The sequence below is a fragment of the Streptomyces sp. NPDC058880 genome (genome assembly GCF_042742535.1).
Classification (GTDB): domain Bacteria; phylum Actinomycetota; class Actinomycetes; order Streptomycetales; family Streptomycetaceae; genus Streptomyces.
In genome coordinates this window covers 1-53,866 of sequence record NZ_JBHYMC010000048.1, presented here as the reverse complement: position 1 = coordinate 53,866, position 53,866 = coordinate 1, and the positions used below count along the sequence as shown (strand labels likewise).

The 53,866-nt window shown below is 73.2% G+C and carries 42 protein-coding genes, 1 tRNA gene and 1 riboswitch; of the genes, 18 read left to right on the top strand and 25 right to left on the bottom strand.

Annotated elements, in window-relative coordinates:
- Positions 1–215 precede the first annotated feature (215 nt).
- Positions 216–638 carry a DUF350 domain-containing protein gene (locus ACFW2G_RS24075; RefSeq protein WP_037917286.1) on the bottom strand — a complete coding sequence of 141 codons (423 nt, stop codon included), beginning with the start codon at positions 636–638 and terminating at the stop codon, positions 216–218.
- Positions 639–732: 94 nt separating this feature from the next.
- Here ACFW2G_RS24075 and ACFW2G_RS24070 point away from each other — a divergent pair, with 94 nt between their 5' ends.
- Positions 733–2,526 (top strand): GNAT family N-acetyltransferase, encoded by a 1,794-nt coding sequence (locus ACFW2G_RS24070; RefSeq protein WP_384584258.1) that lies wholly within the window; start codon positions 733–735, stop codon positions 2,524–2,526.
- Between the two features lie 23 nt (positions 2,527–2,549).
- On the opposite strand, the gene ACFW2G_RS24065 is transcribed toward ACFW2G_RS24070, so the two are convergent.
- Entirely contained in the window at positions 2,550–4,613 is a 2,064-nt protein-coding gene (locus ACFW2G_RS24065; protein WP_384584261.1) for an AMP-binding protein, read from the bottom strand.
- A gap of 135 nt (positions 4,614–4,748) precedes the next feature.
- Between ACFW2G_RS24065 and ACFW2G_RS24060 the strand changes: the two genes are divergently transcribed.
- Together ACFW2G_RS24060 and ACFW2G_RS24055 are read left to right on the top strand one after the other, a co-directional pair.
- A complete protein-coding gene (locus tag ACFW2G_RS24060; protein ID WP_384453299.1) occupies positions 4,749–6,662 on the top strand; it encodes an ABC transporter ATP-binding protein in 1,914 nt (637 codons plus the stop codon).
- Between the two features lie 7 nt (positions 6,663–6,669).
- Positions 6,670–7,056 (top strand): VOC family protein, encoded by a 387-nt coding sequence (locus ACFW2G_RS24055; RefSeq protein ID WP_037917279.1) that lies wholly within the window; start codon positions 6,670–6,672, stop codon positions 7,054–7,056.
- A 133-nt stretch (positions 7,057–7,189) separates the two neighbouring features.
- On the opposite strand, the gene ACFW2G_RS24050 is transcribed toward ACFW2G_RS24055, so the two are convergent.
- Together ACFW2G_RS24050 and ACFW2G_RS24045 are read right to left on the bottom strand one after the other, a co-directional pair.
- Complete coding sequence (locus ACFW2G_RS24050) at positions 7,190–7,537, bottom strand: hypothetical protein (protein WP_037917277.1); 348 nt, start codon at positions 7,535–7,537, stop codon at positions 7,190–7,192.
- A gap of 150 nt (positions 7,538–7,687) precedes the next feature.
- A complete protein-coding gene (locus tag ACFW2G_RS24045; RefSeq protein WP_384453302.1) occupies positions 7,688–8,410 on the bottom strand; it encodes a FadR/GntR family transcriptional regulator in 723 nt (240 codons plus the stop codon).
- Positions 8,411–8,568: 158 nt separating this feature from the next.
- Between ACFW2G_RS24045 and ACFW2G_RS24040 the strand changes: the two genes are divergently transcribed.
- A complete protein-coding gene (locus ACFW2G_RS24040) occupies positions 8,569–9,063 on the top strand; it encodes a gluconokinase (RefSeq protein WP_384584307.1) in 495 nt (164 codons plus the stop codon).
- Positions 9,064–9,070: 7 nt separating this feature from the next.
- On the opposite strand, the gene ACFW2G_RS24035 is transcribed toward ACFW2G_RS24040, so the two are convergent.
- The 4 genes from ACFW2G_RS24035 to ACFW2G_RS24020 all read right to left on the bottom strand — a co-directional run bounded on the left by ACFW2G_RS24035 (position 9,071) and on the right by ACFW2G_RS24020 (position 16,332).
- Positions 9,071–10,033 carry a hypothetical protein gene (locus ACFW2G_RS24035; RefSeq protein ID WP_384453305.1) on the bottom strand — a complete coding sequence of 321 codons (963 nt, stop codon included), beginning with the start codon at positions 10,031–10,033 and terminating at the stop codon, positions 9,071–9,073.
- 79 nt (positions 10,034–10,112) lie between these two features.
- Positions 10,113–11,699, bottom strand: a complete 1,587-nt coding sequence (locus ACFW2G_RS24030; protein WP_384453308.1) for a cytochrome P450 — start codon at positions 11,697–11,699, stop codon at positions 10,113–10,115.
- Positions 11,700–11,787: 88 nt separating this feature from the next.
- Complete coding sequence (locus ACFW2G_RS24025; RefSeq protein ID WP_384584264.1) at positions 11,788–12,570, bottom strand: hypothetical protein; 783 nt, start codon at positions 12,568–12,570, stop codon at positions 11,788–11,790.
- 153 nt (positions 12,571–12,723) lie between these two features.
- Positions 12,724–16,332: a S8 family serine peptidase gene (locus ACFW2G_RS24020; RefSeq protein ID WP_384584267.1), complete on the bottom strand. Its 3,609-nt coding sequence runs from the start codon at positions 16,330–16,332 to the stop codon at positions 12,724–12,726.
- Between the two features lie 176 nt (positions 16,333–16,508).
- Between ACFW2G_RS24020 and ACFW2G_RS24015 the strand changes: the two genes are divergently transcribed.
- The 3 genes from ACFW2G_RS24015 to ACFW2G_RS24005 all read left to right on the top strand — a co-directional run bounded on the left by ACFW2G_RS24015 (position 16,509) and on the right by ACFW2G_RS24005 (position 20,391).
- Positions 16,509–18,017, top strand: a complete 1,509-nt coding sequence (locus tag ACFW2G_RS24015) for a DHA2 family efflux MFS transporter permease subunit (protein ID WP_384456187.1) — start codon at positions 16,509–16,511, stop codon at positions 18,015–18,017.
- Positions 18,018–18,021: 4 nt separating this feature from the next.
- Positions 18,022–18,648: a DUF6629 family protein gene (locus tag ACFW2G_RS24010; protein WP_384456190.1), complete on the top strand. Its 627-nt coding sequence runs from the start codon at positions 18,022–18,024 to the stop codon at positions 18,646–18,648.
- 90 nt (positions 18,649–18,738) lie between these two features.
- The gene (locus ACFW2G_RS24005) at positions 18,739–20,391 is read left to right on the top strand and encodes a GMC oxidoreductase (protein WP_384456193.1); all 1,653 of its coding nucleotides are present in this window, start codon (positions 18,739–18,741) and stop codon (positions 20,389–20,391) included.
- A gap of 110 nt (positions 20,392–20,501) precedes the next feature.
- Here the strand turns inward: ACFW2G_RS24005 and ACFW2G_RS24000 are convergent, their stop codons facing one another.
- From ACFW2G_RS24000 to ACFW2G_RS23980, 5 genes are all read right to left on the bottom strand, one after another.
- Complete coding sequence (locus tag ACFW2G_RS24000) at positions 20,502–20,981, bottom strand: carboxymuconolactone decarboxylase family protein (protein ID WP_037917262.1); 480 nt, start codon at positions 20,979–20,981, stop codon at positions 20,502–20,504.
- Positions 20,978–22,060: a dihydrodipicolinate reductase gene (locus ACFW2G_RS23995; RefSeq protein WP_384456196.1), complete on the bottom strand. Its 1,083-nt coding sequence runs from the start codon at positions 22,058–22,060 to the stop codon at positions 20,978–20,980. Before ACFW2G_RS23995 ends, ACFW2G_RS24000 begins: the two co-directional genes overlap by 4 nt.
- 69 nt (positions 22,061–22,129) lie before the next feature.
- Entirely contained in the window at positions 22,130–22,294 is a 165-nt protein-coding gene (locus ACFW2G_RS23990; protein ID WP_384456199.1) for a DUF6126 family protein, read from the bottom strand.
- Positions 22,295–22,312: 18 nt separating this feature from the next.
- Positions 22,313–22,945, bottom strand: a complete 633-nt coding sequence (locus tag ACFW2G_RS23985; RefSeq protein WP_384456202.1) for a helix-turn-helix domain-containing protein — start codon at positions 22,943–22,945, stop codon at positions 22,313–22,315.
- A gap of 106 nt (positions 22,946–23,051) precedes the next feature.
- Entirely contained in the window at positions 23,052–24,587 is a 1,536-nt protein-coding gene (locus tag ACFW2G_RS23980; protein WP_384584270.1) for an ATP-dependent DNA ligase, read from the bottom strand.
- A 150-nt stretch (positions 24,588–24,737) separates the two neighbouring features.
- On the opposite strand from ACFW2G_RS23980, the gene ACFW2G_RS23975 reads away from it, so the two are divergent.
- Together ACFW2G_RS23975 and ACFW2G_RS23970 are read left to right on the top strand one after the other, a co-directional pair.
- Positions 24,738–27,521 carry a CocE/NonD family hydrolase gene (locus tag ACFW2G_RS23975; protein WP_384584273.1) on the top strand — a complete coding sequence of 928 codons (2,784 nt, stop codon included), beginning with the start codon at positions 24,738–24,740 and terminating at the stop codon, positions 27,519–27,521.
- Positions 27,518–28,390: an ABC transporter permease gene (locus tag ACFW2G_RS23970; protein WP_037917251.1), complete on the top strand. Its 873-nt coding sequence runs from the start codon at positions 27,518–27,520 to the stop codon at positions 28,388–28,390. Before ACFW2G_RS23975 ends, ACFW2G_RS23970 begins: the two co-directional genes overlap by 4 nt.
- A 78-nt stretch (positions 28,391–28,468) precedes the next feature.
- Here ACFW2G_RS23970 and ACFW2G_RS23965 read toward each other — a convergent pair whose 3' ends face one another.
- On the bottom strand, positions 28,469–29,419 hold the full coding sequence (locus tag ACFW2G_RS23965; RefSeq protein ID WP_384456261.1) for an aldo/keto reductase: 951 nt from the start codon (positions 29,417–29,419) through the stop codon (positions 28,469–28,471).
- A 209-nt stretch (positions 29,420–29,628) separates the two neighbouring features.
- On the opposite strand from ACFW2G_RS23965, the gene ACFW2G_RS23960 reads away from it, so the two are divergent.
- Both ACFW2G_RS23960 and ACFW2G_RS23955 read left to right on the top strand, forming a co-directional pair.
- The gene (locus ACFW2G_RS23960) at positions 29,629–30,612 is read left to right on the top strand and encodes a phosphotransferase family protein (protein WP_384584276.1); all 984 of its coding nucleotides are present in this window, start codon (positions 29,629–29,631) and stop codon (positions 30,610–30,612) included.
- A gap of 613 nt (positions 30,613–31,225) precedes the next feature.
- Entirely contained in the window at positions 31,226–33,049 is a 1,824-nt protein-coding gene (locus ACFW2G_RS23955) for a CocE/NonD family hydrolase (RefSeq protein WP_384456267.1), read from the top strand.
- A gap of 81 nt (positions 33,050–33,130) precedes the next feature.
- Here the strand turns inward: ACFW2G_RS23955 and ACFW2G_RS23950 are convergent, their stop codons facing one another.
- From ACFW2G_RS23950 to ACFW2G_RS23935, 4 genes are all read right to left on the bottom strand, one after another.
- Entirely contained in the window at positions 33,131–33,952 is an 822-nt protein-coding gene (locus ACFW2G_RS23950) for an ABC transporter ATP-binding protein (protein WP_384584280.1), read from the bottom strand.
- Positions 33,949–35,010 (bottom strand): FecCD family ABC transporter permease, encoded by a 1,062-nt coding sequence (locus ACFW2G_RS23945; protein ID WP_384584310.1) that lies wholly within the window; start codon positions 35,008–35,010, stop codon positions 33,949–33,951. The genes ACFW2G_RS23950 and ACFW2G_RS23945 overlap by 4 nt, the downstream gene beginning before the upstream one ends.
- On the bottom strand, positions 34,974–35,963 hold the full coding sequence (locus tag ACFW2G_RS23940; protein ID WP_037917241.1) for an ABC transporter substrate-binding protein: 990 nt from the start codon (positions 35,961–35,963) through the stop codon (positions 34,974–34,976). Before ACFW2G_RS23940 ends, ACFW2G_RS23945 begins: the two co-directional genes overlap by 37 nt.
- A gap of 61 nt (positions 35,964–36,024) precedes the next feature.
- Positions 36,025–36,105, bottom strand: a riboswitch (cobalamin riboswitch).
- 195 nt (positions 36,106–36,300) lie between these two features.
- Positions 36,301–36,377 (bottom strand) — tRNA-Trp (locus ACFW2G_RS23935).
- 200 nt (positions 36,378–36,577) lie between these two features.
- On the opposite strand from ACFW2G_RS23935, the gene ACFW2G_RS23930 reads away from it, so the two are divergent.
- Together ACFW2G_RS23930 and ACFW2G_RS23925 are read left to right on the top strand one after the other, a co-directional pair.
- The gene (locus ACFW2G_RS23930) at positions 36,578–37,915 is read left to right on the top strand and encodes a glycoside hydrolase family 18 protein (RefSeq protein WP_384456273.1); all 1,338 of its coding nucleotides are present in this window, start codon (positions 36,578–36,580) and stop codon (positions 37,913–37,915) included.
- Between the two features lie 531 nt (positions 37,916–38,446).
- Entirely contained in the window at positions 38,447–40,036 is a 1,590-nt protein-coding gene (locus ACFW2G_RS23925; protein ID WP_384584283.1) for a sigma-70 family RNA polymerase sigma factor, read from the top strand.
- Positions 40,037–40,046: 10 nt separating this feature from the next.
- Here the strand turns inward: ACFW2G_RS23925 and ACFW2G_RS23920 are convergent, their stop codons facing one another.
- The 4 genes from ACFW2G_RS23920 to ACFW2G_RS23905 form a co-directional block, all read right to left on the bottom strand.
- Positions 40,047–40,955: an NAD-dependent epimerase/dehydratase family protein gene (locus ACFW2G_RS23920; RefSeq protein WP_384584286.1), complete on the bottom strand. Its 909-nt coding sequence runs from the start codon at positions 40,953–40,955 to the stop codon at positions 40,047–40,049.
- A gap of 55 nt (positions 40,956–41,010) precedes the next feature.
- Positions 41,011–41,826, bottom strand: a complete 816-nt coding sequence (locus ACFW2G_RS23915; protein WP_384584289.1) for a class I SAM-dependent methyltransferase — start codon at positions 41,824–41,826, stop codon at positions 41,011–41,013.
- Between the two features lie 9 nt (positions 41,827–41,835).
- The gene (locus tag ACFW2G_RS23910) at positions 41,836–43,227 is read right to left on the bottom strand and encodes a glutamate decarboxylase (RefSeq protein ID WP_384584292.1); all 1,392 of its coding nucleotides are present in this window, start codon (positions 43,225–43,227) and stop codon (positions 41,836–41,838) included.
- 73 nt (positions 43,228–43,300) lie between these two features.
- Positions 43,301–44,032, bottom strand: coding sequence for a TioE family transcriptional regulator (locus ACFW2G_RS23905; protein ID WP_384584295.1), 732 nt, complete (start codon positions 44,030–44,032; stop codon positions 43,301–43,303).
- Positions 44,033–44,090: 58 nt separating this feature from the next.
- Here ACFW2G_RS23905 and ACFW2G_RS23900 point away from each other — a divergent pair, with 58 nt between their 5' ends.
- The 3 genes from ACFW2G_RS23900 to ACFW2G_RS23890 all read left to right on the top strand — a co-directional run bounded on the left by ACFW2G_RS23900 (position 44,091) and on the right by ACFW2G_RS23890 (position 46,775).
- Positions 44,091–45,320 (top strand): erythromycin esterase family protein, encoded by a 1,230-nt coding sequence (locus ACFW2G_RS23900; RefSeq protein WP_384584298.1) that lies wholly within the window; start codon positions 44,091–44,093, stop codon positions 45,318–45,320.
- A gap of 220 nt (positions 45,321–45,540) precedes the next feature.
- On the top strand, positions 45,541–45,930 hold the full coding sequence (locus tag ACFW2G_RS23895) for a tyrosinase cofactor (protein ID WP_037917224.1): 390 nt from the start codon (positions 45,541–45,543) through the stop codon (positions 45,928–45,930).
- The gene (locus ACFW2G_RS23890) at positions 45,927–46,775 is read left to right on the top strand and encodes a tyrosinase family protein (RefSeq protein ID WP_037917222.1); all 849 of its coding nucleotides are present in this window, start codon (positions 45,927–45,929) and stop codon (positions 46,773–46,775) included. Before ACFW2G_RS23895 ends, ACFW2G_RS23890 begins: the two co-directional genes overlap by 4 nt.
- Here ACFW2G_RS23890 and ACFW2G_RS23885 read toward each other — a convergent pair.
- Both ACFW2G_RS23885 and ACFW2G_RS23880 read right to left on the bottom strand, forming a co-directional pair.
- On the bottom strand, positions 46,730–47,434 hold the full coding sequence (locus ACFW2G_RS23885) for a response regulator (protein ID WP_384454226.1): 705 nt from the start codon (positions 47,432–47,434) through the stop codon (positions 46,730–46,732). The two genes, ACFW2G_RS23890 and ACFW2G_RS23885, sit on opposite strands and share 46 nt — an antisense overlap.
- Positions 47,431–49,059, bottom strand: coding sequence for an ATP-binding protein (locus ACFW2G_RS23880; protein ID WP_384584301.1), 1,629 nt, complete (start codon positions 49,057–49,059; stop codon positions 47,431–47,433). Before ACFW2G_RS23880 ends, ACFW2G_RS23885 begins: the two co-directional genes overlap by 4 nt.
- 105 nt (positions 49,060–49,164) lie before the next feature.
- On the opposite strand from ACFW2G_RS23880, the gene ACFW2G_RS23875 reads away from it, so the two are divergent.
- Positions 49,165–50,550 carry a cation:dicarboxylate symporter family transporter gene (locus ACFW2G_RS23875; protein ID WP_384584304.1) on the top strand — a complete coding sequence of 462 codons (1,386 nt, stop codon included), beginning with the start codon at positions 49,165–49,167 and terminating at the stop codon, positions 50,548–50,550.
- A 276-nt stretch (positions 50,551–50,826) separates the two neighbouring features.
- Positions 50,827–52,599, top strand: a complete 1,773-nt coding sequence (locus ACFW2G_RS23870) for a S8 family serine peptidase (RefSeq protein WP_384681042.1) — start codon at positions 50,827–50,829, stop codon at positions 52,597–52,599.
- A 143-nt stretch (positions 52,600–52,742) separates the two neighbouring features.
- Here ACFW2G_RS23870 and ACFW2G_RS23865 read toward each other — a convergent pair whose 3' ends face one another.
- Positions 52,743–53,417, bottom strand: a complete 675-nt coding sequence (locus tag ACFW2G_RS23865) for a (2Fe-2S)-binding protein (RefSeq protein WP_384454234.1) — start codon at positions 53,415–53,417, stop codon at positions 52,743–52,745.
- Between the last annotated feature and the right edge of the window lie 449 nt (positions 53,418–53,866).

Here is a 53,866-nt window from a genome sequence, read left to right as displayed (position 1 = left end):
CGGGCAGAAGCCGTCCGTGACGGCATCCTGCCCGCTACACTCCCACCGCTCGACGTTTCCCCAGGTCAAGCCACGAAGTACTGCTGGAGTACTAGTGCTGTGACCGGAAGGGTGTCCGCGCGGCGAGACCGGGCCGGGGGGTGCCGGTACCGGTACGCAGCGAGCGCCGCTCCCCTGACGGAGCGGCGCTCTCTGCGCGTTCGACTGCTCCCGCGTCAGGCGATCGAGGCGGCGACGATCGCGGCGACGGCGAGGTTGCAGGCGGCGGAGACCCACACCGCAGGGTGGGGCTCCGGATCGACGACGATGGTGCCGAGCTTGCCCGGCGTCACCAGGTCGAGCACCAGGAAGGCCACGGCCATCAGGAGCAGACCGAGGAGGCCGAAGGCCGCCGTCGCCGCCAGGCCCTTGCCGAAGTCGTCGTAGGTGGTCCAGATCGACGTGAAGACGATGCCGCCGACACCAAGGAGGGCCGAGCTGAGGAAGAGGGCCGCATTGCGGTTGCGCTCCTCCCAGATCAGCTTCGGGAGCTTCCCGGGCGTCAGCACGTCCACCAGGACGATGCCGAGAATCAGCAGCACCAGGCCCAGGGCACCGTAGGCGCCGGTGCGGCCAAGTCCGTTGATGATGTCGCTCATTGAGAAGCCCGTCTCCGATGGGTGTGAAAATACGTGCCGTGGGGAGGCCGAATCTATCGCACGCCCTTCCGGCGGACCATGGGGAGGTCGGCGAATGGCAGAGGTCAGGGCCGCGCGGGCGGCTGAGGCGGAGGCCCTGACCGCTCTGGTGATGCGGTCGAAGGCGCACTGGGGGTACGACCGTGGATTCCTGGCCGCCTGCGCCCCGGAACTGCGGATCCGGCCCGACGAGGTGGCCGCGCGCCGGATCGTGGTCGCCGAGGATCCGCAAGGGGCGGTCCTCGGGCTCGCCTCCCTGGAAGGCGCCGCCCCGCTGGCGAGGTTGGGGCTGCTCTTCGTCGAACCGTCGGCCATCGGGCGGGGCGTGGGGCGCCTCCTCTACCGCGACGTGCTGCGGCGGGCCGTGGACCTGGGGGTGCGCAGGCTGGTCATCGACTCGGACCCGCACGCGGCGGGCTTCTACCGGGCGATGGGAGCGGTGGCGGTCGCGGCCGGATCCGCCCCGGCGGCGACCGGGCAGCCGGGTTCCCTGGTGCGGTTCGAGGCCGCCCCGGCCCCGCTGGCCGACTGGGCCCGGGCCTGGACCGGCGGCGGGCGGGCCGTGCACGTGGGCAACGTCGCCGAGTTCAACGCGCAGTTCGGCGACTCCTCGCTGGACCGCGAGCAGTTGGCCGCACACCACTACTCCTGCCTGGCCGCCTTCTACAGCCCCTACCCGTCCGCACTGGTGCTGCCCCGGGCGGTGCCCGCCGGCTGGACGGAGCTGGTCTGCCGGCAACTGGACTGGACGGGGGTCGAGGTGTACGACGGCCTGGTGGAGCGGGGTCCCGGGCTCGTGGACGCCGTACGGGCCCGGCCGGCGCTGGCCGCACGGCTGACGGATGCCGGGGAGCCGCTCGTACCGTGGGGGCGGACCCGGCCGTTCGGGCTGCTGACGGGGCGGGCATGGCAGCCGGCGGAGCTGCGCTACGAGTCGAAGGCCGCGGCGCACGCTCTGTTCGGGCGGATCCTGGCGCAGGGCGGGCACCCCGGGATCGTGCTGCCCGCACAGGCGCGGGCGGCGACGCGGTGGGTGGCGGTTCGGCTGCTGGCCGCACGGGCGCGGGCGGGCATGGGCACCGTGCTGAAATCGGAGCACGGCGTGGGGGGTTCGGGCACCACGGCGCTCACCGCCGGGCAGGTCCGGGCGGCGGGTGGAGCCCGGGCCGTCCTGCGTCGGCTGCCGCGCGGGCCGCTGCTGGTGGAGGAGTTCATCGAGGGGCCGGCGGAACCGGGCGCCGCCCGGGACCTGACCTACGACGGTTTCGTGGACGCGGCCGGCGAGGTGCACGAGGTCGGCGCGGCTGTGATGGACGTGACGGCGGCGGGCGCCTACCGCGGCGCCACGGTGGGCCCCGGAGCGGTCCCGGAATGGGCGCGCGAGCCGGTCCTCGCCTTCGGCGGGGCGGTGGGGCGGGAGCTCGCCGCGTCCGGCTACCGGGGCTGGTTCGACGTGGACTTTGTCGCGGGCACCGCGGGGCGGCTCGCCCCCACCGAGACGAACCTGCGGCTGACCGGGCCGTCGGCCGCCTTCATGGTGGCGGCCCGGCTCGACGCGCTGCGGGGCGCGGGGCACCTCGTACGGATCGTCGACCGGGTGGAGCTCGGGGCTCGGCTGCCCGAGGTTCAGCTGGACGAACTGTGTGCGGGCCTGGCCCGGGCATGCGCGGACATCGGGGCGGTGTTCGTCCCCGCGATCCCGACCGCGGCCTTCGAACCGGCGCCCTGGCTGGGGGTGCTGGTGGCCGCGCACGCTCTGGAGGTCCTGGACGCGGCCGAGGACCTGGTCCGCTCCGGGGCGGCGGCCGTCGGCGCGATGTTCGACGATCCGGCGCACGCCGCCTCATGAGGGGGGTCGCGGACGGAGGGCGGTCAGGTCCTGTCCTCGACGTCGAAGGGCGAGTCGGGCGGGCGGGCCAGGTGGAGGGCCAGGACGATGCCCGCGATCATCAGCGGGATGTTGAAGGTGTAGACGAGGAGCGCCTGGAGCGGCCAGTCCTGTCGGGCGGCCAGCCGGTAGGCGTTGTCCTGTGGCCACCAGGCGAGCAGCAGGTAGCTCACGGCGAGGTGGACGGCCCTGATGCGGACCGGGGACCGGCCGCGCTCGCGGCGTTCGACCAGGCGGTGGCCGGTGAACAGGAACGCGAGGCCCGCGCCGAAGGCCACGCTCTCGGCCACATAGAGGAGGAAGAAGAGGGCCGCCCACGGGTAGGGCACGGCGGAGAGGTCCGTGGATCCGGGCCACACCGCAGGGGTGAGCGCCAGGGTGAGGAAGGCGAGGACGATCGTCAGGCACCCGGCGGTGACGAGGCGGCCGCCGTCCACGTCGCCGGGACGGACCACCGCCCGGGTGAACTTGCCGCCGTGCAGGGCGGGCCGGTCGGAGCCGGGCCGTGCGGGCAGCGGCAGGGCCGAACGGTCCTCCTGTCCGCCGCGCTTGCGCGGCAGGGCCCGCAGCCGAATGAGGACGGTGGGCGACTCCTCCTTGCGGACGACGCCCGCCAGGTGGTTGCGCAGGCCGCGGATCTCGGGCAGTGGCGCGGAGGCGTCCCAGGCCGGGTCGCCCGGCGGCGGGGACACGTAGGCGACGAGCCGGCGCTCCCCGTCCTTGTCCACACCGGCGAGAACGGCGCCGCCGATTCCCGGGTGGGTTCGGATCGCCGCCTCGACGGGGTGGGGGTCCAAGGAGCCCCCCTGGACGGGGATCCGGTGCCGGAGCCGGCCGGCGTACTCCAGCAGACCGTCGGGGCGGAGCACGCCGAGGTCGCCGGTGGGGAGCGCGTCACCGCCGCCGGGCGGGGTGAGGTGTATCTCCCCGTCCCGCACGTCGACCCGGCATCCCGCGAAGGGGGTGCCCAGCAGGGCGAGCCGCTCCGGTTCGGTGACGGGGGCGGGCAGGTGAGGGAGTTCGAAGCAGGTGCCCGCTCCGGCGGTCTCGGTGAGGCCGTAGACGTCGAGGATCCGTACGCCCGGGCGCAGCCGGACGTGCAGGGCGTCCAGTTCGTCGAGGTGGAGGCGGTCGCCGGTGACGGTGGCCAGCCGCAGCGAGCGCAGCGGACGGGGGCCGCTCCTGCGGTCGGCGGCGGCGGGCCGGGGCCCGTCGATCACCAGCGCGGCGATTCCGGCGGGGTCCGTGTGCAGCACCGTGACCTGCTCGGCCTCGACCGCCGCGCGGACCTGGTCCGGGGTCTCCGTACGCCAGGAGGCGTCCGGCGGCACGACGAGAGCGCCGCCCGTGCACAGGGCCCGGGTCCAGCCCGCGGCGAAGGCGGTGACGTCCGGGCGGGCGGTGATGAGGTGGCGGTCCTGCGGGGTCGGCCGGGCCAGCTCCGTCCAGCCCGCGTGGGCTGCGAGCAGCACCGGGTGGCCGACGGCGACGGGCCGCGGTGTGGTGCTCGCCGTGAACAGGACGGCCGCGCGGCCGCCGGGGGGCGGCGGTGCGAGGCCGTCGGCCGCCTGCGTGAGGTCCGGTGCGTGTCCGGGCCGGGCGGCGATCTCGGCGGCGTCGTCGTCGGTCCGGATCGCGCGCAGGCCCGATCCGGTGTCGAGGGCGGCCCGGTGGGGCGCGCGAGTGAGCAGCGCGAACGGCGACAGGTGGTGCAGTGCGGCGAGCTGCTGCCGGCCGGTGCGGGGCGTCTCGGCGTCGAGGAGGGTGTAGGAGCCGCCGGCCTTCAGGACGGCGAGGATGCCGACGACGAGCTCCTCGTGGCGGGTGGTGCCGAGGGCGACGAGACCGCCGGGCGGCAGACCGCGGGCGAGCAGATGGTGCGCCAGCCGGTTGGCCCGGGCGTCCAGTACCCCGTAGGGGAGCCGGTGCTTCGGGGCGGCGATGAGGGCGGGCGCCTCGGGCGTCTCCCGTGCCCAGCGCTCGAAGTGGTGCAGGACGGTGCCGGTGGTTCCCCCGGCGTGGCGGACGGAGTCGGATCCCTGCGTCATGGACTGATGATGCCACCGGGTACCGACAGCGCAGCAGAGCCCGAAATCAGGTTCCGCGGGCCGCAGTTGCTCCGGACGGGGGGCCGGAGCCGAATCCTTGACCTCACCTTTGCTTCAGGTCCTAGCGTGCTGTGCATGGACATGGAAGTCACCGCTTGGACATCGCTGCACAGCGCGATCAACGCCCGGCAGGGCCGTCGCCCCCTCTCCCGGGACGGTCTGCGCCGCGTGGCCGCCTTCGCCCGCCCGCACCACCGCGGGCTCGTTCTCTTCCTGCTGCTGAGTGTGGTGACCGCCCTGCTGGCGGTGGCCACCCCGGTGCTCGCCAGCCGGGTCGTGACCGCCATCGTGGACGGCCGGGACACCGGCACGGTGACCCGGCTCGCCCTGCTCATCGCACTGATCGCGGTCGCGGAGGCCGGGCTGGGGCTGCTGGCCCGCCGGCTCTCCGCCACCCTCGGCGAGGGGCTGATCCTGGACCTGCGGACCGCGGTCTTCGACCACGTGCAGCGGATGCCCGTCGCCTTCTTCACCCGGACACGGACCGGAGCCCTCGTCAGCCGCCTCAACAACGACGTCATCGGAGCCCAACGGGCCTTCGCGAACACCCTGTCGGGAGTGGTCGGGAACACCGTGACCCTGCTGCTGACCCTCACCGTGATGCTCGGCATCTCCTGGCAGATCACCCTGCTGGCGCTGGTGCTGCTGCCCGTGTTCGTCCTGCCGGCCCGCCGCATGGGCGCCCGGATGGCCGCCATGCAGCGGGAGGCCTCGGCGCTGAACGCCGCAATGGGCACGCAGATGACCGAGCGGTTCTCGGCGCCCGGCGCGACCCTGGTGAAGCTGTTCGGGCGGCCCGCCGACGAGTCCGCGGAGTTCGCGGTCCGGGCGGCCCGGGTGCGGGACATCGGGATCCGCACGGCGATGGCCCAGTCCGTGTTCATCACGGCCCTCACCCTGGTCTCGGCCCTCGCCCTGGCGCTCGTCTACGGACTCGGCGGGTACTACGCCCTGCGCGGGAGTCTGGACGCCGGTTCCGTCGTCGCCCTCGCGCTGTTGCTGACCCGGCTGTACGCGCCGCTGACGGCGCTCGCCGGTGCCCGCGTCGAGGTGATGAGCGCGCTGGTGAGCTTCGAGCGGGTCTTCGAGATCCTCGATCTCACGCCGCTCATCACACAGCGGCCGGACGCCCGCCGGGTGCCGGAGGGGCCCGTGACCGTGGAGTTCGACCGGGTCTCCTTCGGCTACCCGGCCGCCGACAAGGTCTCGCTCGCCTCGTTGGAGGAGGTCGCCGCCCTCGACGTACGCGGCGGCACGCAGGTGCTGCACGAGGTGTCCTTCCGCGCCGAGCCCGGCCAGATGATCGCCCTGGTGGGCTCCTCCGGCGCCGGCAAGTCGACCATCGCGCAGCTGCTGCCGCGGCTTTACGACGCCGACGCGGGCGCGGTCCGGCTCGGCGGGGTCGACGTACGGGACCTGACGGCCGACTCGATCCGCGAGACGCTCGGCATGGTCACGCAGGACGGCCACCTCTTCCACGAGTCGGTCCGGGCCAACCTGTTGCTGGCCCGGCCGGACGCCACCGAGGAAGAGATCTGGGAGGCGCTGCGCAGGTCCCGGCTGGACGGCCTGGTCGCCTCACTGCCCGACGGTCTGGACACCGTGGTCGGCGAACGCGGCTACCGGCTGTCCGGCGGCGAGCGGCAGCGACTGACCATCGCCCGGCTGTTGCTGGCCCGACAGCGGGTCGTGGTCCTGGACGAGGCCACCGCCCACCTGGACTCGACCTCGGAGGCGGCGGTGCAGGAAGCCCTCGGAGAGGCCCTGGCGGGCCGCACCGCCGTGGTGATCGCGCACCGGCTGTCGACGGTGCAGGCGGCCGACCTGATCCTCGTGGTCGAGGACGGCCGGATCGTGGAACGGGGCACGCACACCGCTCTGCTGGCGGCGGGCGGCCGGTACGAGGAGCTGTACCGCACGCAGTTCGCCGCGGCGGACACGCCCGCGGGCACGGAGACGGACGGCGCTGCACCGGTGCGGGGAGCATGATGCTGTGATGGACATCAAACTGGAGCTCGTCGCCGTGCCGGTCACCGATGTCGACCGCGCCAAGGCCTTCTACGAGAAGATCGGTTTCAACGCCGACCACGACGTCACCGTCAGCGAGGACATCCGGTTCGTGCAGCTGACCCCGCCCGGGTCGGCCTGTTCGATCGCCATCGGCAGGGGCCTCACCCGGATGACTCCCGGATCCCTCGACAACATGCAGGTCGTCGTGGCCGACATCGAGGAGGCGTACGAGGACCTGCGCGGCCGGGGAGTCGAGGTGACGGAGGTCCAGGACCTGCCGTGGGGCTCCTTCGTCTACTTCTCGGACCCGGACGGCAACGGCTGGGCGGTCCAGCAGACCACCCCGCGGCCGTCGGCGGGCACCGGCGTGTGACGTCCGCGCCGCACGGCGGGGACGCCGCGTCGCACGGCGGGGACGCCGCGTCGCACGGCGGGGACGCCGCGTCGCACGGCGGGGACGCCGCGTCGCACGGCACAAGTTCCGTGCGACGCGGGGTCCGACGCTGTCAGGCCTGCGCGGCCGCGTGCCGGTGGTCGAGCTCCCAGGCGTGGTGCTTGAACTCGTGGCGGAAGTCCGCGTGGTCCTCCCACTGGCGGGCGATGCCGCGCAGCACGTCCCAGTGGTGCTCGACGGACTGGTCGATGACGCGGCGCACGGCCGGCTCGGCGGATTCGCGCTGCGGCATGAGGCCCTTGACCGCCGAGGCCTCCAGGACGGAGTTGCGCAGCGCGCGCAGCGCACGGGAGGTGTCGTCCATCGCGAAGCCGTGCTCGCTGCCCGTCGCCTCGTCGAACAGCGGGGTGAGCCGCGCCTCGATGAATGCGGTGATCCGCTCGAAGTGCTGCACGTCCATCGGGGCTCCCTCTCCTGCCGGACCACGGCGTGACCCGGCGTCTCCACTGCTTGTGCCGTTCGCGGCCATTATCGCCGAAGCGCCGTACCGGTGATCAATGCTGGAGTTCCACCGGCAGGTGGCGGCGTCCGAGGGGGCGGCCGGCCCGGCTCAGGGGGCGAGCAGGACGTCCAGTTCTTCCAGGGCGCCCTCGGCGATCCGACGGGCCAGTGCCTCGGCGCGGGCGGCGTCGCCCTCGCGCACCGCCTCGGCCACCTGGACGTGCAGGGTGACGGCGGCGGGGTCCGGGTCGTGGAACATCACCTCGTGTGCGGTCCGCCCCGTCAGGACCTCGGCCACCACGTCGCCGAGCCGGGCGAACATCTCGTTCCCGGAGGCGTTGAGCAGCACGCGGTGGAACACGATGTCGTGCCGCAGATAGGCGTCGAGCTGGTGGCCGCGCGAGGTGCGGACCATGCCGAGAGCCGCCGCGGTGAGGTCGGCGCAGTGCTGCGGGGTGGCCAGGGCCGCGGCGAGCCCGGCCGCGACCGGCTCGACCGCGGAGCGCAGCACGGTGAGGGAGCGCAGCTGGCGGGACCGGTCCGGGCCGGCCAGCCGCCAGCGGATCACCCTCGGGTCGTAGACGTTCCACTCCTCGACCGGCCGCACTGTGACGCCGACCCGGCGGCGGGACTCGACCAGGTGCAGCGACTCCAGGACGCGCACCACCTCGCGCACCACCGTGCGGGACGCGTCGAAGCGTGCGGCGATCCCGTCGGTCCGCAGGACGCTGCCCGGCGGGTACTCCCCCGCGGCGATCGCGCGGCCGATCGTGTCCAGCACACGGGAGTGGAGGCCCGGTCCGGGCCCGCTTTCGGCGCCTTCGGTGGTCATGGCGCAAGCGTACGGTCACGACCTCACGAGTAAAAGATGTGATGCTTGCAGCCCAGGGCTTGAATACGTAGTACTTAATGCGCTTCAGTGATGCCAGGCGGACCGATGTCGACGAGGACGGCGAGGTGGACGTGGGCACCCAGCGCGTCATTGTGGTGATGGGCGTGGCCGGCACGGGCAAGACGACCGTCGGCCGACTGCTCGCGGAACGGCTCGGCCTTCCCTACGCGGAGGGCGACGCCTTCCACCCAGCGGCCAACGTCGCCAAGATGGCGGCCGGCCACCCACTGGACGACGCGGACCGGTGGCCCTGGCTGGACGCCGTGGGCGAGTGGATCCGCAACCGCGCCGGGATGTGCGGCGGCGTGATCGCCGCGTCCTCCCTCAAGCGCGTCTACCGCGACCGGCTGCGCACCACCGCACCCCGGGCCGTCTTCGTGCACCTCACCGGTGAACGGCCGCTGATCGAGGCGCGGATGGCGGCGCGCAGGGGCCACTTCATGCCCACCACGCTGCTGGGGTCGCAGTTCGCCACGCTGGAGCCGCTCCAGGACGACGAGCTCGGCGCCACGGTCGACGTCTCCGGCACCCCCGAAGAGGTCACCGGGCTGGCCGTGGCCGCGCTCGGCCGCCTCTGCCCCACCGAGAGCTGAGGGACCGTCACGGTTCCTGCAGTTGGGCGGCGGCGAGGGCGAGCCCGCCCGCCGCCGTCGCGCAGCGGGCCGCGAGGTGCTCGACCTCGGCGCGCAGGGCCTGTGTCTCCCGCCCCTGCCACTGCGGTGACCAGGCGGCGGCCCTGCGCAGCCGGACGGCGTGCGCGCGCAGCGCGGCGGCGTGGTCGCGCAGGCTCCCCCCGGGGGGCCGCGGTACCGGCCGCAGCTGCCGCGGCCGCTGCGGCGGCCGGTCCGCGACACGGCGCCGGATGGGACCTCGATCGCGGTCCGGCTCCGCCGGGGGCCGTACGGGCAGCCCCGGGCCGCTGTCGCAGAAGGCCCACAGGGCGGCGCCGAGTCCGAGGAGCGGCCTGGGTTTCTCGGCCCGGCAGGTGGCGACCTGCCAGCCGGCGTGGTCGTTGAAGGGGTTGGCGTCCGTGAGGGCGTTCCAGGCGAGGATGTCGGCGAACGACGGGGCCAGCAGGGCGAACGCCCGCTCGGCGCCCTGCTCGCGCATGACGGCGCGGAACAGTCGGACGGCCTCGCCCTGGCGGCCCGCTTCGACGGCCCGCAGGACGGCCGCGGTGCCGGGGTCCTCGCGGAGCTCGGGACGGCCCGCGCTCACCGCCCGGATCCGGGCCTTGAGGCCGCAGACGGCGATGCTGATGGCGAGGCTCTCCCGGCCGGCCAGCACGCCCGCGAGCCGCCCGGCGCGGGCCGCGCCCCGGCCGCGCGCCGCCCAGCCGAGGCCCGCCGGGTCGGTCAGGGTCCGCAGCAAGGTGCGCCAACCCCGCCTGCTGCGGCCGCCCCTGGTGAGTGCCGCCGTGGGCAGGCGGGCGCCGAAGGCCAGGCCGGATGCGTAGCGGGCGGCCTCGCCGACCGCGTCGGCGGCCTCGGCAAGTGCGCGGCACGGGGCGTCGAGCTGGTCGGCGTCCGGGGCGGTGGACGCGGAGGGCGCGGCGTCGGACATGGGATCCTCGTGGGGTTCGGCAGGGTGGGAGGCGTGCTGGGCAGGGCGGTGCGGGTGGGGAGCCTGCGCGCAGACGTCGTCAGCGGCGGGTGAGAGCGAGCCTGATGCCGCGCGGATCGAGCGTCACGGGCAGCGGGCCGACCGGATCCAGGACCGGCCGGGTGCCCGTCACTCGGTGGCCGCGCAGTACTTCCGCGCAGAAGGCGGCGGTGATCATCAGTCCGAGCTGATCGCCCGGGCAGCGGCCGCCGCCGTGGCCGAAGGGAGCCATCCGGATGTCCCGGTCGGCGCCCGGGTTCTTCCAGCGACCGGGGACGAAGACGTGGGCGGCCGGCACCCGCTCGGGGTCGCGCTGGTGGAAGGCGGCGGGCAGCAGCACCCGGGTGCCGGCCGGGTGGCGCACGCCCTGCCACTCGGTCTCTTCACGGGAGACGCGGACCAGGTCGGGCACCACCGGGTACAGGCGCAGCGACTCACGGACGCAGGCCCGCAGCCTGGGCAGTTCACCCCGGCACGGGCCGGCGGCGACCTCGGCCACCGCTTCGGCCGCGGCCGCCTCCTGCTCCCAGGGGTGCGCTCCGAGCAGGAGCAGCGTGCGCAGCAGGGTTTCGGGCACCGCCGTCATCGCCAGCAGCCAGAGCCGGGCCTCGTCACCCGGCTCGACGGCGCCTTCGGGATCGCCGGGGCGGGCCAGGCGGGCGGCCCGCCCGGCGAGGGTGTCGGCGTCAGCGTGCCGGAGGTACTCCCCGATGCGGGCGCGGGCCCTGTCCTGCGCCGATCGCGTGGTGCGCCTCGGGCCGCCCCGCGGGCGCTTGTCCTCGGCGCGCAGTTGGGCGAGCCATCCGGCGAGTTCGTCGTCCTCGGCGGCCGGATCGCCGAGGACGATCCGCCGGGCGGCCCGGTTCACGGCGTGCCGGACGCGGACGAGTTCGAGGGTGCCGGTGGTGGTGAGGTGCCGGGCCTCATCGGCAACGGTCGTGAGGATCGGGCCGGCCGCGGGGTGCACGGGCTGCCCTGCGGCCAGTACCTCCTCGTTCAGTCGTCGCCGCTCGGCGCGCTGTCCACCGCGGACGCAGCCGGAGCCGTCTCCGTCGGGGCCGGGCTCGTGCGTGCTCAGGCCGCGGCACCTCTGCGGCGGGTCGGCAGCGAGGACGGTGGCGGGTTCGGCGTAGAAGCGGCGCAGGTCCCGGGGGTCGAGCAGGACGAGCACCGTCGTCCCGGACCGGGTGCGCACGAGAGCGGGCGCGTCCCCGTGACGTGCCCGCAGGGCACGGAGCGCGGCTGCGGAGGCGCGCACCCCGTCCGGCCTGCGGCGTGCACGCGGCCGGCCCGTGCCGTCGAGCAGGGCTCCCAGCGCGGCGAGCACGGTGGTCACGGCCGCCGAGGACACGGCGGGCGCGAGGAGCGCGGCGGGGCCGGCGGAGGCTCTGTGCCGCGGCGCCCCGGCGGACGGCCTGCGGCCGGGAGCCTCCGGGCCGAGCGACGGGCCGGGGCCCGTGAGCGGTGTTCCGCCGCCGGGTGTGCGACCGGAACGCGCGCGGGCAGCCGGTCCGCCGTGGGGCCGGGGTCGGTCCCGAGCGGGCCGCAGCGGCAGCCCGGTGCGTTCCGCGAAGGCCCGCACCCGGGCCTTGATCCCGTCGAGGGCGGCCCCTTGGACCGTACGCATCCGTGTACCTCCGCGGCGGGAACGACGACAACGGCCGGTGGCATCGGCATCACCGTACGTCGCGCCCGCGGAGCGCGCGCTCCGAGCGCTACGCCCGGGGGATCCCGCCCGGCGCGCCGCCGCTCCGCGCCGATCCGCCGGGGGTGAAGACGGCTTCGCGGAAGGCGGTGCGCAGCGGACCTCGGACGGCCGGGAGGAGGACCGCCCAGCGGTGGCGACGGGGGGAGATCCAGACGGCCGCGCCCGGGTCGGTCTCGGCGTGGTGGGTCCAGACGCCGTGCGGTGCGGGATGCCAGAGCAGTCCGCGGGCGGGAGTGAGTTCGCCCGTGCGGATACGGAGGGACTCGGCCGTCCAGGCGCGGGTGAGGGGGGCCGGGGCGGACACCCCGCTTGCTGGTGCACCCGGGTGAAGGAGGTGTCCCAGGAAGAGGGCGAGGTCGGCGAGGGGTGCGCGCAGGGTGTCGTGGGTGAGGCGGGTGCGGGTCATGCCGAGCGGGTTCCACACCCGGACGGAGGCGAGCTCGGCGAGGGTGGCGCCGCCGAGGTGCTCGACGAGGCGGACGAGGGCGGCCGTGCCGCCGGGGCGGGTGAGCAGGTGGTGGGCGGTGGTTCCGGCGGGGGTGCCGGCCGCGGCCTCGTCCCCGTAGGCGGCGAGCGGGGTGTGCAGGCGCAGCGCACCATCCTCGACGAGTGCCCCGACCGCCGGCCACAGCGCGAGGACGGCGGTGAGGCCGCCGACGTCGAGGACCTCGTCCCCACCGTGCGAACCGGCGTGTGGGCCGTCGGGTCCGCCGACGGCCCACACCGCCCGGGGGTCGGCGGACTCCACGAGGGCCCGGACGGCATCTGCCTGGTCGCTCAGGAGCGTCATGGTCGCTCACGCTAGCGACCCGGGCCGCGGGCCCGCGGCAGGTCGCGTGGATCGGCCGGTCCCGCCACTCGAATGGGCCGGAAAGCCGCGGCGCCCACCTGGTGTGCAGGGGCGGGGTCGGTGTGCGCCCCGCCCCTGCACAGCGCGGAACGGCTAGCGCTGGTCCGGGCGGTCGGTCACCCGGAGCGTGTTCAGCAGGGGCTTGCCGAAGCCGGAGTGCGTCACGAAGCGGACGTTGAGCACCCCGTCGGTGACCGTGACCGTGTACGTGCGGGTCAGGGCCGTGTAGGTGCCCGCCTCCAGGGCGATGTCGAGGGAGGGGAGGACCTGTGTGCCCTCGGCCAGGACGTCGAAGACGCGCTTGTTCGGCTTGGTGGAGGAGAGCTCCGCGAAGCCGAGCTCCACCGTGTAGGTGCCGTTCGGGACGTTGTCGAAACGGTACTCGTACATGCCCTCGCGGGCGTTGCGGAAGAGCCGCTGGTCGTCGGTACCGGCGATGGTGCGGCCGGTCGACCGGACGGTGCCGTTGCCCTGGTAGCCGTAGGACCCGGCCGTGTACCTGCGATCCGGGGACCAGGAGTCGCCCAGCACGTCGGTGCTGCCGTAGCCGGATCCGGCGTCCAGGGCGACCTGGTAGCGCGGGACGACGAGCTTGACCGGGACGGTGAGGACCGGGGTGCGGCCGCTCGCCGAGGCGATCTTCAGGTCGGCGGTGAGGACCGTTCCGGGGGCCAGTCCGGTCGTGTCGACCGTGAGGGTGACCGGTGCCCTGCCGCCCGTCGGCAGGTCGCCCGCGGCCGGCGCGGCCTTCAGCCAGCCCGCGTCCTCGGACACCGTGAACGCCGTGCCCAGACCCGCATTGGTCAGGTCGAGGGTCCGTGTCCGCTGCTGGTCGGCCGGGAGCACGACCTCCAGAGCCGGCTGCGACGCCGTCACCTTCCCGGTCCGCAGGGACCGGGTCACCGACGTGACGTCGGCGGCCTTGACGTCCACCGTGGCCGTGGCGGACTCGTACTGGGCCGCGGCGAGGGAGACGGTCCGCGAGCCGGAGGGGCTCTGGACGACGTACCCGCCGTCGGCGGCCGTGATCGCCGACACGGCGGTGTCACCCGCGCCGACGGTCACCGTGGCGCCCGCGACGCCGTCGCCGTCGTTGGCGTCGAGGACCCGGCCGGCCACCACACCACTCTTGGTGGTGCGGAAGGCGATGGAGAGGCCGTCGGTGATGACAGGGGTGTTGAAGGAGTAGGCGAAGGCGTCGGTGCCGGTGGCGTTCTCCACCCCGACGGTGGCCGAGGAGCCGCCCTTGATCCCGGTGCCGCCGGTGCCCTTGTAGGAGTAGGTGACGCTACCGTCCTCGCCGATGGCCGCGGCGAAGGAGAACCGGTCGGCCTGCGCCGACCAGTGGGACACCTCACGCCACTCGATGACGTAGGCCCGGTGCGGTGCGGTGCCGGTGACCGCGGTGAAGACGCCCGATCCGGTGCCCGCCGCGCCGACGACCAGGTCGTCCCAGAAGGGGTAGAGGGCCGCGTTGGGCGTGGCCGTGCTCGGGAGGTCGCCGTTGATGTCGCCGGTGTGATTGCCGCCGAAGCTGACGGTGCCGTTCGTGCCGATCCAGGCCTGGGCGTACGTCGTGCCGTACAGCGGCAGCGGGAAGGGCAGGTCGACCCGTTCGGTGGTGTTGTCACCGGTGAGCGCGAGCTGCCGGCTCCCCCCGGTGTACGGCCGGTCGCCGGCGGTGGCGCAGGCGTAGCCGTAGCCGTCCGTGCGCTCGGGCAGGTTCACCGCGACGGAGGTGTCGCCGTCGACGGTGACCTCGGCCGTGCCGCCGCTGAGGCAGCGGGAGGCGTGCGTGGCGTTCACCCGGTAGGTGCCGTGCGGCAGGGTGACCTCGAAGCGGCCCTGCGCGTCGGTCGTCGCGGTCACCGGGGTGTCGGCGATGGTGACGGCGGCCCCGGCGGCCGGGCCGGAGGCGGAGGCGACGGTACCGGTGACCTTGCCGGAGGCGGCCCGGGTGAGGGTGAAGTCGCCGGTGGCGGTGGCGTTCTCGGTCACCGTGGCGGTTGCGGTCTGCTGTCCGTAGCCGAACTTGGCCGCGGTCAGGGTGTAGGCGCCCACCGACAGGGCCGGGAAGGAGTAGGTGCCGTCGGCCGCCGTGGTGGCCGTACGGTCGATCGGGCCGTCGGCGGTGACCTTGACGCCCGCGAGGGGCTGGCCGTCGGAGCGTACGGTGCCGGCGAGGGCTCCGAGCGCACCGCGCGGTGCGGCTTCGACGGCCGCCAGGACGTCGAGACGGCCCTCTCCGAAGACGTTGTTGTCGGCCGCGTCGCCCCCGCACTGGCTGCTGTCGGTGTCCAGGGCGGTGCCGTCGAGGAGGGATTCGGTCTGCGCGATGTCCCCTTCGAGGGCGGGAGCGGCGGACCACAGCAGGGCCACGGCGGCCGCGGTGTGCGGCGAGGCCATGGAGGTGCCGGAGAAGGACTCGTACGTGCCGCCGGGGACGGAGGAGCGGACGTTCACGCCGGGGGCGGAGATGTTCGGCTTGACGATGCCACCGGGGCCCGTGCCGCGGGAGGAGAAGGACGCGATGGCGTTGTTGATGTCGAAGGCGCCGGAACTGTAGGAGCTCGCGTAGTCACCGGGTGAGCCGGTGGTGGCGCAGCCGGGTCCGGCATTGCCGTTGGAGAAGGCCGGGAAGATGCCGGCGGCCCGCCAGGTGTCGACGACCTGCTGGTACCAGGGGTCTCCGCCGGCGCCGCCCCAGGAGTTGTTGACGACGTGTGGGGCGAGGTCGGGTCGCGGATTCTGGCCGTTCAGGTCCGTCGGGGCGACAATCCACTGGCCGGAGGCGAGCAGCGAGGCCTCGGAGCAGGAGTTGGACTCGCAGCCCTTGGCGGCGATCCACCGGGCGCCGGGGGCGACGCCGATCCGGTTGGCGCCCCCGTCGTCGCCGACCATCGTGCCCATGGTGTGGGTGCCGTGGTCGTTGTTGTCGCAGGGTGCGGCGCCCGCGCAGACGCCCGCCGGGTCGAACCAGTTGTAGGCGTGGGAGTAGCTGCCGTCCGCGTTCCGGCCGCGGTACTGGCCGGCCACGGCCGGGTGGGTGTAGTCGACGCCGCTGTCGATGTTGGCGACGACGATGCCCTCGCCGCGGACGCCGATCCGGTCCCACACCTGCGGGGCGTTGATCCGGTCGATGTTCCACTCGACGGCGTCGGCGACGGCCTTCTCCCGCCGACCCTCGGCGGGCTTGGGGAGCTCGACCTTGTCGTCGGCGTCGATCCGGGCCACCTCGGGGCGCTGTGCCAGCGTCCCGGCGAGCTTCTGGCTGCCGACGACGCGCACGGCGTTCACGATCCAGTACGAGGTGTACTCGGCGCCCGCGCCTTGCAGTGCCTTGATGACGTCGGCCTGGCTGCGCGCGGCGTGGTCCTTTTTCGTCCTCAGCACGGTCTCGGCCTTCGCTGCGCGGGTCTGCTGCTTCCCCGCGGCGGTGAGGTCGGCGGCGCTGTCGAGGTAGACCCAGAAGACGGCCTTGGCGGCGCCGTCGAGCTGGGCGCGGAGCTTGGGTTCGATCTTGCGCTCGGCCGCGGTCGGCGCGCTGGGGCCGGGATCCGGTGCCGCTGCGGCGACGCCCGCGCCGAGCGGGAGCAGCAGGACCGAGGTGAGTGCGGCGAGCGCCGTGCGCAGGGACCGTGCGGGCCTGGCACGCCGTGTGGGTCGTAGGGCTGGTGAGGACCGCTTGTCGCGTTGGGCCACGTGTTGTCTCCTCGTACGCCGTGTGCGGGATGTGCGGGAAGGGTGCGCGTGACGTGCGCGGGTCATGTTGAACGAGGCGTCATGCTCATTACAAGAGGGCCTTATGAGCCGTGCCCGGCAGCGCCGGCTCGGGCCGCCCACTGGCCCTTCCGCGCCGGGCGGGCCAGCCTGAAGGCATGACCGTGCCGGCCGAGTCGCCCGACGCACCGCCCGAGCCCGCCGTCCCGCTCGCCTCGGCGCGCGGACGGTGGATCCTGCTGGCCACGGTGCTCGGCTCGACCATGGCCCTGCTCGACTCGACCGTGGTGAATGTGGCGCTCCCCCGCATCGGGGAGGATCTCGGCGCCGATCTCGCGGCGCTCCAGTGGACGGTCAACGCTTATCTGCTGACCCTCGCCGGACTGATCCTGGTCGGCGGAGCGCTCGGCGACCGCTTCGGCCGGCGCCGGATCTTCGTGCTGGGCACGGCGTGGTTCGCGGTGGGCTCCCTGCTGTGCGGGCTCGCCCCGAACGCCGCGGTGCTGGTGGCCGCCCGGGCCCTGCAGGGCATCGGCGGCGCGCTGCTCACGCCCGGCTCCCTCGCCCTGATCCAGGGCTCGATCCGGGCCGGGGACCGGGGCCGCGCGGTGGGCCTGTGGTCGGGGCTGGGCGGCGTCGGCGCGGCGGTGGGGCCCTTCCTCGGCGGCTGGCTGGTGGACGGGCCCGGCTGGCGGTGGGTGTTCCTGCTCAACGTGCCGGTGGCCGCGCTGTGCGTCCCGGTGGCGCTGCGGCATGTCCCGGAGTCACGGGACCCGCTGGCGCACGGCCGCTTCGACGCGGCGGGCGCGCTGCTCGGCGCGGGCTCGCTGGGACTGGTCACCTACGCGCTGATCGAGGCCTCGTCGGGCACCGCCCCCGTGATCGCCGCCGCGGTGGGCGGTGTACTGCTCGGCGTCGCCTTCGTCTGGGTGGAGCGGCACCGGGCCGATCCCATGGTGCCGCCGCAGATGTTCGCCTCCCGGCAGTTCACGGCCGTCAACCTCGTCACCCTGTGCGTGTACGCGGCCTTCAGCGGCTTCTTCTTCCTCGTCGTGCTCCAGCTCCAGGTCGTGGCCGGGTATTCGGCGCTGGGCGCCGGGGCCGCCCTGCTGCCGACCACCTTGCTGATGCTGCTGCTGTCGGCCCGTTCGGGGGAGATCGGCGAGCGGATCGGGCCGCGCCTGCCGCTCACCGTGGGGCCCGTGCTGTGCGCGGCCGGGACCCTGCTGACGCTGCGGGTGGGCCCGGGGGCCTCGTATGTCGCGGACGTACTGCCCGCGATGGTGGTGATGGGGCTGGGGATGGTGGCCCTGGTGGCTCCGCTGACGGCGACCGTGCTGTCCTCGGTGGACCCGGGACGGGCGGGCCTGGCCAGCGGCATCAACAACGCCGCCGCCCGCGCGGCCGGCCTGATCGCGGTGGCGGCCCTGCCGCTGCTGGCCGGGATGGGCCCCGAGTCGTACCTGTCGGCGGCGCAGTTCGACGCCGCCTTCGGCCGTGCGATGCCCTGGTGTGCCGGGGCCCTCGTGGCCGGCGCCGCCGTCGCCTGGGCGACCGTGCGCTCCCCCGCACCGGCCAGGTGCCACCCGCAGTGCCACACGCACTGCGCGCTGTCCTCGCCGCCGCTCGAACCCCGCGAGCGGGGTGGGCCCACGACGCCGGGCTGATCCCGTGTGCTGGAGCGCGACGGCCGATCTGGTGGCCGGCACGGCGGTCGCCGCCGTAGGGGTCGTGTGCCTGGCACGCGTGCGCCGGGCCCGCGATCTTGCCGTCGCGGCCCTGCCGCTGCTGCTGGGCGTGCACCAGCTGGTGGAGGCCGCGGTCTGGGAGTCGGGCGGCGACTGCTCTGCGGCCGCCACGGCCTGGGCCGTGATCGCCCTTCCCCTGCTGCCGGTGTGGGTCCCGGTCGGGGTGCTGCTCGCCGCCGCACCGGGGGCACGGCGGCGCCTGTGGGCGCCGGTGGCGGTCGGAGGCGTGACGGCCGCGGTACTCGTGCACGCCCTCGCGACCGGGCCGGTGAGCGCCGAGATCCGGGGCCGCACCCTCGGTTACGAGGTGCATGTCGCCTGGACGCCCCTGGTCCTGACGGGCTACCTGTTCGCCACTCTGGGCGCCCTGCTGCTCGCCCGGGACCGGTGGCTGCGGGCCCTCGGCTCGGTGCTGGCGGCGGGAGCCCTGGCCTGCGCGGCGCTGTGGCGGCTGGAATTCGCCTCCACCTGGTGTGCCTTCGCCGCGGTGGCCTCGCTGCTGGTGCTGGGCTGGGTCCGGGACCGGCAGCCGGCCGCGGGGAGCGGCTGATCGGCCGAAAGTTTTCTGGACGTATGTAGTGACTTCACATGCGGACAGCAGTAGAACTCGTTCTGATTCCAGCGAGAGCGAGGACGCCTTATGGGTGACAATGCACCTCCCGAAAAGAGCGTGAATGGAATTTCACGCCGCGGATTCCTGGGTAGAACAGGTTCCATTATTGGAGCCGTGGCCCTGGCCGGCCACATCTCGCCGGCCCAGGCCGCCACGACGCCCGCGGCTTCATCCGGACCGATCGCGGACGGCGCCCGGGTGCCCGCCCTCGTCATCGGCACCGGTTACGGGGGTTCGGTCGCGGCGCTGCGGTTGGCCCAGGCGGGTGTGGACGTGCAGATGGTCGAGATGGGCATGAACTGGGACACCCCGGGCCCTGACGGCAAGATCTTCCCCAAGGTGACCAGCCCGGACTACCGCTCCTTCTGGCTCCGGACCCGGACCAAGGCCCCGCTCAGCAACTTCCTCGGCTTCCCCCTCGACAAGGACGTCCCCCGGTACACCGGAATCCTGGACGCCGAGGACTTCGCCGGCATCACGGTCTATCAGGGGCGCGGCGTCGGAGGCGGTTCGCTGGTCAACGGCGGTATGGCCGTCACGCCCAAGCGCGCGAACTTCGCCGCCGTCCTCCCCTCCGTCGACGCCGGCGAGATGTACGACACCTACTACCCGAGGGCCAACGCCGGACTCGGGGTCGGGATGGTCGACCCGGCCTGGTTCGACACCGCCGACTGCTACCAGTTCTCCCGCGTCGGCCGCAAGCACGCCCAGCGGTCCGGCTTCGCCTGGACCTTCGTGCCCGACGTCTACGACTGGGACTACATGAAGCGGGAGGCGGACGGCACCGCCACCAGGTCCGCGCTGGCCGGGGAGATCCTCTACGGCAACAACCACGGCAAGAAGTCGCTGGTGCAGACGTACCTGGCCCAGGCCCGGGCCACCGGCAGGGTCACCGTATCGCCACTGCACAAGGTCACCACGGTCTCCCCCGCCGCGGGCGGCGGCTACACGGTCGCGATCGACCAGATCGACACCACCGGCACCACGGTGGCTCCCAAGACCGTCATCGCCGACCGGGTGTTCTTCGCCGCCGGAAGCGTCGGCACCAGCACGCTCCTGGTCAAGCTGAAGGCGACCGGGGCACTGCCGAACCTCAACGGCGAGGTGGGCAAGGGCTGGGGCGAGAACGGCAATGTCATGTGCGGCCGGGCCAACCACATGTGGGACCCGACCGGCCGGCTCCAGTCGACCATCCCTTGCTCCGGCATCGACAACTGGGACGCCGGTGGCGCATTCGCCGAGGTCGCCCCGCTGCCCACCGGGATCGAGACCTACGCCTCCTTCTACCTGTCGATCACGAAGAACCCCCACCGCGCCGAGTTCACCTGGAACGCGGCGGCCGGCCGGGCGGACCTGAGCTGGCAGACGGCTTGGAAGCAGCCGTCCCTCACCATGGCCAGGACCATCTTCGACAAGATCAACTCGAAGGAGGGGACGATCTACCGCACCGACCTGTTCGGCGGAAACAAGATCTGGAACGACACCCTCACCTATCACCCGCTCGGCGGCGCCGTCCTGGACCGGGCCACCGACAACTACGGCCGGCTGCACGGATACACCGGCCTGTACGTGATCGACGGCGCGCTGATCCCCGGAAACGCCAGCGTGAACCCGTTCGTCACCATCACCGCACTCGCCGAGCGCAACATCGAGAAGATCATCGCGACAGACCTCCCGTAGGGCCGCGTCCTCCCCCCAGCGGCCGGGGCCGTTCGGATCCGCCGAACGGCCCCGTACTCACACCCGGCCGAGCCCCTGCCGAGCCCGGCCGCCCCGCCCCGGCCCCCCGCTCAGTGCCCCGGCAGCACGCAGACGCTGTCGAGGCCCAGCACGTGGTTCAGCCGCCCGAAGGCCAGCCAGGACCCGATGCTCATCGTGAGTTCCACGATCTCCAGCTGGCTGTAGTGCGCGGTCATCCGGTCCCAGAACTCGTCGTCGAGCCCGTGGTGGTCAAGGGTGTACCGCTCGGCGTACTCCGCGGCCAGCCGGGTGCGCCCGTCGAACGCCTCGGTGGTGCGCCACTCGGTGACCGCGTCGGCGAACTCCTCCTCGACCTTCTGCCCGTCCCGCTCGGTACGCCAGTCCAGGCAGAAGACGCACCCGTTGATCTGTGCGACGCGCAGCCGGGCGGCCTCGAACTCGCGCAGCCCCAGGGTGGTGTGGGCGTACACCGACAGGGAGAAGTTGGCGGCGGCCATGCCGATCCCGGGCACCATGTCGCCCCACACGTACTCGATCGGGTGCTGGCCTTCGGGGATGTCGATCCTCATGACGGTTTCCTTCCGAGTCTGCCGGTGGCGGGGCGCAGCGGGACGTCGAGGGCGTCGTAGAGTCCGGGCTCCGCCGCGACGAGCCAGTCGACGGCGCCGACGAGGCGGCCGACGGCAGTGGCGTTGCCGCCCGCGGAGCGGTTCTCGCCCTCGTCGGTGGCCTCGACGGTGACCTCGATGCGGGGACAGCCCTCGATGATGACCCGGTGGGCTCCGTCGCCGCCGTCCGGCGGGGCGGGCCAGTCCGGTGCGCACGCGGGGTGGATGCGGGTGACGTGCTCGATGACGATGCGGGGCTCGCCCCCGACGATGCCCTGCACCTCGAAGCGGATGGCACCCTGGGTGCCCGCCGCGAAATCGCCCATGGTGCGGGTGGTCACGGCGGTGTCGAGGGGGCGGCGCTCCGACGTCTCGCGGATGGCGTCGAGTTCGACGCCGAGCGCCCTGGCCATCATCCGTATCTGGCCGCCCCAGACCATCGTCGGAACCGACGGCATGAGCATCATCGGCTCGAAGTCCATGGGATGCCCCATGCCGATGAGGTCGCGGACGGAGTCCGGCTGGTCGTAGGTGGAGTAGTCGAAGATCTCCTGGCAGCGGATGGCGTCGATGCTGGTGCCGAGGCCGCTGAGCAGGAGCGGGAGCACGTCGTTGCCCCAGCCGGGGTCGACGCCGGAGGCGAAGAGCGAGCCGCCGCCCTCCGCGATGGCCGCCAGCACCGGGTCCCGGAACTCCGGTGGGGCACTGCGGGGGTCGTAGAGCGGGTAGAGGGCCGGGCTGACCACGACGGCACCCGCCCGGATCGCCCGGGTGATGTCGGCGAGGGCCTCGTCGGGGCGGACGTCCCCGGACGCGGCGTACACCACCGCCCGGGGGCGGCCCGCCAGTACGGCTTCGGCGTCGCCGGTGGCCTCGACGCCCAACAGGCGGTCGAGGCCGCCGAGTTCGCCCGCGTCGCGGCCGATCTTGGCTGGATTGTGGACGATGACTGCGCGCAGTTCAAGCGCGGGATGGGCCGCAACGGCGCGGATGGCCAGACGGCCGACGTTGCCGGTGCCCCAGACAACCGTGGGAATCATGCGCGGAGGGTAGCCACCGTCCCCGCACCTTTCCATAGCCGCGCGGCCCGAACCCTCATGCTCCGGGTGTTACTGGTTCTGGCCGCCCAGGACGAAGAGGAGGTAGACGAAGAAGGCGAAGAGGTGGCCGACGAAGAGGTAGGCGATCAGGCGGATGATCAGGCCGCGCGGGAACTTGGCCTCGAAGCGCGCGCGTACGCCGACGGGCTTGTCCGCGGGGGTCACGGGGGTCATGGACGGGCTCCTCGCCTATCAGTGGTGCGTGGTGGACGCGGCCCCGCCGAGACACAGCCCGGCGAGGCTGCTCTGGAGCAGGGTGTGGACGAACAGCAGGTCGGCTCCGCCGGTGGAGGCAGCGCCGATCCGGTGCGGGGTGAGGGAGTCGAAGTGCGCGCTGTCCCCGGGCTCCAGCAGGTACTCGGCCTCGCCCAGGTGCAGGCGCAGCCGCCCCTCCAGGACGTACAGCCATTCCTCGCCGGGATGGACGCGAACCAGTTCCCCGGAGCCGCGGCCGTACGGCACGCGGACGCGCAGTGCCTGCATTCCCCGCCCTGCCCCGCCCGCCTGCCGGTACGTCCAGCCGTCGGCCTCGCGGGCGGCCGGACCGCCGGCCCGTACGATGGGGTCGGCCGCCGGGGAGGCCTCGCCGAGCAGTTCGGAGACCGTCGTACCGTAGGTGCGGGCGAGCCCCAGCAGGAGCGGCAGCGAAGGCTGACGCCGGCCGGTCTCCAAGCGGGACAGGTGGGCGGGCGAGAGCCGGGCCCGCGCGGCGGCGGCCTCCAGGGTGAGGCCGGCACGTCGGCGCAGCTCGCGCAGCTGCGGCGCCACGGCGGGCAGCTGGTCGGCCGCGCCGTCCGGGCGGTCGGGGGTGGGACCGGGCGTCATGCCCCGATTGAGTCAGACTCTTACCTTCCTGGCAAACCGTCTTGCCTCTGAGGCAAGTCGACCGGGGCCGCGACGCCGGCCGGCGCTTCGGCCCGCCCCGGCGCTTTCAGGGGGCGTTCCCCCGGCCCAGCACCGTCTCGACGGTGTCCGCCTGCCCCGCATCCTTGTCCGGGCGGTGCCTGACCACGCGCGCGAAGCGCAGAGCCACTCCGGCCGGGTAGCGCGCCGAACGTTGCAGCCCGTCGTAGGCGATCTCCACCACCAGTTCGGGGCGGACCCGCACGGTGAAACCGTCGTCCGAGGTGGCGAGCGCACGCAGCGCCGCCGTCTGCCAGCGCAGCATCTCGTCCGTGAGGCCCTTGAACGTCTTGCCGAGCATGGCGTAGGTCCCGTCGGCGGCCCGCGCGCCGAGGTGCAGGTTCGACAGGAGGCCGGTGCGCCGCCCGTGGCCCCATTCCGCGGCGAGCACGACCAGGTCCAGCGTGTGCACCGGCTTCACCTTGAGCCAGTGCTTGCCGCGCCGGCCGGCCGCGTACGTCGAGTCGAGAGCCTTGATCACCACACCCTCGTGGCCGCGGCGCAGGGTCTCGGCCCAGAACTCAGCGGCCTCGGCCCGCTGGGCCACCGGGTCGCGGACCTCCAGGCGGCGGACCCGGGCGGCTGCGGGCACGAGAGCGGCCAGCGCCCCGTACCGCTCGCGGACCGGGAGGTCCAGGAGGACGTCGCCGCCGACGGCCAGGACGTCGAAGAAGCGGGCGACGACCGGCAGTGTCCGTCGGGCGGCCGCCACGTCCACCCGGGAGCCGACCCGGCTCGCAATGTCCTGGAAGGGGACGGGACGACCGTCCGCCGTCTGCCCGATCACCTCCCCGTCGAGGATGAACCGGTCCTCCGGCAGCGACCGGGCCAGTTCGGCGACCTCCGGCAGCCGCTCGGTGATCTCGTCGAGGGAGCGCGTGTAGACCCGTACGCCGTCCCCCTCCCGGTGGACCTGCACCCGGATCCCGTCGAGCTTCTCCTCCACCGCGCACGGTCCGAGTGCGGCCAGCGCCTCGGCGACCGATCCGGCCGTGCCCGCCAGCATCGGCTGTACGGGCCGCCCCACCCGCACGGTCACGGCCCGCAGCGCCTCGGCCCCGTGGGCCAACGCCGCCTCGGCGACCCGGGGAAGCGAGCCGTCCAGCATCACCGCGCGGCGCAGCTCCGCCGCGGGCACTCCGGCGGCCGCGGCCACGCCGTCCAGGGCCAGCGCGTCGAGCGCGCCCTGACGCACCTCGCCCGACAGCAGACTGCGCAGGAAGGCCTGCTCGGCCCCGGTGGCGGCGCCGAGCAGCCCGGCGACGATCCGGCTGCGCCGGGCGGCGGACCCAGTGCCGGCCTGCGCCGCGAGCCGGCTCACCGCCGCGTCGACGTCGCGGAGGGTCAGGGTGGGTTCCGGTGCCGGTGCGGTCTCCTGGGCCAGGGTGCGCCAGCCGATCCCGGGACGGCCCTGCGGCAGGCGTCCGGAGAGGTAGGAGATCGCCAGCCCGGCCTCCTCGGGCGGGGCGGCCGCGAAGAGCTCAGCGAGCAGGGCGGTCTTGCGGGAGCGGGCGGAAGTGGCGGCGACTTCCCGTGACACGCGGGCGACCTCGGCCAGGAGCATGCGGCCATCCTGCCGTCCGGCGGCGCGGCGTGCAGGTCGGCCCCGTACCGCAGGCGCGGTAGGGGATCACCGCGGACTGGTCCCTGAGAAGGTCGCCGGATCCGCCTGTGGGTGCTCGGAGGCCGGGTGGCGGGCGTCTAGGGTGCGCGTATGAAGCTCCGTATGCCCCGGCGCCGCCGAGACCGCCTGCTCGCGGGCGCCGCCGTCCTGGCCGTCGTGGCGGGTGCCGGTACGTGGACGGCCGCGTCCGCGTCCGGCGGAACGCCCGCCGTGCACCGCCAGGACCAGGTCCTGAAGATGCCCGGTGCCGACATCGACACCTCTTTCTTCCTCCCGGACGGCGGGGAGGACGGTGGGGCGAGACGGCCGGCCGTGCTCCTCGCCCACGGCTTCGGTGGCAGCAAGGACGACGTCCGCGCACAGGCCGAGCGGCTGGCCCGCGAAGGCTACGCCGTCATGACCTGGTCGGCGCGCGGCTTCGGCCGCTCCGGCGGCCGGATCGGGCTGAACGACCCCGAGCACGAGGTCAAGGACGTCTCCCGGCTCATCGACTGGCTCGCGGCCCGGCCCGAGGTGCTGCTCGACGCAGACGGCGACCCGCGCGTCGGCGTGTCGGGGGCCTCCTACGGCGGTGCCGTCTCGCTGCTGGCCGCCGGTCACGACCGCCGCGTGGACGCGATCGCCCCGGCGATCACCTACTGGAACCTCGCGGACTCCCTCTTCCCCGGCGGGGTCTTCAAGAAACTGTGGTCCGGCATCTTCTTCACCACCGGCTCGGCCGACGGGATGCAGCGCGCCGCAGCGGCGCCGCCGGACACCGGCGGCACGCGGCCGCCGGGCACGGACGGGGCCGCGCCCGGCGCCGGGTCCCAGGACGGTGCCCCGGCCGCTCCGGGCTGCGGGAGGTTCACCCCGGAGCTGTGCGCGATGTACGAACGCGTCGCCGTGGCCGGGAAACCCGACGCCGAGGCCCGCACCCTGCTGGAGGCGCGCAGTCCGTCGGCGGTCGCCGACCGGATCAAGGTGCCGGCCCTCATCGTGCAGGGGCAGGACGACTCCCTCTTCCCGCTGGACCAGGCCGACGCCATGGCCGCGGCCATCACGGCGAACGGCGCGCCCGTGTCGGTGGACTGGGCGGCCGGCGGACACGACGGCGGCATGCGCGAGGCGGACCGGGTGGAGGCCCGCGTCGCCGCCTGGTTCGACCGCCATCTCAAGGGCGACGAGGGCGTGGACACCGGCCCGGCGTTCCGGGTCTCGCGCTCCGGGGGGATCGACTCCACGGACGGCGAGGTGATACTGCGCGGCGCGACCGGCGACCGCTACCCGGGGCTTACTTCCGGCCCGAGGGAGTTCAGCCTGTCGGGGCGGGAGCAAAGCTTCACCAACCCGGCGGGCGGCGCGCCGCCCGCACTGTCCTCCCTGCCCGGCATCGGCGGGCAGCTCGCCTCCCTCGGGGCCGGATTCTCGCTGGACTTCCCCGGGCAGAACGCCCGCTTCGAGTCGGCGCCGCTGGACCGGGACCTGCAGATCACCGGCAGCCCGACCGTGACGCTGAAGGTGAGGTCGACGGCAGCGGACGGTTCCGCCGTGCTGTTCGGCAAGGTGTACGACGTGGGGCCCGACGGGCGGCAGCAGGTCCTGCCTTCCCAGCTGGTCGCCCCGCTGCGGGTGGAGAACGCGCAGCAGGGCGCCACCGTGCGGATGAGGCTGCCCGCGATCGACCACTCCGTCACCGCCGGACACCGGCTGCGTCTCGTGGTCGCCGCCACGGACCTCGGCTATGCCGGCCCGGCCGCGACGGCCCGCTACACGGTCTCGGTGGACGGCCCGCTGGCCGTGCCCGTCGCGCCCCGGGTGCGGACGGCCACGGCGGGACTGCCCGCCTGGACGTGGGCCCTGCCGCTGGGCGCGCTGGCGCTGGCCGCGGCACTGCTCGGGTTCCGCAGGACGGGCCGGGCCGCTGCGGGCGCGGCCGGGCCGCGGTCCGGGGGACCGCGGCCGGACCCGGCGCTGGCCGACGTACCGCTGCAGATCACCGGGCTGACGAAACGGTACGCGAAGTCGCAGGACCGGTACGCGGTACGGGATCTCTCGCTGCGCGTGGAGAAGGGGCAGGTGCTGGGGCTGCTCGGGCCGAACGGAGCCGGGAAGACCACCACGCTGCGCATGCTGATGGGGCTGATCTCGCCGGACGCCGGGGAGATCCGGGTGTTCGGGCACCCCGTGCGGGCCGGGGCGCCGGTCCTGTCGCGGGTCGGGGCCTTCGTCGAAGGCGCGGGATTCCTGCCGCACCTGACCGGCCGGGCCAATCTGGAGCTGTATTGGCAGGCCACCGGCCGCCCGGCCGGTGATTCCCACATGGCGGAGGCGCTGGAGATCGCGGGGCTCGGCGACGCGCTGGAGCGCGCGGTGCGCACGTACTCCCAGGGCATGCGGCAGCGGCTCGCCATCGCGCAGGCGATGCTCGGGATGCCGGACCTGTTGATCCTCGACGAACCGACGAACGGGCTGGACCCGCCGCAGATCCGCGAGATGCGGGACGTGATGATCCGCTACGCGGCCGGCGGACGGACCGTCATCGTCTCCAGCCACCTGCTGTCGGAGGTCGAGCAGTCCTGTACGCACCTGGTGGTCATGGACCGCGGGCAGCGGGTGGCGGCGGGCGAGGTCGCAGAGATCACCGGGGGCGGGGACACCCTGCTGGTGACGCTGGCGGAGCCGGTGGACGAGGTGGCCGTCGGGAAGGTGGCGGCACTGGAGGGCGTGGGGTCGGTGGTGGTCGCGGACGACGGGCTGCTCGTACGGCTCGAAGGCGCGACGCCCGCCGGGCTGATCGCCGAACTCGTGCGGCTGGAGGTGCCGGTGACCGGAGTGGGGCCGCACCGCAGACTGGAGGACGCGTTCCTCACCCTGATCGGAGGCCCTGCGTGAGTACGGCGACGACGGCGCGGGAGGCGGCTTCCGGTTACCGGGCGAGCCGGACGCTCCCGCTGCGCGTGGAGGCGCTGCGGCAGTGGCGCCGGCGGCGGACCCTGGTGATGGGCGGGGTGCTGGCCGCCCTGCCCTTCATCCTGATCATCGCGTTCGCGGTGGGGGGCGGGCCGGGCAGTCGGCGCGGCGGTGGCAACCGGATCACCCTGATCGACACGGCCACGGCCTCGGGCGCGAACTTCGCCGCGACCTGTCTGTTCGTCTCGGCCGGTTTCCTTCTGGTGGTGCCGGTGGCGCTGTTCTGCGGGGACACCGTGGCCTCGGAGGCGAGCTGGTCCTCGCTGCGCTACCTGCTGGCCTCACCGGTGCCGCGGGCGCGGCTGTTGTGGAGCAAGCTGGTGGTGGCGCTGGGCTTCAGCCTGGCGGCGATCGTGCTGCTGCCGGTGGTGGCGCTGGCCGCCGGCACGGCCGCCTACGGGTGGGGGCCGCTGAAGCTCCCGGCGGGCGGGGCGCTGGCGGCCGGGGACACGGTGCCGCGGCTCGCGCTGGCGGTCGCCTTCGTGTTTGTGTCGCAACTGGTGACGGCAGGGCTGGCGTTCTGGCTCTCCACGCGGACGGACGCACCGTTGGGTGCGGTGGGCGGCGCGGTCGGGCTGACGATCGTCGGCAACGTGCTGGACGCGGTGACGGCGCTCGGCTCCTGGCGCGAGTTCCTGCCGGCGCACTGGCAGTTCGCGTGGGCGGACGCCCTGCAACCCCAGCTGGAGTGGGGCGGCATGGTGAAGGGGGCGGTGGTTTCGGTGTCCTACGCGCTGGTGCTCTTCGCCCTCGCCTTCCGTGGCTTCTCCCGCAAGGACATCGTGTCCTGACGGGCGGCCGGCAGCCTGCTCGACGAGCGCTCCTCCTGCCCTTGGGGCACGGGGAGCGCTCGTCTGCCGGGCATGGCCCTACGCGGGGACCGCCGGGGCGATCGCGTCGATCTCGGCGAGCAGGTCGGCGTCCAGCGGGCGTTCGCCGGCAGCGGCGTTGGCCCGAATCTGCTCGGGGGAAGTGGCGCCCGCGATCACCGAGGCGCAGCCGGGCTGGCCGGAGAGCCAGCCGATGGCCAGTTCCAGGACCGTGCGGCCGTACTTCTCCGCGATCGCGGCCAGCGCCTCGACCACGTCGAGGCGCTCCTCGGTGAGGTAGCTGTCCCTGCCTTCGAGGCGGGAGCCGGCCGGGACGGGCGCGCCTCGGCGGATCTTGCCGGTCAGCAGGCCGTTGGCGAGCGGGTAGTACGGGAGTACGCCGACCCCGTAGTGCAGTGCCGCGGGTACCAGCTCGCGCTCGGCCGACCGCTCCAGCAGCGACCACTCGTTCTGCGCGGACACGAAGGGGACGAATCCGCTCTCGCGGGCGACGTGGGCGGCTTCGGCGAGCTGCCAGCCGGAGAAGTTGGAGTGGCCGACGTAGCGGACCTTGCCCTCGGCGACGAGCTCGGTGAGCGCGGCGAGCGTCTCGGTGATGGGGGTGGCCGGGTCGTGGCTGTGCAGCTGGAGCAGGTCTATGCGGTCGGTTCCGAGCCTGCGCAGGGACTCCTCGACGGCGCGCCGGATGTAGGCGCGGCCGCCGGGGGATCCGGCGGCGGGGCCGTACTTCATGTCGACGCCGTCGTACCCGAACTTGGTGGCGAGGACGACCTGGTCGCGACGGCCCTTCAGGGCCTGCCCGAGGTGCCGCTCGGAGTCGCCCCCGCCGCCGTAGATGTCGGCGGTGTCGAGGAGCGTGACACCCGCGTCCAGGGCGGCGTCGACGACGGCGCGGGTGGCCCGGGCGTCGAGCCGGCCGCCGAAGTTGTTGCAGCCGAGGCCGACCGCGGACACTCGCAGACCGGAACTGCCCAGGGGGAGATGGCGCATGTGTGTTCGTTCCTCCGACTCGACGCGTACATGATCAACAGCTCGTCAGTCTAATCCGGGGTGTAGGCGGCTCAGTCCGGTCTTCGCAAGGGCTGGGTGAGCGGTCGACAACGGGCAGCGGAACGCCTTCGGCCCTCATGGTCCTGGAGACCCGCTCTGAGACTGGCGCCGCTGTCCACCGGTGGGATCCGTGGCGGTAGCCTGCCCCCATGGTTGCGGGCGAGGGAACCGAGCACACCGGTAACAATCTTGAGGACCAGGGCTGGGGTGCAACGCGTGCCTGGGTGGAGAAGGGGCTTACCGAGGCAGAACGCATCGAGGACGTTTCGAGGTTGCGTGGCGGCTGGACGTCGGAAATGCGCCGTCTGGACATCTGCGGGCCGGGCGGTCGACGGTCGCTGGTCCTGCGGTCTTTCGTCAAGCCCTTCTACGTTCGCCACGCGGAGGGCCTGTTGACCCGCGAGGCAGCCATTCTGCGCCTGCTCGGCAGCACGGATGTGCCCGCGGCCAGGCTGGTGGCGGTGGACCCGACAGCACAGTACTGCCACCATCCGTCCTTGCTGATGTCCCTGCTGCCTGGGACCGTGCGTCTGGGTGATGAGGGCGCCGACCGGCGTGCCGAACTGCTGGCCCGCCAGTTGCTGCGCATCCACCGGCTGCCAGTGACCGCAGAGGCACGGCCTCGCACCTATCAGGCGTGGACCTCTCCCGAGCGGGTGAACCCGCCCGAAGACACCGAGCGGCCTGAGCTGTGGCAACGGGCCGTGGACGTGATCCGCCGCGAGCCCCCGGACTACCGGGCCTGCTTCCTGCACCGGGACTTCCATCCCGGCAATGTCCTCTTCACCGGCGACGGCGACGGATTGCGGATCAGCGGCGTCGTCGACTGGGTGGAGACCTCGTGGGGACCGGCCGACCTGGACGTGGCCCATTGCTCGACAGCCCTCGCCCTGCTGCACGGGGTTTCCACGGGCATGCAGTTCGCCGACCTCTACGTTGCGGCGGGAGGGACGCTGGCTGAAGATCACGCTTCTCATCTCTACTGGCGTCTGCTGGACGCCTTGGCCTTCGCTCCTGACGCGGAGAAGGTCGCCGTCCCATGGCGCGAAGTAGGCCGTGCCAATCTGACCCCCACCTTGCTGACCAGGCGGCTGGAGGGATACCTCCAGGCGCTTTTCGCACGCTACGCCTGAAGCCGGATCGGTGGCCTGCGACCAAGAGAACAACCCCGTCATGCAGGCAGTTGTTCGGGGCATTCGAACCACCCGTCTTCCAGGCGAGCCGAGATCGTAAGGGTGCAACGGGTTCGCCTCATGGTCCGCAAGCCGATTACCGAGGCGCCGCTTGACTTGTTCGCCCCCTGAGACGTCTAGGTTCGGGCGGTCGCGTGGCGCGTTCGACTCCCGGCCATCCTGTGCGGAATCGTTCATCTTCGCCGCCGTACGCCATCTCCCGCTCCCACATGACCGTCCGATGTTCGGAAACGACAAGGAGCCAGCCTAGAACGGCCGAGTGGGGCGCCTGCCACCCCTCTCGCCCGTTCTGCCGCATACCTGCGGCCGGATCAGGTCGATCAGTCACCATCCCTCGGGGACTGCGGGCGATCGCCTGATGGCATACCTTGACCGTTTTCTTCGACGCGGGCGGGCCGGGAGCGTTCAAACCGTCTGGACGAGTGAAGCTCGCAGATCGTCACCAAGAGCGGAGATGTCCTGATATGCGCTACGAGGTCCACCGACAGGGCTAGAACGGATCCCCACGGCACCGACCGGCACGCCCGGTCTGCGATTTCGAGAGGACGACTTCGTGAGCCACTCGCAGGACGACAACCCGATCACCCCCGTCACCGCGGCCCAGTTGATCCGGATCTCCGGGCAGGGCATCTACACCTCGGCCACGTCCGTGGACCCGGACGCCGTCAACGTCGCCGAGGCGCTGGTCGCCACGCTGAACGGGACGGCCGAGACCCCGCTGCTCACCCCCGAACTCCAGCGGCTGACGGAACAGGTGCGGCAGAAGGCGACCTTCGGCTTTCCCCGCATCACCACCCACGACGGCGTGAGTCTCTCCGCCCACACCATCAGGCTCAACACCTCGGAGCCCCGCCCAGTGGTGATCGTGCCGTCGGGTTGGACTCCGTTCGGCTGGATCATCTTCGAGTACGCCTACCTCCAGCTGGCGCTCCGCGGCTACCACGTCCTGGCCTACACTCCGCGCGGCATTGGCCTCACCTTCCCCGTCTCAGACGGCTCCTTCGCGGACGCGCCCTGGACCTCCGGCGGCACGATCGACGTGGCCGGCCCTTCGGACTGGGCCGACGGCTCCACCGTCATCGACTACGCCCAGCAGCACTTCGCACCGAGCAAGATCGCCTTCCTCGGCGAGTCCTACGGGTCCGGGATCAGCCAGCTGGTGGCGGCCCACGACCCGACCGGCCGCGTGGACGCGGTCGTGGCCCTGAGCACGTGGGGCGACCTGGCCGACAGCCTCTACCAGAACGACACCCGGCACATGAAGGCCGTACAGGCCTTGATCGACTTCACCGGGGGGCCGATCGAGCGGAAGTTCGACCCGGCGACCCGGCAGATCCTCGAGGACTTCCTGGCCGGCGAGAACCTCGAAGGCGTGGTGGCCTGGGGCAAGAAGCGCTCCCCGTCCTCGTACGCCGACCGGACCAACGCCCGCGGCGTCCCCACCTTCATCTCCAACACCTGGCACGAAACGCTGTTCCCGGCCAACCAGGCCATCGAGCACTTCGAGCGGCTGACCGTGCCCAAGCGGCTCAACCTCTGGATCGGCGACCACGCCGCGCCCGAGGGCGCCGGCCTCACCATCCCGTTCAGCGGGCCGAACCTGCCCGTCGAGGAGGCGTTCGCCTGGCTCGACCACCACCTGCTCGGGGCCGACAACGGCGTTCCCGGCTGGACGCCGCTGAGCAACCAGATCATGTTCACCTACCGGACCGAGCCCGACCCCGGGACCGGCCAGCACGTCATCACCGAACCGGCCGTCCGCGAAGCGGCGCAGTCCTGGGCGGACGTCACCGCCTCCACCGAATCCTGGTACCTCACCGCCTCCTCCACGGACCGCCGTGACGGCGGCCTCGGCACCGCGCCGGAGACGGGCTGGAAGCGGGAGTTCACGGCCGGGCAGATCACGGCCGCCACCGCGGTCGACGCCATCATCACCACGGGCCAGGCGGAGTGGAAGGGCAACCCGAAGCCCTACCCCACGGGCACCTTCGACCGCCGGCACCTCGCCGTATGGACCAGCGGCCCGCTCCAGACGGGCCGCCGCATCCGCGGTGTCCCCCAGCTCACGCTGACCGTGCGCAGCTCCGCCCCGGACGCGACCCTGGTGGCCTATCTGTTCGACGTCGCCCCCGACGACACCGCCCGCATCATCACGCACGAGCCCTTCACGCTGCGAGAGCTCGCCCCCGGCGAGGACCGCAGGGCCACCTGGCAACTCCAGGCCGCCGGCTACGACCTCGCCCCGAACCACCGGCTCATGCTCGTGGTGAACAGCAAGGACCAGCTCTACTCCGACGCGGGCGACGGCGCTGCCCACAGCATCACGCTCACCGCCGCCGAGGACACCTCCGCCCGCCTGGTCCTGCCCCTGGGATAGCCCCGCACGGCAGGAGCACCCCGGCCGGGTCGGCCGGGAACGGTGTCACCCTGGGCTTCGCCACCGTCCCGGCCCGGTCCATCACCCCGCAGCACTCCGCCAGGAGCCCGCCGCCTCGGGCAGGTAGACGACGTTGGGCGCGCCCGTGTCGGGGTGGACCTCGATGCGGGCCCGCACGCGATACACCTCGGCCAGCAGTTCCTCGGTGAGCACCTCGGCCGGTGGCCCCGAGGCGGCGACCCGGCCGGCCGCGAGGACGTAGAGCCGGTCGCAGAAGGCGGCCGCGAGGTTCAGGTCGTGCAGGACGAGGAGGCTGGTGGCCGGCAGCGCCCTGACCAGACCGAGCACCTCCAGCTGGTAGCGGATGTCGAGGTGGTTGGTCGGCTCGTCGAGGGCGAGCAGTCCAGGGTCCTGGACGAGGGACCGCGCCACCAGGACCCGCTGTCTCTCACCTCCGGACAGCTCGTCGAAGCGGCGGGAGGCGAAGGCACCCGCCCCCACGGTCTCCAGAGCCGCGGTGACGCACTGCCTGTCGTACGGGCCGTCCTGTTCCCAGAAGCGCTTGTGCGGGCTGCGTCCCATGGCGGCGACCTCGCGCACGGTGAGCCCGAACGTACCGGTCGCGTCCTGCGGCACCACCGCCACGCGCCGTGCCCGTTCCTTGACGGTGAGGCTGCGGGCGTCGGCCCCGTCCAGCAGCACCCGCCCGGCGGTCGCCAGCAGGGCCCCGTGGACGCAGCGCAACAGGGTGGTTTTGCCGCTGCCGTTGGGGCCGACCACTCCCACCGTCTCGCCGGGCTTGGCGGTGAGGTCGATCCCGTGCAGCAGCGTGTGCCCGTCGGTCTCGTAGCGCACGCCCTCCACCGCGAGTTCCACCGGCCGGGCCGGCCCGCTCCCGGTCACCCGGTCGCCCCTTCGGTACGGCTGGAACGACGCAGCATCCAGAGGAAGAACGGCCCGCCGACGAGCGCGGTGACCACCCCCACCGGTATCTCCTCGGGGGCGGCGGCCGTGCGGGCGATCAGGTCGGCCAGGAGCAGGAACACCGCCCCGCCCAGTGCGGCGACGGGCAGCAGCGCCCGGTGGCCGGCGCCCACGGCCATCCGGGCGGCGTGCGGGACCATCAGTCCGACAAACCCGATGGCCCCGCTGCACGCGACGAGCACGCCGATGACGAGGGAGGTCAGGACGAACACCGCGGCGCGGAAACGTCCGGTGTCCAGTCCCAGCGTGTGCGCGCCCTCCTCCCCGGCGAGGAGCAGGTCGAGCGGCCGGGCGAGGGTGAGGAGCAGGGCCCCGCCGACGAGCAGTGCGATGGTCGGCAGGGCCAGCTCGTCCCAGCGTGCCCCGCCGAGGCCGCCGAGGGTCCAGAACAGCACGGAGCGGATCTGGTCGGGGTGCGCGGCGAGCACCAGGACCAGGCTGGTGAGGGCGGACAGGATGTACTGGACGGCCACGCCGGCCAGGACCAGCCGGCCCGTGGTCATGGTGCCGCCGCGCCGGGCCATCGCGTAGACGGCGACGAGCGCGGCCATCGAGCCCGCGAAGGCGGCCAGTGGTACGCCCATGCCGAATCCGGCCGCGGCCGTGCCGAAGACGATCACGAGGACGGCTCCGGCGGAGGCCCCGGAGGAGGCTCCGAGGAGGAACGGGTCGGCGAGCTGGTTGCGCACGAGGGCCTGGAGCACGGTGCCCGCCACCGCGAGGCCGGCACCGACGACGGCGCCGAGGAGGATCCTCGGCATCCGCACGTCCCACACGATGGAGGCGAAGGCGCCGGCGGGCCGGTCCCCCGTCAGGCCTCGGACGACGATGTCGAGCACGCGGTCGGGGGCGATCCGCACGGGCCCCAGTGCCAGGCCGGCGACCGCCGAAACGGCGAACGCGGCGGCGAGGGCGGCGAGGACCGCGCCGGTGCGGAGCCTCACGCGGGATTCGGGTGGAGCTGGCTCCCCAGCGATTCCACGGCGTCGGCGACCCGGACGCCGAGGACGGCCGAGGACAGCGGCAGTACGACGAACCTCCGGTTCTTGACGGCGGGCACCTCGGCGAGCGCAGGGTCGTCCAGCAGGCGCTGTTTCTTGGCCTCGACGGTGGTGCCGCCGTAGTCGTAGATGAGGACGACCTCGGGCTTGCGCTCGATGACCTTCTCCCAGGCGACGTCGCCGAAGGTGTCGTCGAGGTCGGCGAAGACGTTCGTGCCGCCTGCGAGGGAGATGATCTCGTTGCCCACGCCGTTGCCTCCGGAGGTGGCGGCGGTGGCCTCGCCGGAGTCGTAGGCGAAGACGGTCGGGCGGGGCCGGTCCTTGACGCGTGCGGTCACGGCGTCGATCCGGCGCTGTTCGTCCTCGATGAGCCGCGCTCCGCGGTCGGGCACCCCGAAGGTCCGTGCGACCTCGGTGATCTCGGTCTTGAGCTGGTCGAGGCCGACGGCCCCCTCCGTGCAGTACTCCACGTTGAGGCGGGAGCCGATGCCGGACGTGGCGAGGCCCTCGCGGTCACGGCCCTGTGTCTTGTCGAAGGCGCTGGCATAGCCGCCGTAGACGAAGTCCGGGTCGGCGCCGAGCAGGACCTCCTTGGAGGGGTACTCCTCGGCCAGCACCTTGATCTTGTCGTAGGCCGGCTTGTAGGCGGGCAGTACCGCGTCGTCGAGGTAGGCGGTGCCGGCGATGCGGTCGTCCAGGCCGAGGGCGAGCAAGAGCTCGGTGGCGTGCTGGTTCATGGTGACCGCCCGCCGGGGCGGGGCCTGGTAGGTGCTGCTCACACCGCAGTTGGTGACGGTGTACGGGAAGCCGGGGGCGGCGTCCGCCGAGGCTGCCTGCGGCCCGGCGCCGGGGGTACCGGCGCAGGCGGTCAGGGACATCAGGAGTGCGAGGGGGGTGAACGCGCGCAGGGCGGCGCGGGAACGCGACATGGCGGGGCCTCTCCGGGGGATCCGCGTCCCCTGGTCGACGTGAAGGGCAGAGGCGGTGCGTCAGTGTCTGACTCCCGGTGTCCCGCGCGGAGACGGCCGGTCACAGTGGCGGGACCGTACCGGAATCGCACCGGTTTCCTGTCCTGCACCGCCTGGTTGTGCGCCCCAGTCTGCCAGAACCCGCACGTGGGGCGGGGGGCGGGCGTCCGAAGTCCGGACTTGCGGGCGGTACGGCGCCGTGCGTGCCGGGTCCGGTCCGTACGGCGCACTCCCGCCGACGCGCCGTCGGGCCGGGTTCCCGACGACTCCGGCCCGGCGGACCGGCGGTCCGAACCGATGGCAGGGGCGGCAGGATTCGAACCTGCGGCCTACGGTTTTGGAGACCGTTGCTCTGACCGACTGAGCTACACCCCTTCGACGCGTCCCACCATGGCACGGTCGGGCCAGGCGATCCAACGGGTTTCCGGCGCGCCGCCGAACGGAGTCAGCGGCAGAGCTCCGTGGTGGGGTCGAGTTCCGGCCGCCCCCTTGACCACCCTGGTCCAGACCAATAGTTTCCGGCGTGCACAGCCGCACGCGCCCACGCCCACTCCTCGCCTCCGCAAAGGAAGCCCATGCGCCGCAGCATGCTCGGCAGACTGGCCGTAGCCGCCTGTTCCCTCTCCCTGCTGACCGCCTTCGCCCCCGCTGCCGTGGGCGCGGACGGCGACGCCTCCGCCGCAGGCGGGTCGGGCCGCTCGTACAGGAAGGTCGGCTACTTCACGCAATGGGGCGTCTACGGACGAGACTTCCAGGTCCAGGACCTCGACGCGAACGGCTCGGCCGGCAAGCTCACCCACATCAACTACGCCTTCGGCAACGTCAGTGCGGAGGGCAGGTGCTTCACCGGGAACGTCCCCGGAAAGGCCGACGCCTGGGCCGACTACGCCCGTCCGCTCGATGCCGCGAACTCCGTCGACGGGGTCGCCGACACCTGGGACCAGCCGCTCGCCGGCAACTTCAACCAGCTGCGCGAGCTGAAGGCCAAGCATCCCGGCCTGAAGGTGCTGATCTCGCTGGGCGGCTGGAGCTGGTCCACCCACTTCTCCGACGCCGCGCTCACCCCGGCCTCCCGCAAGGCCCTCGTGGCGTCCTGCATCGACCTGTACATCAAGGGCAACCTCCCCCAGGACGGCACGCGCGGTGGTGCCGGAGCCGCCGCCGACGTGTTCGACGGCATCGACCTCGACTGGGAGTGGCCCGGCTCCGCGGGCGACGCCGACACGAAGTACCGGCCCGAGGACAAGCGCAACTTCACCGCGCTCGTCAAGGAGTTCCGCACCCAGCTCGACGCGTACGCACGGAGCCGGAAGAAGGCCAGGTACGAGCTGACCGCCTTCGTCCCGACCGCGCCCGCCAAGATCGACGCCGGCTTCGATGTCCGCCGGATCATGCGCGACCTGGATTTCGTCAACCTCCAGGGATACGACTTCCACGTCTCCGGCGAACCGCGGACCGCACAGCAGTCCGCTCTGTACGCCCGTGACGACTTCAGCGTCCACGGCACCGTCGAGGCCTGGAAGCGGCGCGGGGCGCCCGCGCACAAGCTCGTGATGGGCATGCCGTTCTACGGACAGGGCTGGACCGGAGTCGCCGGCGGCGGGGACGGAATGGGCCGGCCCGCCACCGGACCTGCCCCGGCCACCTGGGCCGCCGGATACGAGGACTACAAGGCTCTGAAGAAGCTCGCCGATTCGGGCGCCTACCAGGTCCACCGGGACCGGCGCGGCGGGCACGCCTGGCTGTTCGACGGCACCACCCTGTGGACGTACGACGACCCCCGGGTGCTGCGCGTCAAGACCGGATACATCCGCGAAATGGGCCTGGGCGGGGCGATGTTCTGGTCGCTCGACGCCGACACCGCGGACGGTGAGCTGATGACGGCCGTCGACCGGGGCCTGCGGGGCCGCTGACCGGCGCCGCCGGGCCGTGGAGATCCGTCCGGCCCGGCGGCGCCCCTCCACGTACGCCCCCCGCAGGACCCGGACGGGCGCGACGGCACGGGCGGGCCGCCTCCCCGCCCTCTGACGCCGCCCGATCCGAAGCGCCGCCCGATCCGAAGCGGCGGCCGATCCGAAGCGGCGGCCGTCACCACCATCACCGCCGGGCCGGGTCACTGATCCGCAACCCGTGCCACCGGAGTGGACCCGGTCGGGGGCCCGCTCACCGCTCCGCCCCTGCCCGGTGTCCGGCCGGGCGGCCGCTCTGCGCGCAGGCGGAGGCAGTCCGCCCCCGCGGCCGCGCCCTGGACGACGAGGAGAACGCGTCGTACGCGCCCTCCCTGCGCGCGGCGGCCGAGCCACCGGCGCCCCTGCCGTGACCCCGGTGGGTGCCCGGAAATGGCCTCCGGGAAAATTCTTCCGATTAACTGTTATCGGGGCCCCCCTCCGCGGTCTCCCATGCATCGGGCATCATCGACCGCCGGTACGGACAGGGACATTCACATGACTACTCAGCACACCGCAGCGCTGGTGGCAGCGGCGCGCAGGGGCGATCCCCGCGCGCAGGACGAGCTCGTCGGCGCCCACCTCCCGCTCGTCTACAACATCGTCGGTCGGGCCCTGAACGGTTCCTGCGACGTGGACGACGTGGTGCAGGACACGATGCTGCGGGCCCTGGACGGACTGGGCGGTCTGCGCGCGGACGAGTCCTTCCGGTCCTGGCTGGTGGCCATCGCGATGAACCGGGTGCGGGCGCACTGGCAGGCCCGGCAGAGCGGCTTCGGCGAGAGCTCCCTGGAGTCGGCTTGCGCCGTGGCCGACCCGGGCGCGGACTTCGTCGACCTGACCGTCGTACGCCTCAACCTGGCGGGCCAGCGACGCGAGACGGCCCGGGCGACGCGCTGGCTGGAACCCGACGACCGGGCGCTGCTGTCGCTGTGGTGGCTGGAGTGCGCCGGGGAGCTGACCCGGGCGGAAGTGGCCTCGGCGCTGGAGCTGTCCCCCCAGCACACGGCGGTCCGGGTGCAGCGGATGAAGGCGCAGCTGGAGGCGGCGCGGGTGGTCGAGCGCGCCCTGGACGCCCAACCGGGATGCGGGGAGCTGCGGACCGTGCTGGCAGGCTGGGACGGGCAGCCGTCGGCGCTGTGGCGCAAGCGAATAGCCCGTCACGCCCGCGAGTGCGTCCGGTGCTCCGGGCTGTGGAGCGGCCTGGTCCCGGCGGAGGGGCTGCTGGCCGGGCTGGCCCTCGTCCCGGTCTCGGCGGCCCTGCTCGCGGGGGTGCGTACGGCAGGCTTCGCCCCGGCTTCCTTCGCGGACGAGGCGGTCTCCGCGAACGGCGCCGACGGCGGATTCAGTGAGGCGGCGACGCAGCTCACTCCGGTGGCCGGTACCGGTGGCCGGGGCGCGCTGCGCAAGCGGCGGCGGAGCCGCCGCCGGGTGGTCGGCGGCGCGGTGGTCGCCGCCTGCGTCGCGGGCGGCGGCCTGGTGTACCTCGGAGGCCTGCCCGGTTCGGGGAGCCCGAAGGACGAAGGCGGGGCGTCCGCGGCGCCGGTGGCCGTCCTCTCGGCGACGGAGTCCGCCGGAACCCCTTCGGAGTCGGCCTCCCCGTCCCCCTCCGCCCCGGCGAGCCCTTCGCCGAGTCCGAGCCCCACACCGCGGCGCAGCAGCCCGCCCAGCCCGCGGGCCTCGTCGCCCAAGCCGGCCCCCGCGCCGCCGGGTATCACCGGCCAGGTGGTGGCCCTGGTCAACACCGAGCGGGCGGCGGCAGGCTGTGGGCCCCTCAAGGAGGACCCGAAGCTGCGGGCTGCGGCGCAGGAACACTCCGACGACATGGCCGCACGGGGCTTCTTCGACCACACCAACCCGGACGGCGAGGACCCCGGGGACCGCACGACGGCGGCCGGCTACCGCTGGTCGACGTACGGCGAGAACATCGCGAAGGGCCAGCAGACGGCGAAGTCGGTGATGGACTCCTGGATGAAGAGCACCGGGCACCGGGAGAACATCCTCAACTGCTCCTTCAAGGACATCGGCGTGGGCATCCACCAGGGGGCGGGCGGCCCCTGGTGGACGCAGAACTTCGGCGCGCGGTAGGCGGCCCGAATCAGCCACGGGCGAGTGCGCGCAACGCTGCGACGCAGTCGGGGTGGCTCGGGGCCCATCCCAGCTCCGCCTTCGCCCTGGCGTTGGACACCCGGAGGTTCGTCGTGACCATCCGGTGGGCGTAGGGGTAGGCACGCATCAGCCAGCTGGGCGCGTTCAGCGGCCTGGGGGTGGCGAAGGCTTCCGCGACCGCCTTCACGTGCGCGCCGAAGCCCATCGGGGTGTCGTCGGCGATGTTGTACGCCTGCCCTGCCCGGCCTCCCTCGACGGCGAGCGCCACGGCCCGGCCGGCGTCCGCCAGGTCGACCCAGGGCAGGACGCGCCCCTGGTCGGCGACCGCCGGAAGCTTCCGGCGGCGCAGCAGTTCCACGAGGGCCTCCGTGCCCCCTGCTCCGTAGAACAGGCCGAACCGCAGGGCGATCCCCTCGATGCCGTCCGCCTCCAGTACGAGCTGCTCCTTGACCCGCATCGCCTCGACGTGGCGGTCCACCGCGCGGTCGCCGGTGGGGCCGAAGAGGTCCCCCGCCTCGGTGACCACGTGCCGGCCGAAGTCCCGGTAGCCGTAGCCGAAGACCATCGACTCGGCGATGACGCGCCGGGCGCCGAGCTCGCGGGCGGCCTCCATCAGGTGCCGGGTCCCGATGAGCCGCAGGTCGTCGGTGGCGTACATCTCCCGGTGCCTCATCGGTGCCTCGCGCAGGGCGGTGGCCGCGTGCACGATCGTGTCGATCCGGAGGCCGGCGACCGCGCGCAGCAGTCCGTCACGGTCCAGCAGATCGGCCCGTACGTCGGATCCGGCACCCCGGCCGAGGCCGGTCACGGTGTGGCCGGCGCGGGTGAGCGCCGCGGCGATGTGGTGTCCCAGGACTCCGCTCGCCCCGGCCAGCAAGACGTTCTTGGTTTCAGTCACACCCGGACGACCGGCCGCCGGTGGCGGATGTGACACATCGGTAGCGTGACCTGTGTCACTGCGGCGGGCCGGGTGGGCGCCTCCCCCGGACCGTCCAAGCGCGTGCGGTGAGCCGGACCGAGCCGCCCGGGCCGGCGGGCAGGGTCGCTGCGAGCCGGGTGCGCAGCCGGTCCCGGGCCGCGGGGGCGAGCGTCGCGACGTAGCCGGGAGCAGGTCCCTGACCGGAGAGGAACGGCTCCCACAGGTCCTCGAGGCCAGTGAAGACGGTGGGCACCTCGACGGAGCCGACCGTCACGTCGGTCAGCCCCGCCCCCGTCCAGAGCGCGCGCAGCGGATCGGGGCGGCACAGGGGGAAGCGTCGGCCCTCGTCCAGCGCGGCGGCCGCCGGGTCGACGGCGGCCGCGGCGTCCCAGAAGAGGCGCAGGAGCGCCATGCCGTCGGCGTAGTCCCACACGTACGCCGCGACCAGCCCGCCGGGCCGGACCACCCGGGCGGCCTCGGCGACCGCCGCCTCGGGCGGTTCGACGAAGTTGAGGGCGAGTCCGCTGACGACGGCGTCGAACACCGCGTCGCATAGGGGCAGCGCCGAAGCGTCGGCGACGGCGAAGCGGGCGGGCACGGGCGCGGCGGCCCGGGCGGCGCGCACGAACTCCCCGGACCGGTCGAGTCCCAGTACGGTGCGCGGCCGGCACCGGGACGCGACCTGCGAGGTCAGCGCCCCGGTGCCGCAGCCGACGTCCAGCCATCGCAGGGCGGCCGGGGCGCCCAGCCGCGCCAGGAACAGCTCGGCGACCCGGCGGCTCCACCGGCCCATGTACCGCTCGTAGGCGTCGCCCCGCGCCCAGACGTCGGACGGGCCTCCCGCGTCCATCCGCCGCGCCTAGTGGTGGAAACCGGAGCGGGGTGCGGTGGCCGGTGCGGGAGGGGGCGAGGCCGTCAGGTGCTCCACGGCCCGGCGCAGGTCCTCGACGAGCAGGGCGATCTGGTCGCGGGTCACGCCGTGCCGGACCAGGACGCGCTGGATGACGGTGTCGTCGCGGTCTGCGGGCAGCGGGTAGGAGGGCACCTGCCAGCCGCGCATGCGCAGCCGGTCGGAGAGGTCGTAGAGGGTGAAGGGGGCCGAGGCCGGGTCGGTGAGCGTGTAGGAGACGGCGGGCAGGGCCCCCTTGCCGTCGTAGAGGAGGGTGAAGGGGCCCATGTCGGCGATCTGGCGGGCCAGGTACTGGGCGGTGTCGGCGCAGGCCTGCTGGACCCTGGCGTAGCCGCCGCGGCCGAGGCGCAGGAAGAGGTAGTACTGGGCGATGACCTCACCGCCGGGGCGGGAGAAGTTGAGGGCGAAGGTCGGCATGTCGCCGCCGAGGTAGTCCACCTTGAAGACGAGCTCCGCGGGGAGCAGGTCGGCGGAGCGCCAGATGATCCAACCGACTCCGAGGGGCGCGAGTCCGTACTTGTGGCCGGAGGTGTTGACGGAGGCGACGCGCGGCAGTCTGAAGTCCCAGACCACGTCGGGGTGGAGGAAGGGGGCGACGAAGCCACCGCTCGCGCCGTCGACGTGGATGGGGATGTCCCAGCCGTGCTCGGCCTGGATCCGGTCGAGCTCGGCGGCGAGTTCGGCGACGGGCTCGTAGTCGCAGGTGTAGGTGACGCCGAGGATGGCGACGACGCCGATGGTGTTCTCATCGACGTACTCGGCGAGCTGATGGGGCCGCAGGCCGGTGGCGCCGGGCTCCAGCGGGACCTGGCGCAGCTCGACGTCGAAGTACCGGGCGAACTTGTCCCAGCAGATCTGGACCGGCCCGCAGACCAGGTTCGGGCGGTCGGTGGAGAGCCCCTCGGCGCGGCGGCGCTCGCGCCAGCGCCACTTGAGGGCGAGGCCGCCGAGCATGGCAGCCTCGCTGGAGCCGGTGGTGGAGCATCCCGTGGCGGTGGTGCCGGCCGGGGCGTTCCACAGATCCGCCAGGATGTTGACGCACCGGGACTCGATCTCGGCGGTCTGCGGGTACTCGTCCTTGTCGATCATGTTCTTGTCGAGACAGACGTTCATCAGGCGGTGCACACCCTCGTCCGACCAGGTGGTGCAGAAGGTCGCGAGGTTCTGGGCGGCGTTGCCGTCGAGCAGGAGCTCGTTGCGGAGCAGCTCGTAGACGACCTCGGTGGGCGAGTGGTCCTCCGGAATCCGGTACTTGGGGAGGATCTGCCCGCTCAACGTGGACGCGAACACGTCCGTGTCGGCGTCCTGGCGGGATGCGTCCTTCGTCTCATGCAGGGCCATATCGGGACTATAAGTGAATAAAGTCGCCATTCACCGGCACTTCGGACGGTGACGCGGGGCGGTGACTGGCGGGTCACCCGCCGGTCCGTCGGTCGGCGGCGCGGAGGTAGCCGTCCAGCTCGGCGGCGCCGGCCAGCAGGACCCGGCCGCGGGCCGACAGACGTTCGCGCCAGGTGGCCAGGGCCGCGTCCAGGGGCTCCAGGCCGCCGGCCGAGCGGACCTCGGTGAGCAGCGGGGCGATCTGCTCCAGCCGGTAGCCGCCGCGCCTGAGCTGGTGGGCGAGGCGGGCGTCCCGTACGGCGGCCGCGTCGTAGACGCGGTAGCCGGTCTGCCGGTCGCGCCGTGGCTGGACGAGCCCGGCACGCTCCCATGCGCGCAGGGTCGCGGGGCGGACCCCGAGCCGCTTCGCGAGCGGCCCGATGAACGTGTCACCGGATGCGGGAACCTCCGTGAGGGGCGCCAGGTCGCGCAGGGCGCTCTCCACGGCCCACAGGGTCCGCCGGTCGTCGAGCAGCTGGGCGTGGCTCTCGTCGATGAGGCGGAACGCCTCGTCGAGCACGCCCTCGTTGACCGCCTTCATGATCGACGCCGCCGTCCGGTGGCCGTGGCCGGGCACCAGGGCGAGGAAGGCGTCCAGGGCGCGGGCGTGCAGCGGGGTGTAGGTGCGGTAGCCGTGGGACGTGCGGTCGGCGGCCGGGAGGATGCCGGCCTCTTCGTAGTTCCTGATCGCCTGCGTGGACAGGCCGTGGCCGCGCGCCAGATCGACCGGCCTCAGCCGCACACCGCTTTTAAGGTTCTTCCGCATTAACCCCATGATATGGCGGGAAACTCTCAACCGGAACTTCAACGATAGCGTTGAAGGTATGGATATCGGCATCAAGGACACCGTCCACACCGTCGAGGCCGCCGCCGTCATGGGGCTGCTCACCACCCGGCCGCGGGTGCTCGCGCTGGGCGAGCCCACCCACGGAGAGGACGCGCTGCTCGACGTCCGCAACGAGCTGTTCCGGCAGCTCGTCGAGGAGGAGGGCTACCGGACGATCGCGATCGAGAGCGACTGCCTGGCGGCACTGCGCGTCGACGCCTACGTCACCTCCGGCACGGGCGGCCTCGACGAGGTCATGGAGAGCGGGTTCACCCACGGCTTCGGCGAGTCCGCGGCCAACCGCGAACTCGTGTGCTGGATGCGGGCGTACAACGACGGCCGGCCCGCGGCCGACCGGCTCCGCTTCGCCGGCATCGACGGCCCGCTGGAGATCACCGGAGCCGCGAGCCCCCGCAAGGCCCTCACCGCGCTGTACGACTACCTCGCCCACCACGTCGACGCCGCCCTGCTCCCGTGCACCGGGCAAACGCTCGACCGCCTGCTCGGAACCGACGCACGGTGGACCGAGCCGGCCGCGATGACGGATCCGGCCCGGTCCGCGGGCCGCTCCGCCGGGGCCGGTGAACTGCGCCTGCTCGCCGACGACCTCGCGGCGCTGCTCGAAGCGCAGACGCCGCACCTGATCGGGGCGACGTCGCGGGAGGAGTGGGAGCGGGCTCGCCTCCACGGACGCACGGCCACCGGCCTACTGGGCTACCACCGCTGGATGGCCGACACCTCACCCGGCCGCATGGCGCGGCTGGTCGGCCTGCGGGACCTGATGATGGCCGAGAACCTCCTCGCCCTCGCCCGGCGCGGCCCCACCCTGGTCCACGCCCACAACAGCCACCTCCAGCGGGGCAGGAGCGCGATGCGGATGGGCGACCTGCCCCTGGAGTGGTGGAGCGCGGGTGCGATCGCAAGCGCACACCTGGGCGGGCAGTACGCCTTCTTCGCGACGGCCCTGGGCACGATCCGGCACCGAGGGGTGGACACCCCGCAGTCGGGCACGCTGGAAGGCCTGCTGTACGCGCTCCCGAACGACCTCTGCGTGGTCGACTCCCGTGCGCTCGGCGCCGCCCTCGCGGGGACGCCGACCGCACCCCGCACGTCCGCCTGGTTCGGCTACGCCCCCTTCGAGGCCGCCCAGTTGCCGATGACCGACGGGCTCGTGTTCATCAAGGACATCCCGCAGGGCCGCCCGGCGGCCATCTCGCCGGCGCGCTGACACTCCGCTTCCGGCCGACTCTCCCGTGTGACACCGTTCATACGACCCCCGCCCCACAGGAGAACTTACCGCCCAGTAGGCTCATTCCCACAGATCTTCCCGTCCGGACCTCAGGAGCCGGCCCGGACGGGAAGATCATCCAACTGGTTCTACCGGCAACTTGTCCGCCGATGTCCGGATACCGGCCACGTCTCCTCCGAGCGCTGATACCTCTTCGGGCATGAACAAGATCACCCGCCGTCAGGCTCTGGGGACAACCGCCGGTGCACTCACCGTCCTCGGCCTGACCGCCGCAGCATCGAGCGTCGCCACGAGCGCCGCCGCGACCCCGGCCGTTTCCACACCCCCGGGCACGGTCGACGAGGTCTACCAGGGCCGCCGCATCCAGATCAGCACGGGCGGTGGAGGCCACCACGGCGGCCACCACTCAGCCGGCCAACCCACCGTCCGGATAGACGGCAGAGAACTCCACATCATGCGCAACGCCGACGGCAGCTGGATCAGCGTGATCAACCACTACGAGACGTTCACCGAGCCCAAGCTCCTCGCCCGCGCCGCCGTCCGCGACCTCCAGGGCGCTCCCCTCGTCCCCTTCGGCGGTGCGGCATGACCGTCCGCAAGAACCAGGCCTCCCTGACCTCCGACGAGAAGCGCGCCTTCACCTCGGCGCTGCTGGAGCTCAAGCGGGACGGCAGCTACGACCGCTTCGTGACCACCCACAACGGCTTCATCATGAGCGACACCGACTCGGGCGACCGCGTCGGCCACCGCTCCCCCTCCTTCCTGCCCTGGCACCGCCGCTTCCTGCTGGAGTTCGAGGCGGCGCTGCAGCGGGTGGACGCGAGCGTCGCACTCCCCTACTGGGACTGGACCGCCGACCGCACCACCCGCTCCTCCCTCTGGGCCCCCGACTTCCTCGGCGGCACCGGCCGGGCCCGCGACGGGCAGGTCCTCGACGGCCCCTTCGCCTACTCGACGGGCCGTTGGAACATCAACGTGCGCGTGGACGGGCGTCCCTACCTGCGGCGCACGCTGGGTGCGGGCGTTGCCCAGCTGCCGACCCGGGCCGAGGTGGACTCCGTCCTAGCCATGCCGGTCTACGACATGGCTCCCTGGAACAGCTCCTCGAACGGCTTCCGCAACCACCTGGAGGGCTGGCGCGGCGTCAACCTGCACAACCGGGTGCACGTGTGGGTCGGCGGGCAGATGTCCACCGGCGTCTCCCCCAACGACCCGGTGTTCTGGATGCACCACGCCTTCGTCGACAAGTTGTGGGCGGACTGGCAGGCCAAGCACCCGCAGTCCGCCTACCTGCCGGCAGCGGGCACCACGAACGTGGTGGACCTGAACGACACCATGCGGCCGTGGAACGACGTGACCCCGGCGGACATGCTGGACCACCGGAAGTTCTACACGTTCGACACCGAACCGGTCGCCGCCGCCAGCCAGCGGTAGTGCAGTTCGGGGCGGCCGACCTGGCCGTACCGCGGGGTCCGGTCCGCCCGGCCGCTCTCCACCAGGTGCTCCAGGTAACGGCGGGCGGTGATCCTGGAGATCCCGGCCGCCTCGGCCGCCCCCGCCGCGGTCAGCCCCTCGGACGCGGACCGCAGCAGCGCGGCGACCCGGTCCAGGGTCGGCGCGCTCAGCCCCTTGGGGAGCTCGGCCGGGCGTGGCGCGCGCAGCGCCGCCATCGCCCGGTCGACGTCGTCCTGACCGGCCGCCTCGCCCGCCGCCTGCCGGAACTCGGCGTAGCGCAGGAGCCGTTCGCGCAGCGTCGGGAAGGCGAAGGGCTTCAGGACGTACTGGACCACGCCCAGCGAAACGCTCTCGCGGACCACGGCCAGGTCCCGGGCGGAGGTCACCACGATCACGTCGACCGGATGCCCGGCGGCGCGCAGCCCACGCGCGAAGCGCAGGCCGTGTCCGTCGGGCAGACCGAGGTCCAGCAGGAGCAGGTCGACCCGCGTGCGCTCCAGCACCCGGGTGGCCCCGGCCAGCGAATGGACGGCTCCGACGGCGGTGAACCCGGGCACGCGGTTGACGTACAGCGCGTGCGCGTCGGCGGCGACCTGGTCGTCCTCGACCACCAGCACGCGCACCTCTGCGCCGCTCACCGCGGGCTCCGCGCGGCCGGTGCCCGATCCGCGGCCCGTTCGGGAGCGGCGGGCAGCCGTACGGTGAACTCCGCACCGCCGCCCGGCCCCTGCGCGGCGACCACCGCGCCGCCGTAGCGCTGAGCCACCTGGGCGACGAGCGCGAGGCCGAGGCCGCGGCCCTCACCCTTGCCGGACCAGCCCCTGCGGAACACGTCGCCCCCCTCGGGCAGTCCGGGCCCGTTGTCCGCGACCCGCAGCAGCAACCCGTCGCGCTCGGGCCGCAGCGTGACCGCGATCCGCGCCCCGGGGACGGCCGCCACCGCGTCGACGGCGTTGTCGATGAGGTTGCCCAGCACGGTGACGAGATCGCGGGCCGGCGGCAGGCCTGCCAGGTCGGCCAGGCTGCGGCTGTCGGCGGTCACGGCGAGTTCGACACCCCGCTCGTGCGCCTGGGCGGCCTTGCCCAGGAGCAGCGCGACGAGTACCGGCTCGCCCACGGCGGTGACCACCTCGTCGGTGAGGGCCTGCGCCAGCTCCAGCTCGGCCGTGGCGAAGTCCACCGCCTCCCGGGCACGGCCGAGCTCGATGAGGGAGACCACGGTGTGCAGCCGGTTGGCCGCCTCGTGGGCCTGGGAGCGCAGTGCCTGTGTGAATCCCCGCTCGTGGTCCAGCTCACCGGTCAGGGCCTGTAGTTCGGTGTGGTCGCGCAGGGTCACGACGGTGCCCCGGCGGCCGCCGCCGGCGACCGGCGAGCTGTTGACCACCAGCACCCGGTCCGCGGTCAGGTGCACCTCGTCCACCCGGGGCCGGTCGGCGAGCAGTACACCGGTGAGGGGCGTCGGCAGCCCGAGGTCGGCGGCACCCGTTCCGGTGACGTCGCCGGGCAGGCCCAGCAGTTCGCGACCGGCATCGTTGATCAAGGTGATCCTGCGCTGCCCGTCGAGCATGAGGAGTCCCTCGCGCACCCCGTGCAGGGCCGCCTGGTGGTAGTCGTACATCCGGCTGAGCTCGGCCGCGTTCATGCCGTGCGTGTGGCGGCGCAGCCGCGCGTTGACCACGTACGTGCCGGCGCCGCCGAGGGCGAGCGCTCCGCCCGCGACCCACACCAGCGCGGAGAGCTGCGCGCCGAGCCGGTCGCTGACGGCTCGGACGGTGATTCCCGCGCTGACCAGACCGATGATCCGGCCGTCGTCGTCGAGTGGGGTGACCACGCGGATGGAGGGGCCGAGGGTGCCGGTGTAGGTCTCGCTGAAGGTCTCGCCGCGCAGGGCCGGGGCGGTGTTGCCCAGGAAGGGCTCACCGATCCGGTGGGGATCGGGGTGGGTCCAGCGCCTGCCGTCCGGAGCCATGATCGTCACGAAGTCGACCCCGGAGTCCACCCGGACCTTCTGCGCATAGGGCTGGAGCTCGGCCGAGGGGTCCGTCCCGCGCGCCGCTCCCCGGGCGGCCTCGCGCACGGAGGGCGAGTCCGCGACCGCGCGGGCCACGGCCCCGGCCTGGCGCGCGGCGGCCTCCTCGGCCTGCCCCCGGGCGGTGGCGTAGGCGAAGACGGCACAGCCGGCGACGACCACGGCGACGAGCAGTACCTGCATGGCGAAGAGCTGGCCGGCGAGGCTGCGCGGCGGACGAGGGAGGCGGAACATGGCGCTCAGTGTGCACCGGGTCGTGAACTCAATGAACGCAAGGGTGACCGGGGTCACAGCCCTGGGTGATGGTCTCCCCGGACGACTTCACCACCAGGAGGCATCGTGGCCGCCAGGCGCGACAGAACGCACTATCTCTACATCGCGGTGATCGCCGCGGTGCTGCTCGGCATCGCGGTCGGGTTCGCCGCACCCGGCGTGGCCGTGGAGCTCAAACCGCTCGGCACGGGCTTCGTGAACCTCATCAAGATGATGATCTCGCCCGTGATCTTCTGCACGATCGTGCTGGGCATCGGCTCGGTCCGCAAGGCCGCCAAGGTGGGCGCCGTGGGCGGACTGGCCCTCGGCTACTTCATGGTCATGTCCACGGTGGCACTGGCCATCGGCCTGTTGGTCGGCAACCTCCTGGAGCCGGGCAGCGGGCTGCAACTGACGGAGGCGGCGCGCAGCGCGGGCGAGGCGCAGGCCAAGGCGGGCGGGGCCGAGAGCACGACGGAGTTCCTGCTGGGGATCATCCCGACCACACTGGTCTCCGCCTTCACCGGGGGCGAGGTGCTCCAGACGCTGCTGGTGGCACTGCTGTGCGGGTTCGCCCTGCAGGCCATGGGCGCGGCCGGCGAACCGGTGCTGCGGGGCATCGGGCACGTGCAGAAGCTGGTGTTCCGAGTGCTTGCGATGATCATGTGGGTAGCTCCCGTGGGCGCCTTCGGGGCGATCGCCGCGGTGGTCGGCGCGACCGGCATCGACGCCCTGAAGTCCCTTGCCGTCATCATGATCGGCTTCTACACGACCTGCCTGCTCTTCGTCTTCCTGGTGCTGGGCACCCTGCTGCGCGTGTGCACCGGGGTCAGCGTCTTCGCCCTGCTGCGCTACCTGGGCCGGGAGTTCCTGCTGATCCTGTCGACCTCCTCGTCGGAGTCGGCGCTGCCGCGGCTGATCGCGAAGATGGAACACCTGGGCGTCTCGCGCCCGGTCACCGGCATCACCGTGCCGACCGGGTACTCCTTCAACCTGGACGGGACCGCGATCTACCTGACGATGTCCTCGCTGTTCGTCGCCGAGGCCATGGGTACGCCGCTGGCCCTGGGCGAGCAGATCTCGCTGCTGCTGTTCATGGTCATCGCGTCGAAGGGTGCGGCCGGCGTGACCGGCGCGGGTCTGGCCACCCTGGCCGGGGGCCTCCAGTCGCACCGGCCCGAACTGGTGGACGGAGTGGGCCTGATCGTGGGCATCGACCGGTTCATGAGCGAGGCGCGGGCCCTGACGAACTTCGCGGGCAACGCGGTCGCGACCGTGCTCATCGGCACCTGGACGAAGGAGTTCGACCGCGACCGGGCCTGCGAAGTCCTCTCAGGACGGCTGCCCTTCGACGAGAAGACGCTGGTCGACGACGGGCACGGGACGCAGCCGGCCGCACCGGCCGCGGCTCCGGTCGCCGCCCCCGCCGCGACGGTCCCGGCGCACCGCCCCGAGGACGGCGTGCCGGTCTAGGGCTCCCCGACCGGTCCGCCCTCGGCGGGCCGGTCGTGCAGGGCTCGCCCCCACGGTGCCCCGCCCGGCCGGCCCGTCGCATTCTCCGCACTTGCACCCATAGTCGGAATTCGGCCACCGATAAACGAACCCCGGTGCTGTAAAAGGTACTTCCGCAACCGGCCGCGTGCATGACATCTTGCGTCCACCACTTGTTTCGTACGGCCCGGCCTGACCACCGGGTCAACGGAGGACGCATTGATACCCCACATATCCAGCCGACCTCGGCGTACCCTCGTGCTGGCCGCCACCCTCGGCGCGGCCCTCGCCTTCGGGGCGCCCGCCGCGCTCGCCGGCACCGCTCCGGTCTCTCCGTCCGGCTCCCCCGCCCCCGCCCCCGCGGCGGCGCCCAAGGCCGCGGCCCCTGCTTCCCAGAGTGCGACCTGGGTTGCCGGCACCCGCGCCTACCTGGTGATCACCGCCCCCGGTGACACCACGGCGGTCCGCAACGCGGTCACCGCCAACGGGGGAACGGTCTTCCAGCACTACGACGCGATCGGCGTCATCACCGCCCACTCCGCTTCCGCCTCCTTCGCCGCCACCATGCGCGGCGTGAGCGGGGTCCAGCAGGTCGGCGCCACCCGCACCTCGGACGTGCCGGCGGACGCCTACAACCCGGCGCTGCCCGCCAATCCCACGCAGTCCGCGACGCCTTCGGGCGAGCCGGTCCGCGCCGACATGACCCAGATCAAGGCCGACCAGGCCTGGGCCGTCACCACGGGCTCCGCCTCCGTCAAGGTCGGCATCCTGGACACCGGTGTGGACGACCAGCACCAGGACCTGGCCCCGAACTTCAACGCCGCGGACTCCGCGTCCTGCGCCTACGGCAAGCCGGACACCCGTACGGGTGCCTGGCGCGACGTCGGCACCCACGGCACCCACGTGGCCGGTACGGTCGCCGCCGCCAAGAACGGCAAGGGCGTCATCGGCGTGGCCCCGGGCGTGAAGATCTCATCGGTGCGCATCGCAGAGCCGGGTTCCTCGCTGTTCTTCGCCGAGAACACGATCTGCGGCTTCATGTGGGCCGGCGACCACGGCTTCAAGGTCACCAACAACAGCTACTACACGGACCCGTGGCAGTTCAACTGCCCGGACAACGCCGACCAGGCCGCGATCATCGAGGGCGTCAAGCGCGCCCAGGAGTACGCCGAGGGCAAGGGCTCGCTCCAGGTCGCGGCGGCCGGCAACTCCAACATCGACCTCGCCAACAAGACAACCGACACCGAGAGCCCGAACGACTCGACGCCGGTCAGGCGCACCATCACCAACGCCTGCCTGGACATCCCGACCGAGCTCCCGGGCGTGGTCACCGTCTCGGCGATGGGCACCACCGCGAAGGCCTCGTACTCCAACTACGGCCTGAACGTCATCGACGTCACGGCTCCCGGCGGAGACTCCACCGGCATCTACAGCACCCTGCCGGGGGGCAAGTACGGCTCCATGAGCGGCACCTCGATGGCCTCGCCGCACGTGGCCGGTGTGGCGGCACTGCTGGCCAGCACCAACCCGGGGATCACCCCGGCGCAGCTGCGCGACAAGCTGGCCACTCAGGCCAACGACGTCGCCTGCCCGTCGGACAGCCGCTGCAAGGGCACCACGGCGAAGAACGGCTTCTTCGGCGAGGGCCAGGTCGACGCCCTCAAGGCGGTCGGCAGCACCCCGCAGCCCGGCACGTACTTCGAGAGCACCGCGGACTACGCCATCAGCGACTACACCACGGTGGAGAGCCCGATCACCGTCAGCGGCGTGACCGGCAACGCCCCGTCCGCCCTCAAGGTGGGTGTGAACATCGTCCACACCTACATCGGTGACCTCAAGGTCGACCTGATCGCCCCGGACGGCTCCGTCTACACGCTCCACAACCGCTCGGGCGGCAGCACCGACAACATCAACCAGGTCTACACCGTCAACGCCTCCTCCGAGGTCGCCAACGGCACCTGGAAGCTCCGGGTCAACGACAACGCCCGCGGCGACAGCGGCAAGATCGACTCCTGGAACCTGACCTTCTGAGGTCTGACGCAGGGATCCGCCGCAGGGCCATCGGGGAGCGGTGCAACCGCTCCCCGATGGCCCTCACCGGTTCCGGGCGATCCCGGCGGGTGCGCGGCCGACCGGGCCGCGCACAGCCGGACGGGGGCCGCGCCCCGGTCCGGTCAGCCGCGCCGGGTACGCAGGACGCAGTCGCCGCACAGGCCCCCGCCGGGGACCCGGTAGTAGAGGCAGCAACTGCGCCGTACGAAGGCCACGCCGAGCCCCTGCTCATGGACGAACGTACCGGTGCCCGCGAGCGCCCCACCGTCGGCCAGCAGGCCGCGCGCCAGCCCGAGGGCGGCGCCGGCCGGGACCCGGTCGATCAGCACCCGCAGCGCACCGACCAGCCCGGACGCCGTGTTCCCCCGCATGACCGTCGGCGACAGGCCGTAGCGCTCCCGCAGCCCCGCCTCCAGCAGGGCGAGGTTCCCCAGGACCGACTCCCCGAGGTCCTCCACGGGCCGGGCGGCGGGCGCGGGCAGCCAGAACCGGAGCGACCCCGCCTCCGGCAGCTGCCACCACACCCGGTCGGCGGCGAGGTCCGGCACCTGGCCGGCCAAGGCCGCGCACCCCAGTCCGAGCGACCACAGCCGCGAGGCGATCCCGAACTGGGCCGTCGAGGCGGCGACCCTCCCGGGTCCGCTGCCGATCCGGCGGCCCACCTCGGCCACGTAGGGCCCGAGGTGCCCGCCGTACAGCGCGGTGAGCGGCCGGAAGCCGGGCTCCGGCGGCTGCTCCCCGTACGCGACGGTGAAGAAGGGGCCCACGTCGGCCAGTCGCCGCAGTACGTCGTCCATACGGGGCATGATCTCAGGCCCCGCGCACGGGCGTGCTCACGTCACCCTCCGGGCGGTGGGGCCGGGACCGCCGACGGCTCCAGCGGCGCCGGGGATCAACCGTTCGGCGGTCTCCCGTCGGAGTTTCGCACCGGCTTCCGACCGGGCCGCCGGGGTGCCTGCCGCCCGGCGCGAGGACCCCTGCGGACCCGGGTGGCGCAGTCGCGTGCGCATCGCAGTCCGACCGCCCTCCGGCACCCCGCCGACGGCCGCCCGTCCGGCCCCGGCCCGGCGGGCGGGCGCCGTCGGGGACGTCCGCGGGACCGGCCCGCGGGGCCTCGCCCGGCAGCATCGGACTGTCCCCGCATCGCCGCAGGTCAGCGATCCAGCGCACCTTCGGTGCGCGCCGGGGGCGTGGTAAATCCCGTGGCGCGCGCCGGGGGTGCTTCTGTCTGCCCTGACGTGGGCTG

Bases quoted from the DNA above. Each gene is read 5' to 3' on its own strand.
- ACFW2G_RS24075 (WP_037917286.1), bottom strand. From the start codon at position 638: ATGAGCGACATCATCAACGGACTTGGCCGCACCGGCGCCTACGGTGCC.
- ACFW2G_RS24070 (WP_384584258.1), top strand. From the start codon at position 733: ATGGCAGAGGTCAGGGCCGCGCGGGCGGCTGAGGCGGAGGCCCTGACC.
- ACFW2G_RS24065 (WP_384584261.1), bottom strand. From the start codon at position 4,613: ATGACGCAGGGATCCGACTCCGTCCGCCACGCCGGGGGAACCACCGGC.
- ACFW2G_RS24060 (WP_384453299.1), top strand. From the start codon at position 4,749: ATGGACATGGAAGTCACCGCTTGGACATCGCTGCACAGCGCGATCAAC.
- ACFW2G_RS24055 (WP_037917279.1), top strand. From the start codon at position 6,670: ATGGACATCAAACTGGAGCTCGTCGCCGTGCCGGTCACCGATGTCGAC.
- ACFW2G_RS24050 (WP_037917277.1), bottom strand. From the start codon at position 7,537: ATGGACGTGCAGCACTTCGAGCGGATCACCGCATTCATCGAGGCGCGG.
- ACFW2G_RS24045 (WP_384453302.1), bottom strand. From the start codon at position 8,410: ATGACCACCGAAGGCGCCGAAAGCGGGCCCGGACCGGGCCTCCACTCC.
- ACFW2G_RS24040 (WP_384584307.1), top strand. From the start codon at position 8,569: ATGGGCGTGGCCGGCACGGGCAAGACGACCGTCGGCCGACTGCTCGCG.
- ACFW2G_RS24035 (WP_384453305.1), bottom strand. From the start codon at position 10,033: ATGTCCGACGCCGCGCCCTCCGCGTCCACCGCCCCGGACGCCGACCAG.
- ACFW2G_RS24030 (WP_384453308.1), bottom strand. From the start codon at position 11,699: ATGCGTACGGTCCAAGGGGCCGCCCTCGACGGGATCAAGGCCCGGGTG.
- ACFW2G_RS24025 (WP_384584264.1), bottom strand. From the start codon at position 12,570: ATGACGCTCCTGAGCGACCAGGCAGATGCCGTCCGGGCCCTCGTGGAG.
- ACFW2G_RS24015 (WP_384456187.1), top strand. From the start codon at position 16,509: ATGACCGTGCCGGCCGAGTCGCCCGACGCACCGCCCGAGCCCGCCGTC.
- ACFW2G_RS24005 (WP_384456193.1), top strand. From the start codon at position 18,739: ATGGGTGACAATGCACCTCCCGAAAAGAGCGTGAATGGAATTTCACGC.
- ACFW2G_RS24000 (WP_037917262.1), bottom strand. From the start codon at position 20,981: ATGAGGATCGACATCCCCGAAGGCCAGCACCCGATCGAGTACGTGTGG.
- ACFW2G_RS23995 (WP_384456196.1), bottom strand. From the start codon at position 22,060: ATGATTCCCACGGTTGTCTGGGGCACCGGCAACGTCGGCCGTCTGGCC.
- ACFW2G_RS23990 (WP_384456199.1), bottom strand. From the start codon at position 22,294: ATGACCCCCGTGACCCCCGCGGACAAGCCCGTCGGCGTACGCGCGCGC.
- ACFW2G_RS23985 (WP_384456202.1), bottom strand. From the start codon at position 22,945: ATGACGCCCGGTCCCACCCCCGACCGCCCGGACGGCGCGGCCGACCAG.
- ACFW2G_RS23980 (WP_384584270.1), bottom strand. From the start codon at position 24,587: ATGCTCCTGGCCGAGGTCGCCCGCGTGTCACGGGAAGTCGCCGCCACT.
- ACFW2G_RS23975 (WP_384584273.1), top strand. From the start codon at position 24,738: ATGAAGCTCCGTATGCCCCGGCGCCGCCGAGACCGCCTGCTCGCGGGC.
- ACFW2G_RS23965 (WP_384456261.1), bottom strand. From the start codon at position 29,419: ATGCGCCATCTCCCCCTGGGCAGTTCCGGTCTGCGAGTGTCCGCGGTC.
- ACFW2G_RS23960 (WP_384584276.1), top strand. From the start codon at position 29,629: ATGGTTGCGGGCGAGGGAACCGAGCACACCGGTAACAATCTTGAGGAC.
- ACFW2G_RS23940 (WP_037917241.1), bottom strand. From the start codon at position 35,963: ATGTCGCGTTCCCGCGCCGCCCTGCGCGCGTTCACCCCCCTCGCACTC.
- ACFW2G_RS23930 (WP_384456273.1), top strand. From the start codon at position 36,578: ATGCGCCGCAGCATGCTCGGCAGACTGGCCGTAGCCGCCTGTTCCCTC.
- ACFW2G_RS23925 (WP_384584283.1), top strand. From the start codon at position 38,447: ATGACTACTCAGCACACCGCAGCGCTGGTGGCAGCGGCGCGCAGGGGC.
- ACFW2G_RS23915 (WP_384584289.1), bottom strand. From the start codon at position 41,826: ATGGACGCGGGAGGCCCGTCCGACGTCTGGGCGCGGGGCGACGCCTAC.
- ACFW2G_RS23910 (WP_384584292.1), bottom strand. From the start codon at position 43,227: ATGGCCCTGCATGAGACGAAGGACGCATCCCGCCAGGACGCCGACACG.
- ACFW2G_RS23905 (WP_384584295.1), bottom strand. From the start codon at position 44,032: ATGCGGAAGAACCTTAAAAGCGGTGTGCGGCTGAGGCCGGTCGATCTG.
- ACFW2G_RS23900 (WP_384584298.1), top strand. From the start codon at position 44,091: ATGGATATCGGCATCAAGGACACCGTCCACACCGTCGAGGCCGCCGCC.
- ACFW2G_RS23895 (WP_037917224.1), top strand. From the start codon at position 45,541: ATGAACAAGATCACCCGCCGTCAGGCTCTGGGGACAACCGCCGGTGCA.
- ACFW2G_RS23890 (WP_037917222.1), top strand. From the start codon at position 45,927: ATGACCGTCCGCAAGAACCAGGCCTCCCTGACCTCCGACGAGAAGCGC.
- ACFW2G_RS23880 (WP_384584301.1), bottom strand. From the start codon at position 49,059: ATGTTCCGCCTCCCTCGTCCGCCGCGCAGCCTCGCCGGCCAGCTCTTC.
- ACFW2G_RS23865 (WP_384454234.1), bottom strand. From the start codon at position 53,417: ATGGACGACGTACTGCGGCGACTGGCCGACGTGGGCCCCTTCTTCACC.